51 protein-coding genes and 1 pseudogene (2 of these 52 cut by a window edge) are annotated in these 57,671 nt (G+C 43.6%); 32 read left to right on the top strand and 20 right to left on the bottom strand.

Going from position 1 to position 57,671, the window contains the following annotated elements:
• The 11 genes from pyrR to GVJ38_RS03195 all read left to right on the top strand — a co-directional run.
• A protein-coding gene (gene pyrR, locus GVJ38_RS03245; protein ID WP_159721739.1) for a bifunctional pyr operon transcriptional regulator/uracil phosphoribosyltransferase PyrR crosses the window boundary here: on the top strand, positions 1 to 317 show its 3' portion. 226 nt of this gene lie to the left of the window's left edge; the window shows 317 of its 543 coding nt (coding positions 227–543); its start codon lies off the left edge, out of view; its stop codon occupies positions 315 to 317.
• Positions 318 to 323: 6 nt separating this feature from the next.
• On the top strand, positions 324 to 1,595 hold the full coding sequence (locus tag GVJ38_RS03240) for a solute carrier family 23 protein (RefSeq protein ID WP_159721738.1): 1,272 nt from the start codon (positions 324 to 326) through the stop codon (positions 1,593 to 1,595).
• Between the two features lie 14 nt (positions 1,596 to 1,609).
• Positions 1,610 to 2,539, top strand: a complete 930-nt coding sequence (locus tag GVJ38_RS03235) for an aspartate carbamoyltransferase catalytic subunit (RefSeq protein ID WP_159721737.1) — start codon at positions 1,610 to 1,612, stop codon at positions 2,537 to 2,539.
• Positions 2,540 to 2,562: 23 nt separating this feature from the next.
• Positions 2,563 to 3,843, top strand: a complete 1,281-nt coding sequence (locus GVJ38_RS03230) for a dihydroorotase (RefSeq protein ID WP_159721736.1) — start codon at positions 2,563 to 2,565, stop codon at positions 3,841 to 3,843.
• A gap of 4 nt (positions 3,844 to 3,847) precedes the next feature.
• Positions 3,848 to 4,927 (top strand): carbamoyl phosphate synthase small subunit, encoded by a 1,080-nt coding sequence (locus tag GVJ38_RS03225; protein WP_159721735.1) that lies wholly within the window; start codon positions 3,848 to 3,850, stop codon positions 4,925 to 4,927.
• Positions 4,928 to 8,110, top strand: coding sequence for a carbamoyl-phosphate synthase large subunit (carB, locus tag GVJ38_RS03220; protein ID WP_159721734.1), 3,183 nt, complete (start codon positions 4,928 to 4,930; stop codon positions 8,108 to 8,110).
• A 60-nt stretch (positions 8,111 to 8,170) separates the two neighbouring features.
• The gene (locus GVJ38_RS03215) at positions 8,171 to 8,989 is read left to right on the top strand and encodes a dihydroorotate dehydrogenase electron transfer subunit (RefSeq protein ID WP_442896000.1); all 819 of its coding nucleotides are present in this window, start codon (positions 8,171 to 8,173) and stop codon (positions 8,987 to 8,989) included.
• Positions 8,989 to 9,912, top strand: a complete 924-nt coding sequence (locus GVJ38_RS03210) for a dihydroorotate dehydrogenase (RefSeq protein ID WP_159721732.1) — start codon at positions 8,989 to 8,991, stop codon at positions 9,910 to 9,912. Before GVJ38_RS03215 ends, GVJ38_RS03210 begins: the two co-directional genes overlap by 1 nt.
• Positions 9,912 to 10,628: an orotidine-5'-phosphate decarboxylase gene (pyrF, locus tag GVJ38_RS03205; RefSeq protein WP_159721731.1), complete on the top strand. Its 717-nt coding sequence runs from the start codon at positions 9,912 to 9,914 to the stop codon at positions 10,626 to 10,628. Before GVJ38_RS03210 ends, pyrF begins: the two co-directional genes overlap by 1 nt.
• On the top strand, positions 10,628 to 11,257 hold the full coding sequence (gene pyrE, locus GVJ38_RS03200; RefSeq protein ID WP_159721730.1) for an orotate phosphoribosyltransferase: 630 nt from the start codon (positions 10,628 to 10,630) through the stop codon (positions 11,255 to 11,257). The genes pyrF and pyrE overlap by 1 nt, the downstream gene beginning before the upstream one ends.
• A gap of 238 nt (positions 11,258 to 11,495) precedes the next feature.
• Positions 11,496 to 11,852: a hypothetical protein gene (locus tag GVJ38_RS03195; RefSeq protein ID WP_159721729.1), complete on the top strand. Its 357-nt coding sequence runs from the start codon at positions 11,496 to 11,498 to the stop codon at positions 11,850 to 11,852.
• A 36-nt stretch (positions 11,853 to 11,888) separates the two neighbouring features.
• On the opposite strand, the gene GVJ38_RS03190 is transcribed toward GVJ38_RS03195, so the two are convergent.
• The 4 genes from GVJ38_RS03190 to GVJ38_RS03175 all read right to left on the bottom strand — a co-directional run bounded on the left by GVJ38_RS03190 (position 11,889) and on the right by GVJ38_RS03175 (position 16,510).
• Complete coding sequence (locus GVJ38_RS03190) at positions 11,889 to 13,808, bottom strand: heavy metal translocating P-type ATPase (protein ID WP_159721728.1); 1,920 nt, start codon at positions 13,806 to 13,808, stop codon at positions 11,889 to 11,891.
• Positions 13,809 to 14,105: 297 nt separating this feature from the next.
• Positions 14,106 to 14,939 (bottom strand): undecaprenyl-diphosphate phosphatase, encoded by an 834-nt coding sequence (locus GVJ38_RS03185; RefSeq protein WP_159721727.1) that lies wholly within the window; start codon positions 14,937 to 14,939, stop codon positions 14,106 to 14,108.
• 221 nt (positions 14,940 to 15,160) lie between these two features.
• Positions 15,161 to 15,865 carry a histidine phosphatase family protein gene (locus GVJ38_RS03180; protein ID WP_159721726.1) on the bottom strand — a complete coding sequence of 235 codons (705 nt, stop codon included), beginning with the start codon at positions 15,863 to 15,865 and terminating at the stop codon, positions 15,161 to 15,163.
• 21 nt (positions 15,866 to 15,886) lie between these two features.
• Positions 15,887 to 16,510, bottom strand: coding sequence for an MBL fold metallo-hydrolase (locus tag GVJ38_RS03175; RefSeq protein ID WP_159721725.1), 624 nt, complete (start codon positions 16,508 to 16,510; stop codon positions 15,887 to 15,889).
• A 189-nt stretch (positions 16,511 to 16,699) separates the two neighbouring features.
• On the opposite strand from GVJ38_RS03175, the gene GVJ38_RS03170 reads away from it, so the two are divergent.
• The 5 genes from GVJ38_RS03170 (at position 16,700) to GVJ38_RS03150 (ending at position 21,528) form a co-directional block, all read left to right on the top strand.
• On the top strand, positions 16,700 to 17,053 hold the full coding sequence (locus GVJ38_RS03170) for a phage holin family protein (RefSeq protein ID WP_159721724.1): 354 nt from the start codon (positions 16,700 to 16,702) through the stop codon (positions 17,051 to 17,053).
• A 50-nt stretch (positions 17,054 to 17,103) separates the two neighbouring features.
• The gene (locus tag GVJ38_RS03165; protein ID WP_159721723.1) at positions 17,104 to 19,461 is read left to right on the top strand and encodes a helicase C-terminal domain-containing protein; all 2,358 of its coding nucleotides are present in this window, start codon (positions 17,104 to 17,106) and stop codon (positions 19,459 to 19,461) included.
• A 170-nt stretch (positions 19,462 to 19,631) separates the two neighbouring features.
• Positions 19,632 to 20,525 (top strand): YitT family protein, encoded by an 894-nt coding sequence (locus tag GVJ38_RS03160; protein ID WP_159721722.1) that lies wholly within the window; start codon positions 19,632 to 19,634, stop codon positions 20,523 to 20,525.
• A 73-nt stretch (positions 20,526 to 20,598) separates the two neighbouring features.
• Positions 20,599 to 20,937 carry a metal-sulfur cluster assembly factor gene (locus GVJ38_RS03155; RefSeq protein WP_159721721.1) on the top strand — a complete coding sequence of 113 codons (339 nt, stop codon included), beginning with the start codon at positions 20,599 to 20,601 and terminating at the stop codon, positions 20,935 to 20,937.
• A 150-nt stretch (positions 20,938 to 21,087) separates the two neighbouring features.
• A complete protein-coding gene (locus GVJ38_RS03150; RefSeq protein ID WP_159721720.1) occupies positions 21,088 to 21,528 on the top strand; it encodes a DUF6557 family protein in 441 nt (146 codons plus the stop codon).
• A 206-nt stretch (positions 21,529 to 21,734) separates the two neighbouring features.
• Here GVJ38_RS03150 and GVJ38_RS03145 read toward each other — a convergent pair whose 3' ends face one another.
• Entirely contained in the window at positions 21,735 to 22,529 is a 795-nt protein-coding gene (locus GVJ38_RS03145; protein WP_159721719.1) for a hypothetical protein, read from the bottom strand.
• Between the two features lie 107 nt (positions 22,530 to 22,636).
• Between GVJ38_RS03145 and GVJ38_RS03140 the strand changes: the two genes are divergently transcribed.
• From GVJ38_RS03140 to GVJ38_RS03115, 6 genes are all read left to right on the top strand, one after another.
• On the top strand, positions 22,637 to 24,163 hold the full coding sequence (locus tag GVJ38_RS03140; protein WP_159721718.1) for an ABC transporter permease/substrate-binding protein: 1,527 nt from the start codon (positions 22,637 to 22,639) through the stop codon (positions 24,161 to 24,163).
• Positions 24,163 to 25,116 (top strand): ABC transporter ATP-binding protein, encoded by a 954-nt coding sequence (locus GVJ38_RS03135; RefSeq protein WP_159721717.1) that lies wholly within the window; start codon positions 24,163 to 24,165, stop codon positions 25,114 to 25,116. The genes GVJ38_RS03140 and GVJ38_RS03135 overlap by 1 nt, the downstream gene beginning before the upstream one ends.
• Positions 25,117 to 25,119: 3 nt before the next feature.
• Positions 25,120 to 26,448 (top strand): dihydrolipoyl dehydrogenase family protein, encoded by a 1,329-nt coding sequence (locus GVJ38_RS03130; RefSeq protein ID WP_159721716.1) that lies wholly within the window; start codon positions 25,120 to 25,122, stop codon positions 26,446 to 26,448.
• 105 nt (positions 26,449 to 26,553) lie between these two features.
• Positions 26,554 to 27,243 (top strand): hypothetical protein, encoded by a 690-nt coding sequence (locus tag GVJ38_RS03125; protein WP_159721715.1) that lies wholly within the window; start codon positions 26,554 to 26,556, stop codon positions 27,241 to 27,243.
• Between the two features lie 4 nt (positions 27,244 to 27,247).
• On the top strand, positions 27,248 to 28,147 hold the full coding sequence (locus GVJ38_RS03120; protein WP_159721714.1) for a sce7725 family protein: 900 nt from the start codon (positions 27,248 to 27,250) through the stop codon (positions 28,145 to 28,147).
• A complete protein-coding gene (locus tag GVJ38_RS03115) occupies positions 28,144 to 28,662 on the top strand; it encodes a GNAT family N-acetyltransferase (RefSeq protein WP_159721713.1) in 519 nt (172 codons plus the stop codon). Before GVJ38_RS03120 ends, GVJ38_RS03115 begins: the two co-directional genes overlap by 4 nt.
• Here GVJ38_RS03115 and GVJ38_RS03110 read toward each other — a convergent pair.
• Positions 28,638 to 29,204 carry a guanylate kinase gene (locus GVJ38_RS03110; RefSeq protein WP_159721712.1) on the bottom strand — a complete coding sequence of 189 codons (567 nt, stop codon included), beginning with the start codon at positions 29,202 to 29,204 and terminating at the stop codon, positions 28,638 to 28,640. The two genes, GVJ38_RS03115 and GVJ38_RS03110, sit on opposite strands and share 25 nt — an antisense overlap.
• Before the next feature lie 60 nt (positions 29,205 to 29,264).
• On the opposite strand from GVJ38_RS03110, the gene pbp4 reads away from it, so the two are divergent.
• The 6 genes from pbp4 (at position 29,265) to asnB (ending at position 37,128) form a co-directional block, all read left to right on the top strand.
• Positions 29,265 to 31,313 carry a penicillin-binding protein PBP4(5) gene (pbp4, locus tag GVJ38_RS03105; protein ID WP_159721711.1) on the top strand — a complete coding sequence of 683 codons (2,049 nt, stop codon included), beginning with the start codon at positions 29,265 to 29,267 and terminating at the stop codon, positions 31,311 to 31,313.
• Between the two features lie 57 nt (positions 31,314 to 31,370).
• Positions 31,371 to 31,553 carry a hypothetical protein gene (locus tag GVJ38_RS03100; RefSeq protein WP_159721710.1) on the top strand — a complete coding sequence of 61 codons (183 nt, stop codon included), beginning with the start codon at positions 31,371 to 31,373 and terminating at the stop codon, positions 31,551 to 31,553.
• Positions 31,554 to 31,782: 229 nt separating this feature from the next.
• On the top strand, positions 31,783 to 32,850 hold the full coding sequence (locus tag GVJ38_RS03095; RefSeq protein WP_159721709.1) for a DUF1002 domain-containing protein: 1,068 nt from the start codon (positions 31,783 to 31,785) through the stop codon (positions 32,848 to 32,850).
• Positions 32,851 to 32,971: 121 nt separating this feature from the next.
• Positions 32,972 to 33,826: a hypothetical protein gene (locus GVJ38_RS03090; protein ID WP_159721708.1), complete on the top strand. Its 855-nt coding sequence runs from the start codon at positions 32,972 to 32,974 to the stop codon at positions 33,824 to 33,826.
• Positions 33,827 to 34,915, top strand: coding sequence for a hypothetical protein (locus tag GVJ38_RS03085; RefSeq protein WP_159721707.1), 1,089 nt, complete (start codon positions 33,827 to 33,829; stop codon positions 34,913 to 34,915).
• A gap of 305 nt (positions 34,916 to 35,220) precedes the next feature.
• Entirely contained in the window at positions 35,221 to 37,128 is a 1,908-nt protein-coding gene (gene asnB / locus GVJ38_RS03080) for an asparagine synthase (glutamine-hydrolyzing) (protein ID WP_159721706.1), read from the top strand.
• A 54-nt stretch (positions 37,129 to 37,182) separates the two neighbouring features.
• On the opposite strand, the gene GVJ38_RS03075 is transcribed toward asnB, so the two are convergent.
• Positions 37,183 to 38,376 carry an MFS transporter gene (locus GVJ38_RS03075; protein ID WP_235032793.1) on the bottom strand — a complete coding sequence of 398 codons (1,194 nt, stop codon included), beginning with the start codon at positions 38,374 to 38,376 and terminating at the stop codon, positions 37,183 to 37,185.
• A 179-nt stretch (positions 38,377 to 38,555) separates the two neighbouring features.
• Between GVJ38_RS03075 and GVJ38_RS03070 the strand changes: the two genes are divergently transcribed.
• Positions 38,556 to 40,802, top strand: coding sequence for an ATP-binding cassette domain-containing protein (locus GVJ38_RS03070; protein WP_159721704.1), 2,247 nt, complete (start codon positions 38,556 to 38,558; stop codon positions 40,800 to 40,802).
• Positions 40,803 to 41,696: 894 nt separating this feature from the next.
• Here the strand turns inward: GVJ38_RS03070 and GVJ38_RS03065 are convergent.
• Positions 41,697 to 42,320, bottom strand: coding sequence for an NAD(P)H-binding protein (locus tag GVJ38_RS03065; protein WP_159721703.1), 624 nt, complete (start codon positions 42,318 to 42,320; stop codon positions 41,697 to 41,699).
• Between the two features lie 149 nt (positions 42,321 to 42,469).
• Between GVJ38_RS03065 and GVJ38_RS03060 the strand changes: the two genes are divergently transcribed.
• The 3 genes from GVJ38_RS03060 to GVJ38_RS03050 are packed head-to-tail and all read left to right on the top strand — an operon-like array spanning position 42,470 to position 44,327.
• A complete protein-coding gene (locus GVJ38_RS03060; protein WP_159721702.1) occupies positions 42,470 to 43,267 on the top strand; it encodes a bifunctional hydroxymethylpyrimidine kinase/phosphomethylpyrimidine kinase in 798 nt (265 codons plus the stop codon).
• On the top strand, positions 43,267 to 43,764 hold the full coding sequence (locus tag GVJ38_RS03055; protein WP_159721701.1) for an ECF transporter S component: 498 nt from the start codon (positions 43,267 to 43,269) through the stop codon (positions 43,762 to 43,764). Before GVJ38_RS03060 ends, GVJ38_RS03055 begins: the two co-directional genes overlap by 1 nt.
• A 14-nt stretch (positions 43,765 to 43,778) precedes the next feature.
• Positions 43,779 to 44,327 (top strand): TIGR01440 family protein, encoded by a 549-nt coding sequence (locus GVJ38_RS03050; protein ID WP_442895998.1) that lies wholly within the window; start codon positions 43,779 to 43,781, stop codon positions 44,325 to 44,327.
• Positions 44,328 to 44,462: 135 nt separating this feature from the next.
• Here the strand turns inward: GVJ38_RS03050 and GVJ38_RS03045 are convergent, their stop codons facing one another.
• From GVJ38_RS03045 to aroB, 12 genes and pseudogenes are all read right to left on the bottom strand, one after another.
• On the bottom strand, positions 44,463 to 44,978 hold the full coding sequence (locus GVJ38_RS03045) for a type 1 glutamine amidotransferase domain-containing protein (protein WP_159721700.1): 516 nt from the start codon (positions 44,976 to 44,978) through the stop codon (positions 44,463 to 44,465).
• Between the two features lie 122 nt (positions 44,979 to 45,100).
• On the bottom strand, positions 45,101 to 47,344 hold the full coding sequence (locus GVJ38_RS03040; protein WP_159721699.1) for an AAA family ATPase: 2,244 nt from the start codon (positions 47,342 to 47,344) through the stop codon (positions 45,101 to 45,103).
• Between the two features lie 111 nt (positions 47,345 to 47,455).
• Entirely contained in the window at positions 47,456 to 47,935 is a 480-nt protein-coding gene (locus GVJ38_RS03035) for a DUF6530 family protein (protein ID WP_159721698.1), read from the bottom strand.
• Between the two features lie 115 nt (positions 47,936 to 48,050).
• On the bottom strand, positions 48,051 to 48,899 hold the full coding sequence (locus GVJ38_RS03030) for a DegV family protein (protein WP_159721697.1): 849 nt from the start codon (positions 48,897 to 48,899) through the stop codon (positions 48,051 to 48,053).
• Positions 48,900 to 49,069: 170 nt separating this feature from the next.
• Positions 49,070 to 50,595 (bottom strand): annotated as a pseudogene (locus tag GVJ38_RS03025) (ABC-F family ATP-binding cassette domain-containing protein).
• A 148-nt stretch (positions 50,596 to 50,743) separates the two neighbouring features.
• A complete protein-coding gene (locus tag GVJ38_RS03020; RefSeq protein WP_159721696.1) occupies positions 50,744 to 51,811 on the bottom strand; it encodes an LCP family protein in 1,068 nt (355 codons plus the stop codon).
• Positions 51,812 to 51,980: 169 nt separating this feature from the next.
• On the bottom strand, positions 51,981 to 52,817 hold the full coding sequence (gene pheA, locus GVJ38_RS03015; protein WP_159721695.1) for a prephenate dehydratase: 837 nt from the start codon (positions 52,815 to 52,817) through the stop codon (positions 51,981 to 51,983).
• Positions 52,808 to 53,314, bottom strand: a complete 507-nt coding sequence (locus tag GVJ38_RS03010) for a shikimate kinase (protein ID WP_159721694.1) — start codon at positions 53,312 to 53,314, stop codon at positions 52,808 to 52,810. Before GVJ38_RS03010 ends, pheA begins: the two co-directional genes overlap by 10 nt.
• A gap of 2 nt (positions 53,315 to 53,316) precedes the next feature.
• Positions 53,317 to 54,588 (bottom strand): 3-phosphoshikimate 1-carboxyvinyltransferase, encoded by a 1,272-nt coding sequence (gene aroA / locus GVJ38_RS03005; RefSeq protein WP_159721693.1) that lies wholly within the window; start codon positions 54,586 to 54,588, stop codon positions 53,317 to 53,319.
• A complete protein-coding gene (locus GVJ38_RS03000; protein ID WP_159721692.1) occupies positions 54,585 to 55,679 on the bottom strand; it encodes a prephenate dehydrogenase in 1,095 nt (364 codons plus the stop codon). Before GVJ38_RS03000 ends, aroA begins: the two co-directional genes overlap by 4 nt.
• Positions 55,680 to 55,691: 12 nt before the next feature.
• The gene (gene aroC / locus GVJ38_RS02995; RefSeq protein ID WP_159721691.1) at positions 55,692 to 56,855 is read right to left on the bottom strand and encodes a chorismate synthase; all 1,164 of its coding nucleotides are present in this window, start codon (positions 56,853 to 56,855) and stop codon (positions 55,692 to 55,694) included.
• Positions 56,856 to 56,866: 11 nt separating this feature from the next.
• On the bottom strand, positions 56,867 to 57,671 hold the 3' portion of the coding sequence (gene aroB, locus GVJ38_RS02990; RefSeq protein ID WP_159721690.1) for a 3-dehydroquinate synthase. The gene runs 248 nt beyond the window's last position; 805 of the gene's 1,053 nt are visible here — the last part of the coding sequence; the start codon falls outside the window, past its right edge; its stop codon occupies positions 56,867 to 56,869.

Genomic DNA, 57,671 nt, shown 5'->3' with positions numbered 1-57,671 from the left:
AAAACCAAGAACTAGCCGAACCGGAACTTCACTCTTCTGACATTCCGTTTTCAATTGAAGGTAAAGAAGTGATTTTAGTGGATGACGTCTTATTCACTGGACGAACGATCCGAGCAGCTCTAGACGCAGTGATGGATTTTGGCCGACCAAATCGGATCTCACTAGCGGTCTTAGTCGATCGTGGCCATCGTGAATTACCGATCCGCGCAGATTACGTTGGAAAAAATATTCCCACTGCATTGACAGAAGAGATTATCGTCGAAATGGAAGAAAGCGATGGGCAAGATCGAATCTTAATCCAAAAGGAAGAGGAGTAATTTTTCATGACAGAGTTTCACAATGATGATGTCGTTTTAGATATCCACGACCGGCCCAAACTTGGGCATTGGGTGGGCTTGAGTATCCAGCATTTGTTCACGATGTTTGGCGCAACCGTCTTAGTTCCCATTTTAGTGGGGATCAACCCCAGTATCGCGCTCGTTTCATCGGGACTTGGAACACTGGTGTATTTGACCGTGACGAGCGGTAAGATCCCGGCTTATCTCGGTTCTAGTTTTGCGTTTATCGCCGCGATGAAGCTGTTGATGAAATCTGACGGTTACCCGGCGGTAGCTCAAGGAGCGATCACTTGCGGCCTTGTGTACTTGATCGTCTCGCTGATCATCAAAAAGATCGGCTCTAGTTGGTTGGATAAAATTTTACCGCCGATCGTGGTGGGGCCAGTCGTGATGGTCATCGGGTTAGGGCTGGCTTCTAACGCCGCTCAAAACGCGATGTACAATAACGGTCACTACGATTTCAAATACGTGCTAGTGGCGCTGATCACCTTAGCCTTAACGATTTTTTTCAACATGTGTCTCTCTGGTTTTCTAGGCTTGCTTCCGATTCTTTTAGGGATTATCGGAGGGTATTTGACCGCTATGTTGTTTGGGATTATCGACTACCAGCCGATCATAGCCGCGCATTGGTTTGCTTTGCCGGCATTTGAGATCCCGTTTCTAAACTACGCGCCGCGGCTGCATTTAAATGCGATCACGACGATGGCACCGATCGCGTTTGTCACCATGACGGAACACATCGGACACTTGATGGTTTTGAATAAATTGACGAAGCGCAACTTTTTTGAAGATCCTGGTTTGGATCACACGTTGATGGGGGATGGCTTAGCTCAGATCGTCGCCGGTCTAGTCGGTGGTCCGCCCGTAACAAGTTATGGCGAGAATATCGGCGTGTTAGCGATCACGCGCGTTCACAGTGTCTTTGTAATCGGTGGCGCGGCCATATTAGCGATCGGATTAGGGTTTGTCGGGAAATTGAGTGCATTGATCTTGAGTATCCCAGGTCCGGTGATTTCCGGTATCAGTTTTGTCTTATTCGGAGTCATTGCTGCTAGCGGCTTGAAGATCTTGATCGAAAACAAGATCGACTTTGACCGCAAAAAAAATCTATTGATCGCCTCAAGTATTTTAGTGATCGGGATCGGCGGCCTCGTCTTTGAAGCAGGCACCTTTACCTTGTCTTCGATGGCCTTGGCGACTGTGTTAGGAATCGGTTTGAATTTGATCTTACCGGAAAAAGCGCGGAGTGAGAAATAAGGAGGAGTTTTAACGTGATCATCCAATCAGAACAAATCAGTTTGAAACATTTATTAACCGTTGAAGCATTAACGGATCAAGAAGTTTTAGGATTGATCCGACGAGCGCAAGCATTCAAAAATGGAACAGCTCGTTTTTCTCCTCAAAAAGAACAATACTTTGCGGCAAATCTTTTTTTTGAAAACAGTACGCGAACCCATAAAAGTTTTGAAGTTGCCGAAAAAAAACTCGGCTTAGACGTGATCGAATTTGATGCGAAGACGAGTTCCGTTCAAAAAGGCGAAACGCTTTACGATACGGTCTTGACGATGTCAGCGTTAGGCGTGGACATTTGTGTGATCCGCCACGGCGCGGAAAATTATTACGATGAATTGATCCAAAGTAAAACGATCCAATGCTCGATCGTCAACGGTGGCGATGGCAGTGGACAACATCCTAGCCAATGTTTATTGGATCTGATGACGATCCATCACGAGTTTGGTCACTTTGCTGGTTTAAAGGTCGCCATCGTCGGGGATATCACCCACTCGCGCGTTGCTAAGTCCAATATGCAAATGTTAAAACGATTGGGAGCTGAAGTGTACTTTTCCGGTCCGCCTCAATGGTATGACCACAGCTTTGATGTTTACGGGACTTATTTACCAATCGATGAGCTGGTGGAAAAAGTCGACGTCATGATGCTTTTACGCGTGCAACACGAACGTCATGATGGACATGAAAGTTTTTCAAAAGAAGGGTATCATCAGGCTTTTGGTTTGACCTTAAAACGAGCAAAACGGTTACCAAAACAAGCGATCATCATGCATCCGGCACCGGTCAATCGAGACGTTGAGATCGCGGATTCATTAGTAGAAAGCCTTCAGTCGCGGATCACGGAACAAATGCGCAATGGTGTTTTCGTCCGGATGGCGATCTTAGAAGCGATTTTAAACGGTAAAGCCTAAACAATTTCACAAGGAGCGTAATTATGAAGACATTAATTAAAAATGGGAACATCTCAACGACCAAAAATGAAATGACCAAAGCCGATCTATGGTTAGAAGACGGGATCATCAAAGGGATCGGAACAGATTTTAGCGAATTGGAATTTGACCAAGTATATGATGCGAAAAATCAGCTGATCACGCCAGGCTTAGTTGATGTCCATGTCCATTTACGCGAACCAGGTTTTACGTATAAAGAAACAATCAAAACAGGGACTCAAGCGGCCGCTCGCGGAGGATTCACCACCGTCTGCGCAATGCCAAACCTCGATCCTGTTCCTGATACGGCTGAAAAATTGACGGCACTTTATGACTTGATCAAAAAAGATGCCGTTGTTCATGTAAAACAATACGCGCCGATCACAGAAAAATTGCGCAGTGAAGTCTTGACTGATCAAGCGGCTTTGAAAAAAGCAGGCGCTTTTGCCTTCACTAATGACGGTGTCGGGGTGCAAACGGCTGGAACGATGTATCTTGCGATGAAAGAAGCAGCTAAACAAAATCTGGCTTTAGTCGCCCACACAGAAGACGATTCATTATTGTTCGGTGGTGTGATGCACCAAGGAAAAGTCAGTGAAAGATTAGGCTTGCCGGGAATTTTGAGTGCGACAGAATCTTCTCAGATCGCACGAGATGTGATCTTAGCGGAAGCTACGGGGGTTCATTATCACGTCTGCCACGTTTCAACCAAAGAAAGTGTGCGCGTGATCCGCGATGCTAAACGCGCCGGCGTCCACGTGACAGCGGAAGTCTCCCCTCATCATTTACTCTTGACGGATGAAGATATTCCAGCCGATTTCGGTTATTGGAAAATGAATCCGCCATTGCGAGCAAAAGCCGACCAAGCTGCTTTGATTGAAGGCTTGTTAGATGGCACGATCGATTGTATCGCGACAGATCACGCACCTCATGGGTTTGAAGAAAAAAATCAGAGCTTTTTGAAAGCCCCATTTGGGATCGTTGGTTCAGAAACCGCGTTCCAATTGATCTACACACATTTTGTGACGACGGGTCGTTTTACTTTAGAACAAGTGATCGATTGGATGAGCCGCAAGCCGGCTGAAATTTTCGGTTTGACAGCTGGAACGTTGACGGTGGGACAAGCGGCAGATATCGCCGTGTTTGACTTAGATCATGAAGAAAAGATCGACGAACATAAATTTGCTTCCCTTGGTGTGAATACACCGTTTATCGGCTGGCCAGTCAAAGGGAACACCTTAATGACTTTTGTTGACGGTCAGCTCGTCTATAACAAGGAGGACTAAACTAGTGAAACGATTATTGATTTTAGAAGATGGCACCGTCTTTGAAGGCGAGGCCTTTGGAGCTGAAGCAAATATTTTTGGCGAGATCGTGTTTACGACGAGTATGACCGGCTACCAAGAGACGATCACCGATCAAAGTTTCAACGGTCAGATCATTACGTTTACTTATCCGCTAGTGGGAAATTATGGCGTGAACCGTGATGATTACGAATCGATCGCACCGACATGTAAAGGGGTCGTAGTCAAAGAAAATGCGCGCTTAGCAAGTAACTGGCGCAATCAAATGACACTAGATGAATTTTTAAAACGCAAAGGAATTCCCGGCATCTCAGGGATCGACACGCGAGCTTTAACGAAAAAATTACGGCAACACGGTACGATGAAAGCCAGTATGGTAGAACCGGGCGATCAATTAGAACATGCTTTTGATCAATTGAAAGCGACCGTGTTACCGACTAATCAAGTGGCACAAGTTTCTACTACCAAACCTTACCCAAGTCCAGGTGTTGGCCGCAATGTGATCGTGATCGATTTTGGTTTGAAGCACAGCATTTTACGCGAGCTATCAAAGCGCCAATGTAATATCACCGTCATGCCGTATGATACGACAGCTGAGACGATCTTAGAATTGAATCCCGATGGTGTGATGTTGACCAACGGGCCAGGAGACCCCAAAGATGTGCCAGAAGCAATCGAGATGATCAAAAAGATTCAAGGTCACGTTCCGATTTTTGGCATTTGTTTAGGGCATCAATTATTTGCTTTAGCCAATGGCGCTAACACTTACAAAATGAAGTTCGGGCACCGCGGGTTGAATCACCCCGTTCGCGAGATCGCAACCGGTCGGATCGACTTTACTTCGCAAAATCACGGATACGCTGTTGATGAAAAAACGATCGATCCTGAAAAATTGATGGTGACACACGTCGAAGTCAATGACGGCAGCATCGAAGGGATTCGTCACCGGGACTATCCGGCTTTCAGTGTCCAGTTCCATCCGGATGCAGCACCGGGCCCACATGATGCGGTCCATTTGTTTGATGAATTTATGGAAATGATGGATGCTGGAAAGGAGCACGCATAAATGCCAAAACGGACAGATATTCAAAAAATCATGGTGATCGGTTCAGGTCCGATCGTGATCGGGCAAGCAGCAGAATTTGACTATGCCGGCACGCAAGCTTGTTTAGCTTTAAAAGAAGAAGGCTATGAAGTCGTCTTAGTCAATTCGAACCCTGCAACCATCATGACCGACCAAGAAATCGCAGATACGGTTTATATCGAACCGATCACGTTAGAATTTGTTTCCCGCATCTTACGAAAAGAATTACCAGACGCGATCTTACCGACTTTAGGTGGACAGACTGGTTTAAATATGGCGATGGAACTAGCTGACTCAGGTATTTTAGACGAGCTTCAGATCGAATTGTTAGGTACGAAATTATCCGCGATCGATCAAGCTGAAGACCGCGACTTATTCAAAAAATTGATGAAAGAACTCGATCAACCGATCCCAGAATCAGAAATCGTCAACACAGTCGAAGAAGCATTAGCTTTTGCTAAAACGATCGGTTATCCCGTGATCGTACGACCCGCTTTTACATTAGGTGGGACAGGCGGCGGTATGTGTGACACCGAAGAAGAATTAAAGATCGTCGCTGAAAACGGCTTGAAATTGTCGCCGGTGACGCAATGTTTGATTGAGCGATCGATCGCCGGTTTTAAAGAGATCGAATACGAAGTGATGCGAGATTCTGCCGATAATGCAATCGTAGTCTGCAACATGGAAAACTTTGATCCCGTGGGTATTCATACCGGAGATTCGATCGTCTTTGCTCCGAGCCAGACTTTATCAGATTATGAATACCAAGAGTTGCGGGATGCTTCACTAGCGATCATCCGCGCGTTAAAAATCGAAGGTGGCTGTAATGTCCAACTAGCCCTTGACCCTCACAGCTTCAATTACTATGTGATCGAAGTCAATCCACGGGTCTCACGGTCTTCTGCGTTAGCTAGTAAAGCGACGGGCTATCCGATCGCCAAATTAGCAGCGAAGATCGCAGTCGGTTTGACCTTAGATGAAATGAAAAACCCCGTAACGGAAACGACCTATGCCGAATTTGAACCGGCGCTGGATTATGTCGTTGCCAAGATCCCGCGCTGGCCGTTTGATAAATTTGAAAGCGGCGAACGGGTCTTAGGAACACAAATGAAAGCCACCGGTGAAGTGATGGCGATCGGTCGGAATATTGAAGAAGCTTTACTAAAAGCGGTGCGCTCATTAGAGATCGGGACGACCCATCTCGAATTAGCAGAATTACACGATGTGACCGATGATAAATTGACTGAAAAAATCGTCAAAGCTCAAGATGATCGCTTGTTTTATTTAGCGGAAGCTTTGCGCCGTGGGTATACGATTGAAGAGTTGAGTGAATTAACAAAGATCGATCTGTTCTTCTTAGATAAAATTTTACACATCATTGAGATCGAAAAAGCGTTAGCTGAAAAAATCGAAGACTTAACGGTGTTGAAAATCGCTAAGCAAAATGGTTTTACCGATCATAAAATCGCTCAACTATGGGGCAACGCTGAAGCAGACGTGCGCGCACTGCGCAAAGCCGAAAAAATCACGCCCGTCTATAAAATGGTGGATACGTGTGCAGCTGAATTTGAATCACAAACGCCGTATTTCTACAGCAGTTATGAATTTGAAAATGAAAGTATTCGTTCTGAAAAACAATCCGTCTTAGTTTTAGGTTCAGGTCCGATTCGGATCGGGCAAGGAGTGGAATTTGATTACGCCACCGTCCATTCAGTCAAAGCGATCCAAGCGGCAGGCTATGAAGCAATCATCATGAATAGTAATCCCGAAACTGTCTCGACTGATTTTTCGATCTCAGATAAATTATATTTTGAACCGTTGACCTTGGAAGATGTTTTGAATGTGATCGAGTTGGAACAACCGATCGGCGTCATCGTCCAATTCGGTGGCCAGACCGCCATCAACCTTGCTGCACCATTAGTGGCAAATGGTGTGAAGATCTTGGGAACAGACATCAAAGATTTAGACCGCGCGGAAGATCGTGATTTGTTTGAGCAAGTGTTAAAAGACTTAGACATCCCACAACCAGAAGGCGATACCGCAATCAGTGCCAAAGAAGCGGTAAAAATCGCCGAACGGATCGGCTACCCAGTCTTAGTGCGGCCAAGTTATGTCTTAGGTGGACGGGCGATGGAGATCGTCGAAAACCAAGCCGACTTAGAAGATTATATGGCAAACGCCGTCAAAGCTTCACCTGAGCATCCAGTCTTAGTCGACCGTTATCTAGTCGGAAAAGAATGCGAAGTCGATGCCATCTGTGACGGTAAAACGGTGTTGATTCCAGGAATTATGGAACATATCGAACGGGCCGGCGTCCATTCAGGGGATTCGATGGCAGTTTATCCTCCCCAAACTTTTTCGGATCAAATCAAACAGACGATTGAAGACTACACGCGGCGTTTAGCATTGGGAATGAATTGCATGGGCATGATGAATATCCAATTTGTCATCCATGACGAACAAGTTTATGTGATCGAGGTCAATCCGCGGGCGAGCCGGACTGTTCCGTTTTTAAGTAAGATCACGAATATTCCAATGGCTCAAATCGCGACAAAAGCTATCTTAGGTCAAAGTTTGACCGACTTAGGCTATCATGATGGCTTGTATCCAGAAAGCCGCTTAGTCCACGTGAAAGCGCCGGTCTTCAGCTTTACTAAATTACAAAAAGTCGATACTTACTTAGGACCGGAAATGAAATCCACTGGGGAAGTCATGGGTTCAGATCGTAATTTAGAAAAAGCATTGTATAAAGCGTTTGAAGCTGCGGGTCTGCATTTACCAAGTTATGGTGCTGTCTTGTTTACGATCGCCGATGAATCAAAAGCAGAAGCCTTAGAGTTAGCGAAACGGTTTAAAGAAGTCGGCTATAGCTTACTAGCCACTTCTGGAACGGCAGAGTTTTTTGAAGCACACGGTTTAAGTGTCAAACGTGTCGCAAAAATCTCCGAAGCAACGGAAGAGAATGTCTTGGAACTGATCCGGTCTGGTCAAGCCCAAGTCGTGATCAACACGATGGATAAAGATCGCCAAAACGCGTCTGAAGATGGTTTTATTATTCGCCGCGAAGCTGTGGAACATGGCGTGCCACTGTTTACATCACTGGATACAGCAAATGCCATCTTAAAAGTGATGGAATCGCGAGCTTTTTCGATCCAAGCGATTTAACTGAAACTAGCATAAATCAAGTCAGCTACTGATTTGATCCAAGCAAAAATTTTTAGAAGTGTGCTCCAGCCGAGCTCACTTCTTGTCAATAGGAGGCCGCAAATGAAACAAGAAATGATGACGATCAAAAGCCAACGCCAATTAGCACCGCGAATCTTTGAAATGGTCTTGGCAGGCGAATTAGTCAATGAGATGAAACAACCGGGCCAGTTTTTACACATCAAAGCACCGCGAGCAGATCTTTTGTTGCGTCGACCGATCAGTTTAAATCAGATCGATCCCGTTAAACAAACGTGTACGATCATTTATCGGACAGAAGGTGATGGGACAAAAGCCTTTGCGCAACTAAAAGCGGGGGACAAACTCGATGTGATGGGGCCATTAGGAAACGGATTTGATCTCAGCGGCTTGAAGTCTGGCGATACGGCGTTTGTCGTCGGCGGTGGGATCGGCGTGCCTCCATTATATGAACTATCGAAACGGCTGATCGAAAAAAATATCCAAGTCGTTCATTTTTTAGGCTTTGCTTCAAAAGAAGTGATCTACTACGCCGCTGAATTTCAAGCATTAGGCAAAACACGTTTTGCGACCGATGACGGGACTTTTGGTCTGCAAGGCAATGTCGGAAACTTGTTGCTGGCTGAAAAACAGCAGCCGGATGCCGTTTTTGCTTGCGGGAACAACGGCTTGTTAAAAACTGTTGAACAGCTTTATCCGCAGCTTGATAATATCCAATTATCTTTAGAATCGCGCATGGCTTGCGGGATGGGCGCTTGTTATGCTTGTGTGGTACATTTAGCCGATGACGAGACTGGCTTAAAAAGTGCGAAAGTCTGTGAAGATGGTCCTGTTTTCAAAGCTGGAAAGGTGGTCTTTTAATGAATCCATTAGCCGTTAAACTCCCCGGACTTGATTTGAAAAATCCAATCATGCCAGCCAGTGGTTGTTTTGGTTTTGGCAAAGAGTACGCAGATTATTATGATTTGAATCAACTAGGTTCGATCATGATCAAAGCTACGACGCCTAAAGCACGCTTTGGCAATGAAACGCCGCGTGTGGCAGAGACACCTAGCGGGATGTTAAATGCGATCGGGCTGCAAAATCCTGGACTTGAGGTGGTCTGTCATGAGATCTTACCAAGTTTGGAACAATACGAAGAACTTCCAATCATCGCTAACGTGGCCGGCTCATGCGAAGAAGATTACGTGGAAGTTTGCCAAACGATCAGCCAAGCCAAAAATGTTCACGCCATCGAACTGAATATCTCTTGTCCCAATGTAAAACATGGCGGGATGTTGTTCGGGACCGACCCTGAGATCGCCTATCAACTGACAAAAGCTGTCAAATCCGTTTCCGAAGTTCCGATCTATGTGAAACTGACTCCGAATGTCACGGATATCGTTGTGATTGCTAAAGCGATCGAAGCAGCCGGAGCCGATGGTTTTTCCATGATCAATACGTTGATGGGAATGCGGATCGATCTGAAAACCCGTCGGCCGATCTTAGCCAATCAAACGGGTGGCTTATCTGGTCCAGCGGTTAAACCGGTAGCGATCCGTTTGATCCATCAAGTCGCCGGAGTAACGGACTTACCGATTATCGGAATGGGTGGTGTCCAAACGGTGGATGATGTTTTAGAGATGTTTATGGCCGGAGCTAGTGCGGTAGCGGTGGGGACAGCTAACTTCACTGATCCATTCATCTGTCCGAAATTGATCGAGCAATTACCAGCTCGAATGGCCGAACTGGGGATCGAATCTTTAGAACAATTACGACAAGAAGTCAAGGAGGCACGCAACTAATGGAAAAACGACCGATCATCGCATTAGATTTTGCAAACCAAGCAGAGGTAGCTCAGTTTATGGCTCAATTTCCAACGACCGAAAAGTTATTTGTCAAAATCGGAATGGAATTATTTTATCAAACCGGTCCGGCAATCGTGAAAGAATTGATTGCCCAAGGTCACGCGGTCTTTTTAGATTTAAAACTCCATGATATTCCGAATACAGTTCAAAAAGCAATGCGTGGCTTAGCGAGTTTAGGGGTTTCGATCGTCAATGTCCATGCAGCGGGTGGGATCGAAATGATGCAAGCCGCTAAAAAAGGATTAGTCGAAGGGACACCGACTGGGAAAAAGATTCCGCAACTGATCGCAGTCACGCAATTGACTTCAACTAGTGAAGCTCAGATGCACGCAGATCAATTGATCGAGGTTTCGCTAACTAAAAGCGTCATCCATTACGCGCAATGTGCTAAAAAAGCCGGACTAGACGGAGTCGTCTGCTCAGCGTTAGAAGTCGCACAAATCAAAGCTGCAACAGATACAGATTTTGTCTGCCTCACACCGGGGATTCGACCGCTTGGCGCTGAGGTGGGAGATCAAAAGCGGGTCGTTGATCCAGCAAAAGCTCGCACGATCGGTTCGACTTATATCGTGGTGGGTCGCCCCATCACTCAAGCTGCTGAGCCGTATCAAGCGTATTTAAAAATCAAACAAGAATGGAATGGTGAACAGTAATGGCAATGGCAGAAACAATCGCGAAAGATCTTTTAGATATTCAAGCAGTTTTTTTGAGTCCCGACGAACCGTTTACGTGGGCGAGTGGGATCAAAAGTCCGATCTATTGCGACAATCGGATCACGATGAGTTACCCAGCCGTCCGCCGTGCGATTGCACAAGGGTTAGCTGAAAAAATCAAAGCTGAATTTCCGACAGTCGAAGTCATCGCCGGTACTGCAACTGCAGGGATTCCCCATGCAGCATGGGTCGCTGAACTGTTGAATTTGCCGATGGTCTATATCCGCAGCAAACCAAAAGATCACGGTAAAGGAAATCAAATCGAAGGCCGTATCACCAACGGACAAAAAATGGTCGTGATTGAAGATTTGATCTCAACGGGAGGCAGCGTGTTAGAAGCTGCTGCTGCTGCAAATAAGGAAGGCGCAGAAGTCTTAGGTGTAGCGGCGATCTTTACGTATGAATTGCCACAAGGAAAAGAAAACTTTGCTAAAGCTGAATTGCCACTGCTGACTTTGACAAATTATTCTACTTTGATCGAAACTGCACGGACAGAAAATAAAATCACCGCAGCACAATTAGCGTTATTAAAAAAATGGCGAGAAGATCCAACAGGTTGGTTGGATTAAAGTTTGAACGGATTGTGTTAACAGGAACTTACGAATTTTAAATAAAAAGACAAGAGCGCGCAAAAAGCGGAGTTAACTTTTTGCGCGCTCTTATTTAGTGATGATTCGTTTGGGACAATCTACCAGGATGAGGATCAAAAATTTCTGGCTAGTGAATTAATCATGAAATCGTTTTTTTGTTATAATAAATTTATGAGGTTACGCGTTAGTTGTGATCAGAAAGATTAGGAGGGATCAAATGAAAGTGTTCAAAGCGCGGTTAGCTGAAATTTTAGGACTAGGCATTTTCAATCTTATTTGCTGGCTGACGATGCATTCTACTAACTTACTGGCTGGAAGTTGTGTGATGGTATTGTTTATTTTATTGTTAGCGTTGATCTATGATCGCAGCAAACGGTTGCAGCAAAAACGGAACTTGACTAGTGGACATTCCGGGTTCAGTTTGTTACTTCTTTTGATCTTGTATGTGGAAAGTTTGATTTATATCACAACGACCGATCTTTTTTTATTGCTGCCAGTAGTGGTGTTGATGCTGCCGTATTTTATGTATCAGTACATCACAGCAGTTTTACTAGCGGAAATTAAAACACCTTAGTAGAAAGCGACTACTAAGGTGTCAATGTTTTGCTAGTTAAGCTTGGACTTGATTAAGAGGACACTGCGCACATTTTTGGGGGCGTTTATCTGTTGGTTCTTTTAGTGGTAATAAGAGCCGCAGTCCATTTAAGATCACTAAGATCGTGCTGCCTTCATGGCCAATGACACCGAGGGGTAAATTCAAAATTTGACTAAAGTTCGTCACTAACAGTAACGCGATGATACTGAGGGAAAAGATAATATTTTGGCGGACGATCTTTTTTAATTTTAATGCGAGTCGATGACTGTAAGTGAGTTTACTCAGCTCGCTTTGCATGATGACCATGTCAGATACATCCATCGCGACATCTGTTCCTTCACCCATTGCGACTCCGATCGCAGCGTTAGCTAAAGCCGGCGCGTCATTGATCCCATCGCCCACCATCATGTTGACTTGGTAGTGGGCTTTTTCTGCTTTAACAAACTCTGTCTTATCTTGAGGTAAAAGACTAGCTTTGAAGTCATCAAGCCCGACTTTTTGGGCGACGTAGCGAGCTGAACCGTAATTATCACCGGTAAGCATGGTAGTTTTGATACCTAATTGTTTGAAGTAAGCGATCATAGCCGCTGCGTTTTTTTGCGGCTGATCGATCAAGGCTAAATAAGCGACGAGGGTTTGATCACGAGCTAAAAAAATGACGGTTTTCCCTTGAGCGGTCAAATTCTCGATGTTGGCTCGTTCTGCTTGTGCGCTAGGATCATTTACTGGATCAAAAGCGTGTTTTCCTAAGATCCAACGGCTATTAGCATACGTGGCTTCAAGTCCAAAGCCTGCGATCTCTTCAACTGTCAAATCCGTCAGCGGGGCAATTTTTTCAGCGGCAAAAAATTGCATCACTGCTTTAGCAAGCGGGTGAGTGGAGCGTTGTTCCATCGCTAATAAGACTTGGACGACTTCGGGATCTTCCGTCAACAGTTTTACATTGACGACTTGCGGTTTGCCTCGGGTCAAAGTACCCGTTTTATCAAAGGCGATGGCTTTAAGTTCGGCTAACTGCTCAAGGTATTCACCAGATTTGAATAAGATTCCTTTTTTGGCACCATTTGAAATCGCGGCTAACGTGGCGGGGGTCACAGAAGCGACTAACGCGCAAGGGGAGGCAACGACTAACATGACCATTCCGCGATAGAAACTTTCAGTGAAACTCCAATTCAAGCCAAAGTAGAAAAATAAAATCATCAGTGGAACGGCTGCCAAAACGATTTTGACATAAGTATTTTCGATCCGTTCAATGAAACTGGCAGTTTTCCCTTGATTTTGTTGAGCTTCTTCAACCAGCTTGATGATCTGGGCAAACAACGTCTCATCAGACTTTTTAGTGACTTGCAAAGTGAATGCTTGACCTAGGTTGATGGTGCCGCTAAATAATTCGGCGCCAACTTTTTTTTCTACGGGAATTGACTCACCAGAAATCGCGGCTTCATCAATTGAGGTTTCGCCTGCGAGTAAGATGCCATCGATTGGGACTTCGCTACCTTTAGGGACGAAGACGTGGTCGTTGACTGCTAACTCGGAAACATCGACTTCGACATGGGTGCCTGCAACGACCTTCAAGGCAGTTGTGGGGTTCAAAGCCATCAAAGCGGAAATCTCTTTCGTACTTTTGTTAGTAGCGTATTCTTCTAGTGCACCACTCAAACAAAAAATAAAGGTCAGCATCGCGCCTTCAAAATAGTTTCCGATCACACAAGCACCTAATGCGGCTAGTGCCATCAGTAAATCGACATTTAAGGTTTTAGATTGGAATAATTCTAAAATTCCTTCTTTGGTTTGTTTGAATCCGCCAATGAAGATGGCTGCTAAAAATAAGAACGGGTAAAAAGCAACGTCGGTGGCTGCTGCTATTTTTCCGGCTAACATCAAGCTGAGACAGATCAAAGTAGCTGCAAAGGCTTGTTTTTCTGTGCGGCTCATCGTATTCACTCCTTTGTGATGGTTATGGGAGACAGCTGGTTTTGGCGATCACACTTACTAGTAAAGTGTAGTTCGTCAAAGGGCAAGGCGAAATATTTTGAGGTAACATTCCGGTGGGCTCCAAGTGGCTGCTCTTTCATTTTTACCTTACCATATCCAAAAGCTAATTGATAATAAAAATCGCTAATTGAGAACGAAAGTGATTATCAGTTAGTCGAAACACCGCTAGCAAACCCAAAGAGGGAGCTGGACACTTGATCGGTCCGGCTCCCTCTTTGCCTATTAGTAAAATTATTTTTATAATGCTACGAGCCAATAGCCGATCAAAATGACCCCTAAGATCACTCGGTACCAGCCAAAGACGGTAAAGTCGTTTTTCTTGATGTAATCCAATAAGAACTTGATTGCGATGATGGATACGACAAACGCGGTGACCATCCCGACTAATAAGATCACGACCTCTTGGAAGCCGAAGACATTGCCAGCTGCTAAAAATTTTAAGATCTTGATCCCACTAGCCCCGAACATAACGGGAATCCCGAGGAAAAAAGAAAATTCCGTAGCGACAAAACGCGAAGAGCCGATCAAAATCGCGCCTAAAATCGTCGCGCCTGAACGAGAAGTCCCGGGCATCAGCGACAGCACTTGGAAAAACCCAACGATCAAAGCGGCTTGATAAGTAAACTTGTTGAGATCCGTGCATTTAGGTGTTTTGTGTTTGTTGTACCGTTCGACTACGATAAAAGCGATCCCGTAAACGATCAACATGATCGCAACTGGTAAAAATTTGTGGAAGTGCGCTTCTAAAAAGTCATCCAGTAAAATCCCCAAGATGGCAGCGGGGATACAAGCGACTAAAACTTTTGACCACAAGATCCAAGTGTCATTTTTTTCTCGAGTACTTTTTTTAGGAGAAAATGGATTGAGTTTATGGAAATACAACACGACGACTGCTAAGATTGCCCCAAGCTGGATCACGACATTGAACATCGTCGTAAAATCCGAAGAGACATCCATCTTGATAAATTCATCGACTAAGATCAAGTGTCCCGTCGATGAAATCGGCAGCCACTCGGTGATCCCTTCCACGATCCCGAGAATGACCGCTTTAAAAATATTCATAAAAAACATAGCTGACTTCCTTTCTGAGTAATACCAAATAATAGTATAACGTTAGCCTTTCTAAATTGCTATTAAAAATCAAATTTCCAACAAAAAGTTCCTTGCGGCAAAAAAGCGCAGCGCACCGTGTTAGTGGCTATTGATTTGAAAAGAAATAGGGAGGAGGACATGGGTCATATCCTCTTCCCTATTTTTTACTAACCGATCACTTTTTGCCACTTTTGAATACCTTAAGCGAGTCGTTGATCAGAAATCATCTTACCGCGTTCCATGTAACTGATGTCATTGATCGCTTTGATGGTGAATTTGCCTTCTTTATAATTCAATTGATTGATACTGCCGTTTAATAAATTAGCGCGAACCGGTTGATCTGAGTCGATCAAATTCAATAAGAAAGCGATCGTCAAACCATGAGAGACGATCAAGACATTCCCGCCACCATCTTTCTCCCGCCGTTGCGCGATATCTTCAAAACCTTCCCAAACCCGCGAGCGTAATTTTTCGTAGGTTTCTGCCCAATTGGCTGTATCGGCATTGTAGACTGCATCGGCGATCTCTTGGAAGGTGACATCAGTAGCAAACATGTCGTCTTCGGTTTTGAAATTTAAGACTCGAGGGATCACGCCCCACATCTCCGCATCATAAGCTCCTTCTAATGAACCAAAGCACCATTCGCGAATTCGCGGATCGACATGGTAAGGGATCTCTTTACCAGTTGGATGCTCGCCTAATAAAATCCGCATCGTTTCGATCGCTCGGCCAGAGTCACTGGAGTAAGCTTCCACAAAATTTGTATCTTGTAAGCCTAGCCCAACGTAATGAATCCCTTGGCGACCTGATTTAGTCAGTGGCGTGTCACACCAGCCTTGGACTCGCGTTAGTGAATTGAACATCGTTTTGCCGTGGCGAACGATATATAGATTTGTCTCTGTCATAAAAAAACCTCCATTAACGTTTTAATTGAAAAAAGGATTGGTTGTGATCTCGTGACCGATCGTCGTTGCGTCACCGTGACCAGGATAAGCTGGAAATTCGTGGGGTAAAGTAAACAATTCTGTTTTGATACTCGTCAGTAGTTGTTCGAGATTGCCCGAATAAAGATCAGTCCGGCCGATACTGCCGCGAAATAGCGCATCACCGCAAACGACGAAATCATCAAAGATAAAACTGACACTGCCCTCAGAGTGACCAGGAGTTGGTACCACCGTAAACGTCATATGTCCCAGCGTATATTTTTTACGTAATTCAAATTCAAACTCAGCTGGCTTGACGATGATATCCGGTAAGTTGGGACTCAAGCCAGAAAGATTCAATTGCGGATCTTGCAGCCAAGCTTGTTCTTTTGCGTCCACGTATACGGGAATAGCGTATTGAGTGCGCAGTTGCGTAACAGCTCCGATATGATCGTAGTGAGTGTGAGTCAACAGGATCGCTACCGGTTTTTTCTTTAAATGTGTGATCATTTGGATGATCCGATCGCCTTCAGCTCCGGGATCGATGATGAGCATTTCGTTTTCATTATAAACTAAGTAACAGTTTTCTTGTGCGACACCTGTCACTAAGCGTTCGATTTCAAGCATGTTCTCCCTCCTAACATAGTTTAATTATACACGATATTCGAAGAAAAATTGTACAAACTCGTCTAGTTTTCAAGAATTAATTCGTCCGCTGCAACGGGCTGTATTTTTTGATCACCGTGTAAAAAGATGACGCAACAAGGTTGGATTTTTGGAAAAAAATTCGTTTATAACAATAGGAGGTGAAACATCATGAAAGAATGGATTCGTTTAATCAATGATCAACCACTGTTAAATGTCTTAGCTTTGATCTGTCTGGCGATGTTGCTAGATCTTTTAACTGGTTTAGTGGCTGCAAAAATCACCAAAACGCTCGCATCTAAGATCGGAATCAATGGCATTTTACGGAAGTTGGCCAGTGTTTTGTTGCTGCTGTTTTTCTTGCCAGTTGCGCGCTTGATCCCGTTGCAAGCTGGAAATGTTTTGTTGTATGCTTTTTATCTCAGTTTTTTAGTGATGGAGATCCACTCAATTTTAGAAAACTATGAAAAAATGGGGATCAAAACGAAATTGTTCAAAAAATTTCTGCGGCATTTTGATGAATGACTTGACGTCGTGAAACTTTTTGTCTAAGGTGGGAAAACGGGAGTGAGCAGATGACGGTCACAAAATTAGCTGTCCGCGAGTTAGTCGAATTTATTATGCGTAGCGGCAGCATTGATGAAGGAAAAAATAGTAATCACACCGCTTTAGAAGGAGCAAAGATCCATCGACAACTTCAAAAAGCGGCTACGGAAAAAAATTATCAAAAAGAAGTGTGGCTAAAAAAAAGCGTCACTTTAGCAGGGATCAAACTGCAAGTCGAAGGGCGAGCAGATGGGATTTTTGAAGAGGAAGATCAATTTGTCATCGATGAGATCAAAACGTCGGAAACACCATTTGAAGAAGTGGAAGCAGGACAAATCGAGCTGTTCTTTTATCAAGCGATGGTGTATGGCTATCTGTATGCTGAAGCTGAAAATCTCACTCAGATCAAGACACGGTTGACGTATTTTCAAACGGTGGAAGAAACGGTCACGTACACGACGCGCAGTTTTTCGTTTCAAGCGTTAGAAACATTTTGGTTGGAACTGCTTGAAAAATACGAAGCTTGGTTAGTCTATCAACATGAATGGCAAGCGACCCGGAATACATCGCTTAAAAGTTTGCCTTTTCCGTTTGATTATCGGGCAGGCCAGCGGGAGTTAGCAGCGGCTGTTTATAAGACGATCCACGCGCAACAAAAATTATTCGTAGAAGCGTCGACTGGGATCGGGAAAACGATGTCGACGTTATTTCCAAGTTTTAAAGCTCTCGGAGAAGGTCTAGGGGAACGGATCTTTTATTTGACGGCTAAGACGATCACACGTCAAGTCGCTGAAACCAGCATCGCAACTTTAGCTGAAAAAGCCGCACGCGTAAAAAGCGTCACATTGACTGCCAAAGACAAGATCTGTTTTTTAACGGAACGAAATTGTACACCTGAACACTGTCCGTTTGCAGCGGGCTACTATGACCGGGTCAATGATGGTTTGTGGGAGATGTTGCAAACGGGGGACCAATACACGCGGCCGGTGATTGAAAAATACGCGCAAAAACATACGCTATGTCCCTTTGAGTTGTCACTAGATATCAGTCGTTTTTGCGATGTGGTGATCGGCGATTATAATTATTTGTTCGATCCAACGGTTTACTTGCGGCGTTTTTTTGAAGAGCCAAATGAAAAAAATCTCGTGTTAGTAGATGAAGCCCACAATCTAGTCAATCGAGCGAAAGCGATGTACTCAGCTGAGATTTCGCGCAATCATGTCGCGGAGTTAGCGGCCAAAATCGACCGTAAATTTCGTAAATTGATCAAAGCCTTTCGCCGCGTAGATGATGAATTTGAATTGATTGCGGAAACGGCGCGAACAGAACAATGGGAATACCATGCTCAAAGCGCGGCTGCTGAAAGTTTGACGAATCGTTTGTTTCAATTACAAGCGGTCATAAAAGAATGGCTGGCGGAAAATCCGCAACATGAACTTCAAGTAAAAATGCTCGCTGTTTATTTTGAAATTTTACGTTTTACCCGGATGAGTGAGTTTTACGATGATCATTATTTGACGACTGTTGAGCTGAGAAATTATGATTTAGTGGTGAAAGAATTTTGTGTCGATCCGGCCTATTTTTTAGCTCAAACGACGGAAAAAGTAGGGGCGAGTATTTTCTTTTCGGCTAGTTTCTCACCGCTAGCTTATTACCAAGAAGTTTTAGGTGGTGGGAAGGACAGTTTGACTTATCGGTTAGCTAGTCCGTTTCCGTCTAAAAATCAACTGGTCATGCTCGATCCTGCGATCCAGACAGTCTATCGTAAGCGGGAGGCTAATATCCCGGCGATCATGGCAGCTATTGAAGCACTGGTGACAAGTAAGACCGGTAACTACCTTGTTTTTTTTCCATCGTTTGCGTTTTTAGATCAAGTCGCTGAGCGTTTTCAACAGACGTATCCTGAAATCAACATACAGCGGCAAGACTCTCGTTTAACAGAAGCAGAACGCGAGGAATTTTTAGCGGCGTTCAAAGCACAACCGTCTGAAACGCTAGTGGGCTTTTGTGTCTTAGGTGGTGTGTTTTCAGAAGGAATCGATTTGACCGGTGAACGTCTGATCGGCAGTGTGATCGTTGGAGTAGGGTTGCCGCAAATGAATCATGAACAAGAATTGATCAAAGACTATTTCACCGAAAAAAATGATCAAGGATTTGCTTATGCGTATCAGCTGCCGGGAATGAATAAAGTCATCCAAGCCGGGGGCCGCGTCATTCGAACGATGGCAGATCGTGGCATCGTTTTATTGTTAGATCAACGCTACTTGAATCCCAGCTATCAAAATTTATTGCCCCTTCACTGGCAAAGTAGTCACCGAGTCACTAGCAGTGAACAAATCAAACAACTAGCCCAACGATTTTGGCAAAATGATCAACCTAGCGAATGATCCATTCGTTAGGTTTTTTGCTGGAAAAATTTATGAATTGTACTCATTATTTATTTTTTTAGTATCTAAGAAAGCTCTCATGAAAGCAAAAAAAGCGGATTCAAACGATTGCCAGTTGTTAGGGGAAACGTTATTCTTGTTGATGGAGAATGTCTTAAGGGGGAGTTGCAGTGATAAAAGGAAATTATAATACGAAAGATTTGGCTATCAAAATCGCCGTGATCTTATTGACGGGGATCACCGGGGCGGTAGGATTGAATTATTTTTTGATCCCTGCTCATGTATTCTCAGCTGGGATGACGGGGATCGCGCAGATCGTAGGCGCATTTTTTGAATCGGTCCTGGGGCTGACTATCAATACGGGGATCATGATCTTTCTATTGAATGTACCCGTTTTTATTTTGGGTTTTATTAAAATCGGAAAGTCTGCGATGATCTTGAGCTTTGCTAATGTGATCTCGATGTCTTTTTTTACGACCTTGATCCCGACAGGCGAAGTCACGAGTAATGTCTTGATGAATTCCATCACCGGGGGCGTTTTGCTGGGGATCGGTGGCGGTTTATCATTGAAATATGGTTTTACTACTGGTGGTTTAGATATCGTTTCGTTGCTATTGTCACAGACGACTGGTCGGACGGTCGGAAATTACATCATGTTGTTAAATGGTATCATCGTGGTGGTGGCTGGCTTTTTCTTCAATTGGGAAAGCGCGCTTTATACGATCATCACGATCTTTACGATGGGAACAGTCGTTGATCGGATCCATACGCGTCACCAAAAAATGACCGCTATGATCACAACCGCTAAAGCTGATGAAGTCAAAGCAGCTCTGCGAGAAGAATTGGTTCGGGGAATGACCGTAATCTCAGGTCTTGGTGGCTTTAGTGCTAGTCGGCGGGATGTGATCATGATCGTATTGACTCGTTATGAACTGTATACGCTAAAACAAGTCGTCAAAGAAGTCGATCCAGCTGCGTTTACCAATATTTTAGCAACGGAATCCGTGGTTGGGAGTTTCTTGAACGAAGAAGAACAGAAACGAATTAAGATTGGTCAAAGCTAGCGGATTCTCATTTACAAATGGTAATTGATAGAGTAGAATGACGCTAGGAACTTCTAAACGAGGAGTGAAAGAGATGGAAAACAAACAAAATTTTACTGAAGAAGAAGTCACAGAGATCAGAGACCAAATCTTGACTGCACTAGAGTCGGTCATTGACCCGGAACTAGGGATCGACATTGTGAATCTAGGCTTGATCTATGAAGTCGACTTTGAACAAGACGGGAATACCGTAATTAAAATGACTTTAACTACGATGGGCTGTCCATTAGCCGATCTATTGACTGATCAGATCCAAGGCGCATTAAAAGAAATTCCAGAAGTTTCAAACGTGGAAGTCAAACTTGTCTGGTATCCAGCCTGGACGACAGATAAGATGAGTCGTTACGCGCGAATTGCCTTAGGGATTCGATAAAGAGCGCTCCCCTTAGCTTGATTGCTAAGGGGATTTTTTGTGGTTCTCTCCTTAGAAAGGAATTAAAAATAAATCACATGAGTTTTAGATTAAAAAAATATCGATTAAATGATATAATAATGATCTAATCTGTGAAAGGGGAGAAAAATTATGGATAAAACGTTAAGGTATTGCTTACAAACAACATTAAAAAGTCCGTTAAAAAAAACGATTGCTCAATATATTCAACAGCAACATATGAAAAATTACACGCTTAACGAGGTGGAGGCGCAGCTGGATAAATTATTGCAGACGATCGAAACGATCCCGGCTGGAGTAAATTCAAATTATACCGTTATATTGCGCCAAAAGCATGCTGAGTTGGCGAACCGATTGTATTGCGGTTTGGCGGTTAAAAAGGCCGGAGATGAAACGCAGTATGCGATCGACTTTATTCCTTTGGCGGAGATTTTTCGCTATCCGATCGAAGGGTACCACGAAGACGCAGAAGTGATTGCGGATCTGATTTGGGATCTGACTTTTGATGGTTGGACGTGTGAAGAACAACAAGAACAGATTCAAGCATTTGAAAATCAAATGGATCTTGCGTAAAAAGTGTCTGCCTAGACACTTTTTTACTTCGCTACAAATAAAATAAATTTTAATATCGCAAACAAAATAAGTGATCCAAACTACAAAAAACCAAACCAACTCAAATCATAATCGAATTCCGCAGTCGGAGTTGATAGTGTCTCCAGTTAATTAAGCGACGTTGATTTTAAAAAGAGTAAGACAGCTAGCTGTCTTACTCTAACCGGTTAGTGACTGAGGTTCAATAATTGGAAACTGATCGGAGTGTGTAATTTTTCCAGTAACGGCAATTGGAAGAAGGTCAGCGTCTTAGCATCTTGTAAATAAGCGAGACATTTTCTTGTGCGGGCAGCGGCAGTAGCGTTGAGCTGGGGCAGTTTTAGCTCAGTAGCAGTCGAAGTCCCGTTGAGTAGTTCTAGTAAACGATAAATCAAACGCAGATCTTGCTTGCGTACATGAGGAAAATGTTGGAGCATCGCTTGATTGAGACTGGCGGTCAATTGATTCAAGCCAACTAAATCATTTTTTTGCAGCGTATAGTTTGTCAAAAAGTTAGCGAGATAATCGCGAGCTTGCCGTGGGTCGCCAGTGTTGAAAAAATACGTCCAAGTCACAACGAATAAACAATAAGTATCGTGTTCATCGAGTTGTTCCAAAAAACTGATGAGCGCGATCAAGCGCAACATTTTTTCAGCCAATCGAAAATGATCGGGATCATTTTTTTGCATGCGCACGAAGTAGTGGGTGAAGTTTTCACTATTCAGCAGATTGACTTGTAAATTTTTATACCAGTTATAGTAGTGAGAATTCGTAAAGTGGTAGGTTTGGTCATTTTTTTTGATCGTAGGATCAGCAGGGAGTTGCGGATAAGTCGTCATAGTTTGCGGCTCAGGTCGATCTGATAAATTTATCGCATCAGAAATAGAACTCAACAAAAAAACATCAAACCCGTTCAACAATAATTGTTCATCGGTCTGCCACTTTTCAGTCGGGGTCGCTTGGAATTGAAACACATAAGTCATGGATAGATCCTCCTAAATGAAATTTTTAGTCTGCAAGGCTGAATCATTTGTCTTACTCTAAACATTCGTTATACTAAAATTAACACAAAAATACAATGGAGACGCATATGAATGAATTTTGGACTACTTTAACCCAACGAAAGAGCCAGTTGTTACAAGCAATCTTAGAACATTTGGCGATTTCTTTAAGCGCACTGTTGATTGCAATCGTGATCGCAATCCCCTTGGCGATTTTTTTGAGCCAGAAAAAACGAGCAGCGGAGATCATGTTGCAGCTAACTAGTATTTTACAAACGATCCCTTCACTGGCACTTTTAGGCTTATTGATTCCTTTAGTCGGGATCGGGACGGTGCCGGCTTTGATCGCACTTGTTATCTACGCGTTGCTGCCGATTTTTCAAAACACGTACATTGGTCTATCTGAGATTGATCCGTCACTAGAAGAAGCAGCCGATGCCTTTGGGATGTCACGCTTGCGTAAATTGATGAAAGTTGAGCTGCCGCTAGCACTGCCAGTGATTATTTCGGGGATCAGAACAGCACTTGTATTGATTATCGGGACAGCGACATTAGCTGCTTTGATCGGCGCAGGCGGTTTGGGAACTTTTATCTTATTAGGAATCGACCGCAACGATCCTAGTCTGACATTGATTGGCGCGATCAGCTCAGCCTTACTTGCGATTTTATTCAGTGGCTTGATCCGCTTTTTACAAACTCGAAGTGTCAAACTGACATTTGCGACACTTGGCGTTTTATTTCTAGCGATCGGCGGCATTTTTTTCGCACAACACAATCCGTTTAAGCCAGAGACGATCACGATCGCAGGGAAGTTAGGGGCTGAGCCAGATATTTTGATCAATATGTACCGGGAAGTGATCGAACAAGAAGATCCAGAAGTGAAAGTTGAATTGAAACCTAACTTTGGGAAGACGAGTTTCTTGTTTAACGCATTGAAAAATGATCAGATCGACATCTATCCCGAATTTACTGGGACTGTCCTGGAAAGTTTAGTCAAAGTCAAAACGAAAAAAGAACTGTCAGCAGATCAAACGTATCACACCGCCAAAAAATTATTACAACAGCAATTTGATCTGACGTATTTAAAACCGATGAAATACGAAAATACTTATGCGCTGGCGATGCGGAAAGCGACTGCTGAAAAAGACCACATCACCAAAATTTCTGATTTAGCGCAGCATCCCGAGTTGAAAGCTGGTTTTACCTTGGAGTTCAGTGATCGACCAGATGGTTATCTAGGCATCCAAAAAGTATACGGTTTTAAATTTCAATCGGTCCAAGGAATGGAGCCCGCGCTACGGTATCAAGCGATCAAAAATAATGCAGTCGACGTGATCGATGCGTATTCGACTGATAGTGAGCTGAAGCAATATGATTTAGTAGCATTAAAAGACGACGGCAACCTGTTTCCAGCTTATCAAGGGGCGCCACTGATGCGCGCTGAATTTGCGCAAAAACATCCGCAAGTCGTCAAAGGATTGAATCGGCTTGCCGGAAAAATCACCGAAGAGCAAATGATTCAAATGAATTACGCGGTCAATGTGGAAGGTAAATCACCGAAAAAAGTTGCGCACGAGTTTTTAGTTCAAGAAAAAATTCTCAAGGAGGCTGACTGATGAAAACGATTATTGAATTTAAAGATGTCGGACAAAATTTCGACGGTCAGCAAGTCCTAGAACATTTGAATTTGGAGATCAAAGAAGGTGAGATCTTCGTTTTAGTCGGACCTTCTGGCAGCGGTAAGACCACAAGTTTGAAAATGATCAATGGTTTAGTCGTCCCGACTGAAGGGAATGTCTATTTCAAAAATAAGCGGATCAAAGATTACCCGCTGCAAAAATTGCGTTGGCAGATCGGCTACGTTTTACAACAGATCGCACTTTTTCCGACGATGACCGTCAAAGAAAATATTGAATTGATTCCTGAGATGCTCGGTTGGGATAAAAAGAGACGCAGAGCGCGAGTCGATGAGTTATTGCGAGAAGTTGCATTGGACCCAGCGACTTATCGAGATCGCTTGCCAGGTGAGCTTTCAGGCGGGCAACAACAGCGAATCGGGATCTTGCGCGCGATCGCAGCTGAACCAGATGTGATCTTAATGGACGAACCGTTCAGTGCGCTAGATCCGATTTCACGAACCAGTTTGCAAGAACTTGTCTTGAAGTTACACCAAAAATTAGGTAATACGGTGATCTTTGTGACTCACAACATGAAAGAAGCTTTGAAATTAGGAGATCGAATCGCCGTGATGCATCATGGGAAACTTGTCCAGTGTGATACACCAGACGTGATCCAAAACCAACCAAAGACGGATTTCGTACAACAATTTTTCAACGAAACAGCTGGCGACCTCACCGATCAAACGCTGCAAGCACTTTATACGGGTGGTTTTTATCAACGAATCAAACACGTCGAGCCCAAGATCCCGCGGCTTAGTGTGACGGAACATTTGGGAGCGGCCTTTGATCAATTAGTGACCTGGGAATATTTTTATTTGACCGAGCAAGACCAACTGGTGGGCGAAGTCTCGCGCAGTGACATTTTTCGTTTTTTAAGTCAGGGGGAGTAAGTAATGAAAAATTATGATGCAATCGTGATCGGAAGTGGTGTCGGTGGTTTTTCGGCTGTTTTTGAGTTAAAGACAGCAGGGCTTAAAGTCGCCATCGTGGAATCTGATCTTTGGGGCGGGACGTGCCCGAACCGGGGCTGTGATCCTAAAAAAGTTTTGATGGCCGCAGTTGAAGCTAAACACAAAGTCAATGCCTTAAGTGGCAAAGGTTTTGAAGCGGATGCAAGTATCGACTGGGAAGAGTTGATGGCGTTTAAAAAGACATTTACTGATCCAGTCTCATCCGAACGCAAAGCCGCATTAGAAAAAGCTGGGATCGATTATTATGCCGGGCAAGCGGAGTTTTCCGATCCTCATCAAATCATCGTGAATGATGAACAGCTGCAAGCTAAACAATTTTTGATCGCTACCGGCCAGCGCGCTTCGATTTTACCATTAGAAGGCCAAGAATATATCCAAACCAGCAGTGACTTTTTAGAGTTGGAACATTTACCTAAGCGGATCACCTTTATCGGTGCAGGCTATATCGCATTGGAGCTTGCGACGATCGCTAACGCTGCGGGAGCACAAGTGGAGGTCATCCACCACAATGATCAACCTTTAAAAGAATTTGATCGCGAATTAGTTACGGAGCTAGTCGATTATTTGACGAAACAAGGCGTGCGTTTTACGTTTAATGTCGATGTGGAACAAGTTGAAGTCATGCGACCGGGCTACCGTTTAGTAGGAGATAATTTTGAAACGGTGACGGATATGGTGATCGGTGCGACTGGGCGGATTCCGAATGTGGAGGCACTGTCGCTAGAAAAAGCTGGTGTTACTTACTCGAAAAAAGGAATCGAGGTCAACGATCATTTGCAAACAAGTGCACCGCATATTTTTGCTTGTGGGGATGTCTTAGCTAAAGTGCGACCAAAACTTACGCCGGTCAGTGTCTTTGAAGGCGAATATGTGGCACAAGTGATGACGGGTAAAACAAGTCACGCGATCGATTACCCATTGATCCCGACGATCGTCTTTGGGGCTAAAAAATTAGCGCGGGTCGGGTTAGCTGAAAAAACGATCCAAAAAAGTGATGGGAAATACCACAGTCGCACGTTGGATCTTGCAAGTTGGTTCACTTACGCACGGATCAACGATGAGCTGGCGAAAATCAAATTCGTATACGATGAAAATGACACGATCGTCGCCATTACTTGTCTCAGCAGTCTCGCTGATGAACTGATCAATCAGCTTACACTGGTCTTGAATCAAAAAATCAGCCATGCTGAACTCAAAAAAATGATCATCGGTTATCCGACAACTGCCAGTGACTTGGAATATTTGGTCTGATACAACAGCTTCAAAATAATTTTTTAAACAGAGGGATGCCCTCTGTTTTTTTTCGTTCACTTATGCTACAGTAAGCGAAAATACGTTCGCATTAAGGTGAGTAGATTGAAAACAGCATTAACAAAAGAAATGGAAAAAGCACTTTATTATTATTGTTTGGAACTGGGCGCGATGGTCGTCGAAGAAGTGGCACTGCCAAAAGAGGCGGGGATCGTGGACACTCTTGCTTGTTTTTCACGGCAAGGTCAACGTGAGTGGCGCTGTTATGAATTAAAGATCTCAAAAAATGATTTTTATTCCAGTGCTAAGTTGTCGTTTGTCGGACACTATAATTATTTCGTGTTGACAGCAGAACTTTATGAAAAGGTCAAAGCTGATATTCCAACCGAGATCGGAGTCTTAGTCTATCGGCCTTACGGGGAACACGACGAATTGCTGCCGGCTGCGGGGACTTTTTTGATTGAGAAACGCCCTCAAAAACAATCGTTGCAACTGGAGGAAGCTGAAATTTTAGAACGCTTCAACGCCACCCTTTTTCGTGAAGTTCGAAAAGCTAAGCAAATGGCATATGGTCCCAGTTTCTTTTCGACTGAGCAGCTCTACAAAGAATTAAAACGCCGCAGTGAGTTAAAAGATGGTTTGAGCGAGGAGCATTATTACGATCGTTTTATTGACGATATCACGGAACAAAAAATCGCGAGCCTTGAAGAAGAGTTGCACGCTTTACAGCAAGACTATCAATTTTTAAAAACTAAAACGGCGTTCAAACGGCGCCCGACCGAACCGTTGGAGTGATGAGATGTATTATCCTTATTTACGTGGTAAACAATTTGATTTATTAGCGCTTCAAACGTTGGTGAAGGCTCAGCGGTGGAGCAAAAAAATCCAGCCGATCATTGAACCGGTCCGCGATTCAGCTACTTTGAAAAATGTGATCCAACTATTTGACCAGCAAGCGTGTCCGCTATTTGTCATCCAAAATCCACAAGTGGGGACGTATAAATTATTAGCCGAAAAAAAATACCATTGGCATGTGGAGCGCAGTGTCCGATCTGCGGCAATCGTCACGAGAGATACTCCGCTAGCTGAGTTATATGTTTTCACCGCTCGCTCGCCGCGGCAATTGGCGCAACTACCGATGCAACTAGCTGAAAAACTTGTCGTGATTCCCGATCAAGGTCGCTTTCGCATCTTACCATTTCCGCGCAAGATCGTTTTGCAGGAAAACTTTCAAGTACGCAAAAAAGTCGCCGATTATGCTCTCAAAGACGACGATTTTTACAGTGATGAATTTTTGTATTGGCAGACAGATGGTTTTGTCGGGTTTAGTGATTACACGATTGAAGGAAGCCGTTACGTTGATAAAGGAGGGCCAAGTCGCGCGATCGCCCTACACATTACTTATTTTGATGCGTATTTAAATCTACGTGTCAAACACTTCGTTTCTGACAGTAATGACGATGCGCGGGATCAAGCTGGAAAATTTTTTGAAGCATTGGCTAAGCTTGATGTATGGGTCCAAAAAAATCACGCGCAATTACTTTTGACTTTAGGTCTGGAAGAATTATTAGCCTATCAGCAAACCCAAAAATTTCCCGGGCTAGGTACGATCAAAAAATGGTCACTGGCTCATCATTTGGAACTGATCGGGAGTTATTTAGAAAATGGCGAACATTATTTGAAAGGATTGAACAGATGAATTTTCGACTTGCAACAGAAGCTGATTTATCAGAGATTTTAACGATCATCGCAGCGGCGAAACAATTTTTAAAACAACAAGGATCACCGCAATGGCAAAACGGACAAGGTCCAGATAAAGCCGTAATCCAAAAAGATATCGCGCGCCAAGAAAGTTACGTTCTTGAAAGTGCGGGTCAGCTAGTTGGTACGGCCGCGTTGATCAAAGGAAATGATCCAGTCTATCAAGCGATTACTGGAAAGTGGCTGCGCGACAGTCCAGATTACCTTTCGATCCATCACGTCGCGATCAGCCCTAGTGTCCGCGGGCAAGGAGTGGGCAGCAAATTACTGACGGTATGTCTTACCGAAGCGCAGCGCTTAGGCTATCCAGATATTCGGATCGATACGTATCCGGCTAATGAGATCATGCGGCATTTGATAAAAAAAGCTGGCTTTGCCGAATGCGGGATCGTTCAATTTCCTTTTCCAAACGGTGAGCGCGTCGCGTATCAGTTTTTAGGATTAGACGAATAAAGGCCGCTTTTTAACTTGAATTGCTGAATGAGTTCCGGCAAACTTTTTTCACCGTCCAGTTCGATCAATTGAGGAAGTTTTCGCAGGCGAGGAAGTTCTAACTGATCTTTTTCATAGATGGCCAGTCGCCGTTTGATCTCTGCTTCATCGGCACGATTTTTTAAGCGCGTTGCGACCGTTTGTTTTGAAATATTGAGCCAGACAGGCACTAATTGGTCGCCGTATTGTGCAAATAAATTCCAAAAGCCTTGCGGTGTGATCGGATCGTAACAATCTCCTTTTTTTAAGGCTTTTTTTATCGTCGCTTTTGCGATACCATAGTAGTGCTGATCATAGCAATCATATTCCGCAAGTTTGCCAGCTTTGATCAAGTCTTCAAACTGCTCAGTGGAGATAAAATAATAATCGACTCCGTCTCGTTCGCCGGGTCGCATGTTGCGGGTCGTATTGGAAATGATTTTTTGGTCGGGCGTAAAGCAGCTCTCGGCTAAAGTCGTTTTCCCTGAGCCACTAGGTCCCATAAATAAATAACATTTTGGCATTAAACACACGTCCTTTGTTTTTAGTATATACGAATCAAAATATTTTTAAAGGAGAATCTCATGGAAAATCGATCAGGTAGAAATCACGGAAGCGACAAAGAAGCTCCTCGTTCAAACAAAAAATGGCTCGCACTTTTAGGCGGTGCAGTCGTGATTGCTGGCGGGGGCTTTTTCTTGTACCAGCACCAACAAACGGCAAAAGCCGAAGCCCAAGGTGAAAAAACCGTCAAAAAATTTATCCAGACTTTGGATGATGGAAAATATGATCAGCTCGCGCAGTATGTAACAGCTAGCTCGTTGAAAAAAAGCGGCTATACAAAGGACGCTGTCGGGCAAAAATATCAGACGATTTTTTCTGCTATCGGGGCTGATCACTTGCAGCCAAAAAATTTAACAGTCAAAAAAAGTGGGGATCATTATCAATTTACGTATGACCTAAGTATGACGACTGGCCTAGGTAAGTTAAAAGCGCAGCAATACACCGGAACATTGAGCAGTGATCGGAAAAAGATCAACTGGCAGCCGGATCTGATTTTTCCGGCGATGAAAGGCCAAGATAAGATCAGCTATCAAAACGACCTGGCGACACGCGGTGAGATCACGGACCGGAATGGTACAGCGATCGCAGCCAATGGCAATGTCTACCAAATCGGGATCGTACCGAAAAAATTGGGTAGCGGAACCGAAAAGACAGCGACGATTCAAAGTTTAGCTGAAAGTTTAGGCTTGACCGCCGATGACATCAACCAAGCGCTTGACCAAAGCTGGGTCCAAGAAGATCATTTCGTTCCGTTGAAAACGGTGACGAGTGTGCCGGAAAATTTACCAGAAAAAGCGGAGTATCAAACAAAAGTCGGCCGCGTCTATCCGTTAAAAGAAGCCGCCGCGCAATTAGTGGGCTACGTGGGGAATGTCACCGCCGACGACATCAAGAAAAATGATCAATTAGCTAGTGGCAGCAAAATCGGGCGGACCGGTTTAGAGCGGACGTATGATAAAAAATTACGGGGACGAGACGGCGGGAGTTTAGCGATTACTGACAGCCAAGGTAAACAAAAGCAAGTCTTGAAAAAGGTCGCGAAAAAAGACGGCCAAACGATCCAATTGACCATCGATAGCCACGCGCAGCAGCTCGCCTATGATTCGTTAAAAGGCAATCCTGGTTCCAGTGTCGTAATGGCGCCTAAAACGGGCGATCTGCTGGTCCTTGCCAGTTCCCCTAGTTATGATCCCAATAAAATGACTAATGGCATCACTCAAGCAGACTATGATGCATACAACAACGATGAAAATCAACCTTTCAGTTCTCGCTTTACTACGGGATACGCGCCAGGCTCGACGTTTAAAACCGTCACGGCTGCGATCGGTTTAGATGCTGGGACACTCGATCCGAATGAAAAATTAGCTATCACTGGCTTGAAGTGGCAAAAAGACGCATCTTGGGGTGGTTACCAAGTCACACGAGTCACTGAAAAAAATCCAGTCGATCTGAAAACCGCGCTCGTGAATTCTGATAATATTTACATGGCCCAAGAAACGTTGAAATTAGGGGAGCAAAAATTCCGCGCCGGTTTAAAAAAATTTATTTTTGGAGAAAAGCTGGCACTTCCACTAGCAATGGAACCTGCGCAGATCTCTAACCAAAAAAAATTCAATTCGGAGATCTTGTTAGCTGATACCGGCTACGGGCAAGGGCAGTTGTTGCTGAACCCGATCCAACAGATCACCACCTATTCCGTTTTTCCAAATCAAGGAACCCTAGTTTATCCGCGGTTGGTGAAAGGCGAAAAAACGAAAACTAAAGCCGACGTGATCAGTCAAAAATCTGCGGATGTGATCACTCAAGATATGGAAGCTGTTGTCAAAGAGGCAGATGGCACTGCCCACAGTTTGAATGATCTGAACATTCCGCTAGCGGCTAAGACCGGAACTGCCGAGATCAAAATGAAACAAGATGAAAAAGGCAAAGAAAATAGTTTCTTATATGCATTTGATACGGATAAGCATGCCTATTCAGTCCTAGAATTTTTGGAAAACAAACCTGAAGGCACTTCGGCGACTGATCTTTCCCGCGAACTTTTGACTTATTTAAATCAGAATTATCAATAATTCTACTTGTCGGTTTAAAAAAGTCTTGGTAAGATAGCCTACGAAGGATGGTGGCCCATGAATAAGCGTCAACGAAAAAAACATGCGTACAAAAAATATATCCGCGATATTTTTGAAGGGTATGAAAAAATGCTCGCTGATCCAGCGATCGACGAACTGCATTTCACTTACTTGAAAGAAACGACCTTTTTAGAACGTGATGCGCAGCGTAAGATCCATTTTACAACACGCGAAAAATAAGCAGGAAGGACTGGGACGCAGCTAGCTGTCCTAGTCCTTTTTTCGGAGTTTGCTTTTTTAGGATCACGCTGACTGCTTCACGCATTTTAGTATTTTTGGCAAAATCTTCCATCTTTAGTCGGGTTTTTTTGCTAGACTAATTGTGCTATCTTAAGGTATAACGGAAAGATCCAGACGAAAAGTTTCCGGATCGCCTTAAAGCAAACAAAAAATTTGGAGGGAATTTCCCATGAAAATACCGAAATATCTTTTGATCGCCAGTACTTTTTTAGCTCTGGCTACGACAACTGCTGGCCTAGCTCAAAGTGCTGCAGCTCAAGACACGAATCAATCAACTAGTAGTGATGTGATCAATGAACGTTGGGGCAAACCGACTTTCGTTGCGGGGGCTGGCTTGAATCAGCAGCAATTGACCGAAACGATGAGCGTTTTAGGGATCAATCAAAATAATGTTAAAACTGAAACTGCCACCGGGGCCGACCTAGTCAAATATCTTGGGTACGGCAGTGGAGATGACAGTGTGATGCTCAGTTCCGTCGTGGTGAATCGAGAAGACCAAGGGCAAGGGATCAACGTCAAGATCTTAACGCCGGAAAATATCACTCAGATCACCGCGGATCAATACAAAAATCCGTTAGTAACTGCTGGGATCAGTGATGCAACCGTCAAAGTAGCTAGTGTCGTGAAAGTGACTGGAGAAAGTGCGTTGACTGGAGTCTATAAAGCGTTTGAAGCAAACGGCGAGCAAGTTGATCCCAAACGTGCACAACTTGCGCAAACGGAATTAGATACCACTTCAGATGTTGCCCAATCCATCGTCAACAATGCTAATGGAGATAAACAAAACCAAGACTTATCGGCAGCTGACAAAGAAAAAGCGGATGAAGCCTATAAAAACCAATTGAACCAGACATTGGTCGACATCAAAAAAGAATTGGCTGACTTAAAAGAACAACAAGGCCAGTTAGCGACGAAAGCCGATGTTGAAAAAATCGTCAACGATGCGCTCGCTAAAAATAATTTAGATCATTACATCTCACAAGATGATATCAATAAACTCGTATCACTTGCCCAACAATATCAAAATACAAACGGCGTGTTAGATAAAGAATCGATCCAGCAGTTAGATAAGATCAGCGGAGATTTTAAAGATTCTGTCAATCAATTATCTGACCAGTTAGGGAAGTTCGGCGATTCATTGAAAGGCTCCGTGGAAAAGACTGTGAATGACAATCAAGGCTTTTTGTCGAACCTTTGGCAAACCATCAAAGATTTTTTCACGAATCTGTTTAATTAGACTAGAATTTCTTTTCAAATTCTGATTTCTATCCCGCCTTTTTCGAGAAAAAAATGGTACTATTAAGAAGAAGACGAGTCAGCATGAAAGCTTACTCGACTATGAAAAAGGAGGTTTTTTGATGGAGGCTTTGAATAACGAGAACACAGCTCCAAAAAAAGAACAATCATTTGATTCGGTAAAAGAATCCGCCTCTGGTATTTTAGGTGGTTTGAAAGATAAGATCCAGCGGCTGGAACAAGCCATGGAAGATGAAAACATGGGAGAAGTCTACCAAGTTTATTGGCAAGAGCTGCCAGCTTCCATCCAGCAGTCTACGAATGCCAATCACGAGATCGATAATTATTTGACGAGTAAGATCCACCGAGAATTGTTGAAGACTTTTCCGTTTATGATCTTACAAAAAAAATTATCACCCGTCTTGATGGATTATCGGTTAGGCGATTACTATCGTGACCGTAGCGTTTTTGAGATCGACGCGACTCGCCCTAAGATCACGGTGTTACCGGAAGTCCGCTCTCAGTGGCAAAAAGTCACGGCAGGCGATTACAAAAAGCAGATCGAACAAGTCGAAGAAAAAGAAAATAGTTTTGATGCTAAAAAATTGACGGCCCAAGCAGAAGTCAAAAAATTAGATGATCAAATCGAGCCCCTTATCGCTCACAAAACTGAACTAGAGCAGTCGAAAACGATGTTCAATCGGAAAAAAGTCGAAGATGAACTCGCCGAAATTGATGAACAGTTAGACGCGCTCCAAGAAGAACGCGCGCACTGGGAACCTTACTTGAGTCAAGCACCGGTCCCAAATGAAGCGCAGAAAAAAGAGTGGGAAGCGAAAAAACACGCGCTAGCTTTAGAGCAAGCCGTGGCGCTGAAAGAATTGCGGCTGATCGAAAAACGTTTTGGGAGTGTCGACAAAATGGATGCGGCGCTTAAACGATTCATTGCCGACTTTTTGAATAAGGGAGTGAATTAAATGGCAGAGGAAAGACATGGATTAAATAGCATTTACCATAGTTTAGTCGACACTAGCGACGTTGAAGTTGAAAAAGAGACGATCGAAGCGACTGGCCCGGAGGAAAAAACCACTTCTGAAGTAAAGATCCAAAAAAAGAAAGTGGTCCAGCCAGCAACTAAAAACGAAAAGCAAGCCACACCAGAGCCAAAACACCAAAAACCAATGAGTGAGACGGTGGTCACCTATTTTGATAATCGCGAAAAAAACTATCACGACTTACAACAATTGATCGACGAAGCTGAAAAAGAATTGGCCGATCTGAAATTTCGGAAAGTCTTGATGGAATCCGATTTTCCAACGTTATTAGATTACTTCAAGTCCATTTTCATCGAGCGAAAATTAACGATTTCAGCGATCGCGAAAAGTTCCTTGTTAGAGTATTTCACTTTTGAGCTCTTAAAACCGCTAGAAAGCAATGATCTGCGTTTATCCAATGATGAATTTGCTACGTGGCGCACGAAACATTTCTCATTGACTTATCGCTTAGTCAATCACAAAGAGATTTTATTTAGCTTGATGATGCCCACGCCAGAAGGCAAAGCGCGAAAAAATAAATTACCGCTACTACTCGTTCAACCAGAAACGATGCATGCTCAAATCAAAAACCAAGCAGTCTTTGATCTATTGACCGATTGCTACATCAAGCGCATTTATACGAGTGGACAAAATTCGATCTTCAGTCATCAAATGAATGAGGTCATGAATCATATGCAAACACTAGGCTTTACCTTTACCGATAATTTATTGGATAATACGAAGCCATTGCAATTGACTTATACGCTACCTCGGCAAGCAGATACTAAGACGATCGATGATATTTTTATCACGACGATGGACAATCAACGGTATGATTTCAAAAAACGCGCAGAGGATTTATTTGTAGTCGAATTAGGGAATGAACAAACCGTGACGATCAAACAAGATGATAAGAGTAGCACGACTACTTTGACGCTTGATACGAACCACGTCAACAAATCATTGATCGAGTTTTTCGGCGCGTATCCATTTTTAGTTCCGTTAGCCTTAGATAACAGCTTAGTGAACTGATCAAACGAAACTGAGACACCAAAAGTTTCGATCGCATTAAATAGAAAGAAACAAGGAGTTGGACAGCAGTCATGTCCGGCTCCTTGTTTCTTTGATTAAAAAGCGGTGGAATTGATTATGAGACTAGTTATAAAAAAACACGATTCAAGCTGTAAATGCTTCCTACGAAAAATATTAATAATTTCTTCATTTTATTTAGAAAACGCTAAGCAATTCGTGAAAGATAGCAACGCCTATGATATACTTTTAAAGTTGATACAACTAAAAATGTATCATGACCACGTTTTTGAAAGAGGGTAGACAGTGTGTGCGGAATAGTAGGGTTCGTAGATCGCTCTAGCGAGACACAAAAAGAACAAGTAATTGAAGATATGATGAATACGATCATTCACCGAGGACCGAACAGTTCCGGTAAATTTATCGATGAAGGTGTTGCACTTGGCTTTCGCCGTTTGAGTATCATCGATTTAGAAGGCGGCACGCAGCCGATTTATAACGAAGATAAAACGAAGATCATCACATTTAACGGTGAGATCTATAACTATCAAAGCATCCGGGAAGATCTGATCGCAAAAGGTCATATTTTCACGACACATGCTGATACAGAAGTTTTATTGCACGGTTATGAAGAATATGGCGTGGAATTATTACAAAAAATTCGCGGGATGTTTGCTTTTGTGATCTGGGATACCGTTAAACAAGAATTATTCGGTGCGCGGGATCATTTCGGGATCAAACCGTTATACTACGCTCAAATGAATGGGACCTTCATGTATGGTTCTGAAATCAAAAGTTTCTTGAAACATCCGAACTTCGTAAAAGAGTTGAATAAAGAAGCGTTGAAACCGTATATGACGTTCCAATATTCAGCTTTAGACGAGACATTTTTCAAAAATGTTTTCCGGATCAAAGAAGGGCATTACTTTACGTATAAAGATGGCAAACTTGATATTCGCCAATACTGGGATGTCAAAGAACGGGAAAGTCGTTTAAGTTTAGATGAAACCGTTGATTTGATCGATGACACCGTCGTAAAATCAATCGAAGCCCATCGGATCGCCGATGTTGAAGTCGGTTCATTCTTATCTTCTGGGGTCGATTCTAGTTATGTAACAGCCGTTTTACGCCCAGAGCATTCGTACTCTATCGGTTTTGGCGATAAGAGCTATAACGAATCAGTGGAAGCGAAAAAATTAGCGAACATGATTGAATTGAACAATGAATCTCGGATCGTGAGTGGCGATGAAGCCTTTGAATATTTCCCATTGATCCAATATCATTTGGATGAACCAGATTCAAATCCTTCTTGTGTCCCGCTTTATTTCTTAGCTGAACTTGCAAGTCGCGATGTGCGGGTTGCTTTGAGTGGGGAAGGTGCCGATGAATTATTTGCCGGCTACCAAGCTTACGGGATGAATACAAAATCAAAAGTCGTAAAAGTCGTTGCAGAAGGCTTGAAAAAATTACCGAAGAAGACGCGCTACACATTAGCAAAAGGTCTTAAAGGCAAGACGTTCCATGGTGCACTACATCTGTATACATCACTTGCACCAGCAGAAGACTTCTTTATCGGCCAAGCGAAAGTCTTTGAAGAAACTGAAGCGGCTGATTTATTAGCACCTGAATATCAAAATGCGCCGACAGTTAAAGAGATCGTGGATATGCAATACGATCGAATCGAAGACGATAATATGTCTGAGATCAAAAAAATGCAATATTTGGATATGCACCAATGGATGCCAAAAGATATTTTATTGAAAGCTGATAAATTATCGATGGCTAGTTCATTGGAAGTCCGGGTACCACTACTGGATAAAGAATTGATGAATGTCGCCGAACAAGTTCCAACGAAATATTTGATCAACTCAGAAAATACGAAGTACGCGTTCCGTCAAGCAGCTGCACGGCATTTACCAGAAGAATGGTATAACCGTGAAAAACTTGGCTTCCCAGTTCCGATCAAAGACTGGTTGCGAGAAGAAAAATATTACCAAATCGTCCGAAACGTCTTTGAACAAGATTTCGTGAGCGAGTTCTTTGATCAAGCGAAGATCTTAGCGATGCTAGATGGCAACTTCAAAGGTGAGAACGATGATCGTCGTAAGATTTGGACGATCTACACGTTCTTGACTTGGTACCAAGTCTACTTCATCAATGACGGTGAAAAACCAGTGCCAGAAAAAATTGAAGCTACAAAAGATGTCGTAGCGTAAATAAAAAAGAGTGAGACGCAGTTACTAACTGCGTCTCACTCTTTTTGTGTTGGCTTAATTCAAGTCATGCTCGGGGTGAAAAACTAAGAAATGACAGACATATGCGAGTAGCTGGAACAATAGACCGACGATCGTCACGCCGAACCAGCCGTGATGTTCCCACATCGTCGTGCCGATCAACGAACCAAATGATCCGCCAATAAAATACGTGAACATGAAGACCGTATTATTCCGATTGCTTGCTGTATCACTCAAAGCTTGGACTCGTGTTTGGTTAGCGACTTGTCCGAATTGATTCCCGATATCTAACAAGACGATCGCTAAGATCAACGCGGCTAAATGGCTGCCAAAGAAAAATAAAAGAATAAAACTAGCCGTCTGCATGCTCAGCCCCATCAACACGATATGCCGTTCAGAATAATCATCAGCTAAACGACCGACGATCGGTGCTGCCACTGCACCAGCCAAACCAAAGATCGCTAACAAGCCAGCTTCTTTTGTCCCCCAGCCGTACACTGGGCTACTGACATAAAAAATCAAAGTCGACCAAAAAATCGAGAAGGTCCCAAACATGAAAAAGCCATTGACTGCGGCTTCTCGCAGTTCACGTTGTCGCGCAACTAAGTGAGGGATACTTCGTAAAGTCTCTCGGTAGGAAAAACCGGGGCGATTGACTTGTAAACTATTTTTAGGCAGTTTCAGTTGTAAGAGCACGGTTAAACCAGCGATCACAACGAGCGCGATCAAATAAATCACTTTCCACGGTAAATAACTCGCGACGATCCCTGAAACAGTTCGAGAAAGCAAGATCCCGACTAATAGCCCGCTGAGGAGCGTTCCCATGATCTTTCCACGATGGGCAGGTCCAGCTAGTGCGGCGCCATATGGGATGATCACTTGAGGAACGATCGATAAGAGGCCAATCAATAAACAAGCTAGCGCGAATAAAATGAAGTTCGGGGCAAAAAAAGCGACTAGTAACGAAACTGAAGAAAGTGCGGACATCCGTACGATCAATTTACGCCGATCCATCACATCACCTAATGGGACTAAGAGCAATAAGCCTAGCGCATACCCTAATTGTGTCAGCATCGTCACGATCCCCACCGAACTAGTCGTGATATGAAATGTTTGCGCGATCTGGGTGCCGATTGGCTGGATATAATACATATTTGCAACGACGATCCCACACGTCAAGGCTAATAAAAAAGTCAAATGTTTAGTTAAAATAGGTTTTTGGTTTTCCAATTCCACACGTCCTTTGTCAAAAATTCCTTTACCATCATACAACAAGAACGGGAAAATGTAATGAAAGATACTCAGCGGCTGATTTGCATTCCTTTTTGCTTTCTTCTATGCTTAAAACAGGATCAAAAATGCCAACGACAGCTAGCATATTGGAAGCTAGAATAAAAGGGGGAGACATTATGACTGAATGGATCACAGTGAAACACGCGACCCAAAATAATTTAAAAGACGTGACCGTTAAGATCCCGAAAAAACAAATGACGATCGTCACCGGACTATCAGGCTCCGGAAAAAGTTCGCTGGTCTTTGATACATTAGCGGCAGAATCTCGCCGGGAGTTAAATGAAACGTTTCCGAGCTTCTTGCAACATTATTTACCAAAGTACGGCCGACCCGAAGTCGAACAGATCACGGATCTACCTGTTGCGATCGTCATTGATCAAAAAAAATTATCCGAAAATGCTCGTTCAACGGTAGGGACTTACACGGATGTCTACACTTTTTTGCGTCTGTTATTTTCACGAGTCGGCAAGCCCTTCATCGGGTATTCCGATACCTTTTCTTTTAATCATCCTGCCGGGAAATGCCCGACCTGTGATGGGTTAGGGGCGATCACGACGATCGACGTGCACAAATTGATCGACTTCAATAAATCTTTAAACGAAGATCCAATTGATTTTCCGACTTTCCATACCGGTTTTTGGCGCTGGAAACGTTACGCGAACAGCGGTTTGTTTGATCTTGACAAAAAAATCAAAGACTATTCAAAAGAAGAATTGGCTTTATTTTTGTCATCACCACGCATCAAATTAAAAAATCCCCCTCGTGATTGGCCTCATACGGCATTATATGAAGGTGTGATCCCGCGCATGGAACGCAGCATTATTCATAAAGACGAAGGGAAACGGCATCAAAAACAATTGGATCGTTTTGTCACACGCAAAGTCTGTCCTGATTGTCATGGTACGCGAGTCAATGAAAAAGTGCGTAGTTGCAAGATTCACGGGAAAAGTATCGCAGACTTAGTAACACTACCGCTGGACGAATTGTTAACTTTCTGTCAAACGATCCACGACGAGTTGGCAGTCGACATCAAACGCGAACTTAACAAACGATTGCAAGCGTTGATCACGATTGGGTTGAGCTATTTGACATTAGCACGTGGTACGGGAACTCTGTCAGGCGGTGAAGCACAACGCATCAAGATCGCAAAATATATCAATAGCGCGCTGACTGATCTATTGTACGTTTTGGATGAACCGAGTGCTGGATTACACCCTAAAGATATCGATCGCTTCAAAGCGGCTTTATTTGCTTTAAAAGCCCAAGGGAATACGGTCGTTTTAGTCGAGCACCATCCTCAGTTAATTGAAGCCGCAGACTACATCATTGACATCGGCCCTGGTTCCGGGGATGCAGGCGGAGCCGTTCAATTTGCTGGTCCTTATACTGAATTTTTAACGAGCCACACGATCACAAGCCAGCTGCTCCACCAAAAGATCCCCGTGAAGAAAAACGTCCGCCACGCAACGGAACAACTAAAACTAGTGGATGTTCAAATCAATAATTTAAAAAATATTTCAGTCGAAGTGCCGTTGGGTGTAATGACCGTCTTATGTGGCGTAGCGGGTTCTGGTAAAAGTTCTTTAGGCGAAGCGATCAGACAGCAAGCCATTGCAGAAGGGCGAGCACTGATCCATATCTCACAAAAAAGTATCGGAATCAACCTTCGTTCCACACCGTTGACCTATTTGGATATTTTCGGTAAGATCCGCAACTTGTTTGCGAAAGAAAACCACGTCAGTGCAGCGTATTTCAGTTATAATTCAAAAGGCGCCTGCCCGCATTGTCACGGAAAAGGTGTGATCGTTTCGGATATGTCGTTTATGGAAGATATCGTTACGCAATGCGAGGTGTGCCATGGACAGCGTTACGCAAAAGAAGTCTTGCAGTATCATTATCATGGTAAAACGATCGTGGACGTGCTCAATCTGACAGTGACAGAGTGCAATCGATTTTTTGCTGAAGAGGCATTTGCCAAACAACTACAAGCGTTAGTCGATGTCGGCTTGGGGTATTTACATTTGAACCAAGCCTTGACGACATTATCTGGCGGTGAGTTGCAGCGTTTAAAATTAGCCAGTCAACTGCATAAGACCGGTTCGATCTATTTGTTAGACGAGCCGACTGATGGGTTACATTTAGAAGATATTCAACAGCTGTTAAAATTATTTAACCGAATGGTCGATCATGGCAGTAGCTTGATTTTATTGGAGCATCACACGTCCGTTATCAAACAAGCCGATTGGTTGATCGAGCTCGGAGCTGAAGGCGGTACTAAAGGCGGGAAAATTTTATTTACTGGTACGCCGCAAGCACTACTTAAAAGTGATGATTCGATTACGAGACCGTATTTATTTAATTAGAGTCAAATGCAGCTGTTGTAAACCAAAACCGACTGAAAATTTTTCAGTCGGTTTTGGTTTACGTGTGATAGAGTTCAAAACTGTCTGAATTAATAAACGATCAAGAAACGACTTATATTTACGACTTATCATAAGGCTATAAGTTGATCAGACTTCAAAGAAATAAATTATTTAGGAGAGAAAACTATTGGAGAATATAAATAAGCATTTTAGAAAGCAACAAACTTTAGCTGATGTTTCATTGACCATAAAACGTAAAGAATTTGAGTTATTGCAATTTTTGAAGGTTTTGTCGCTCTACAAAAGGATGTCGCGTCGCACTAAGAGATCGAGGCTAGATTATTAAATGAAAACAAATTTTATGTAAGTTTACATAATATAGATTAAATAAAGTTATGTACTTGAATTTAATCGCTCGTTTGAGTGACTCTCCACAAAAATTTAATCCTCTTCTCGATTACGCTAATTTAACTCTAACTGATTTAAATTAGCGCTTTTTGTATTTTAAACACCTTTTCAAAATACAAAAAGCGCTTGAGCCAGTTAATTTATTCATTCCAGTAACAATTCATTAATAAAAGCATTTAGTCGTAGTTCAATTGATGTCTAAACTCAGCAACTTCTTGAGTCTAGGCTTTTACCTTCACGAGAACTTTTTATTTATCTCAGGAATTTTTTGGCGTTCGCTAGCTTTTTAATTATTTTTCCAGTCAAATTCTGATCAAAGTTCGACTAAATCTATTTTGCTGAACTTTACTGAATCAATTTAATTTATTTAGTGTCAACTTGAAATACTCGGCAAGTAAATAATTTTTCTTTTTAGAAAACGTTCGCAGAAATATTTTTGAGCAATTTGTAAAAAACCGTCCAGTGTTTACTAGACGGGTTCAGAGTTTAAATTTTTTGAATCGCTTCAGTGATCGGCGTTTGGCCGTCTCCCATCACGATAATTTTTTTCGTTGTGTTGCGCGCTTCTAAAATAGCAGCTAAAACAGCGGCGACATTTTCGATTGAGTTTTCGCTACGTTCTTCTACTTGAGTCGTGATCTTGCCACTACCAGGTGCTTCTAGCAACGTTCCAGGTTGTAAGATCGTATAATCGAGCTGAGTATTGTCTTGAAGCCAACGATCCGCAAAAAATTTTGCAATGTAATAATCTCGTAAGCTATCAGGCCATTTTGCTGGTTGAGTAGCAAAGAGCGAACTCAATTGGATATAGCGTTTGATCCCCCTTTGTTCAGCAGCTTGCATCAATTTGACGGCACCATATAAATCAGTTTGCAATAGATCTTTGCCACGTGAGCCAGCCACAAAATAAATTGCCTCAGCTTCTGCTAGATCTTCACTGATCGCAGTAACTTCCTTGTGCAAATCGAGGTGAACTGGCTGAACTTGCTGACTAGCAACAACATTTTCTTCATGACGTGCGGCAGCATAAATAAAATGATCCTTTGCCACTAATTCTTTGATCAGTTCTTGACCGACCCGACCGGTAGCTCCGGCCACAAAAATTTTCATAACACATCGCTCCTTCCCCTCCATGCTACCCTACCTTGAATAAAGCAACAACTGATTTGCTTTTGAATTGGCTGGTTTTAAAATCTACCAATTGGCTGTTTCAAAAAAATAAAACCGCTTTATAATGTAGGATGTGAGGAGCGATAGCTATGACAAAAACGATTTTAACGATTGCTGGCTCCGATACTTTAGCTGGTGGTGGATTACAATCAGATCTTAAAGCCTTTGATGAATATGGAATTTTTGGTCTGACCGCGATCACGTGTTTAGCTGTAGTCCGTGATGGAAATTTTTTTATTCACGATGTGCCATTAGAAGTATTGAGTGAGCAATTAAATACGATTCAAGAAAATTATGAGTTGGCTGGAATCAAGTTAGGCTTGATCCACGATCCAGCGGCAATTCCGTTGGTTAAACGATTCTTACAGTCGTTTAAGGGGCCGATCGTCTTAGATCCTGTTTTAGCTTTTAAAGAAACAGACGAAACGTCCAACAATGAATACAAATTGGCTTTGATCCATGAATTATTTCCGTTAGCTACGCTTGTAACCCCTAACCTAGTAGAAGCTGAATTGCTGAGTGGCCAAACGATCACTGACCTTGCTGAGATGAAAGCCGCAGCTAAAAAAATCTATCAGCTCGGACCAAAAGCAGTTGTGATCAAAGGCGGTGATCGGTTGGCTGGTGCTACGGCGTTTGATTTATTTTACGATGGGCAACACTTCGAGGTCTTAGCGAAACCTAAATTAGCCAAACGTACGATCAATGGTGCTGGCTGCACCCTCGCTTCTGCAATCACTGCTAATCTTGTCTTGGGAGCAGAACTTTTTCCAGCGATCGAAAAAAGTAAAGCTTTCGTTTACCAAGGAATCAAAAATGGCGTGTCTTTAAAAAATGGTGAAGGCAATGTTTGGCATGGCCCGAAAAATGATAAAGGTGGGATTTGATGTTAGCAAAACGAGATGTACCAAAACTTGGAATGATGGTGGCGTTGACCGTTACCTTGTCATTGATGTTTATTATTCCAGTCCCTGCAACAAAAGGTTTCGTCACTTTATGTGAAGTTGGAATTTATTCATCAGCGCTACTTTTTGGTCCGGCAGGCGGTCTGTTTGTAGGGGCATTAAGTGGTGGTTTGATCGATTTGATCTCTGGCTATCCAGAGTGGGCATTGTTTTCGATTGTAATCCATGGTGTTCAAGGTTTGATCTTAGGCTGGTGCTTTCAAAAATTTGGCCCTAAACGCGGCATGCTTTTAGGTTTTCCAGTAGCTAGTCTCTTTATGATTGCAGGATACGCATTTGCGACAACCTTTTTATTTGGCTGGCCAGCTGGCATAGCGTCGATTCCGGGTAATATCATTCAAAATATTTTTGGGATCGGCGTTACAGTTCCCTTGTATCATTCATTGCATAAAATCGTTCACAGACTACAATACAAATAGAAAGAAGAATAAAAATGATTGAGATCGAAGAAAAACAATTAAGAAAAGATTTAACAACGATCGTAGACGATGTGTTGGCAGTTGCAAACTTGAAAAAAGGCGATGTGTTTGTCTTAGGCTGTACGACTTCTGAGATCGTTGGCGGGACGATCGGAAAAAATTCTAGCCAAGAAGTTGGTCGCTGGGTCGTCGAAACGTTATGCGAAATTTTAGATCCTCAAGGCATTTCATTGGCCGTTCAAGGCTGTGAACACATCAATCGTGCTTTAGCGGTTGAACGAGCAGTTGCTGAATCGAAAGGATTTGAGATCGTCAGTGTCAAGCCGGCATTACACGCAGGTGGTTCTTGCTCGATCGCGGCTTTCGAACAATTCAGTGATCCAGTAGAAGTCGAGCACATCACGGCACAAGCTGGGATCGATATTGGGGATACTTCAATTGGAATGCATGTCAAACATGTTCAAGTTCCGGTTCGGCCTTCGATCAAAGAATTAGGCGGCGCACATGTCACGGCACTTCGCAGTCGGCCAAAATATATTGGTGGTCCGCGCGCAACTTATTAAATCCAATCCTTTCATATCATAAGGTTAAATGTTAATCAAAAAAAGCGCACACAGCAAAGTATCCACCAACACTTGCGCTGTGCGCGCTTTTTAAATTTAAGTTCTCACTGAACGAGTGAGTTGATTTTTTACTGGTTAACTCGGTTGTAAAATGTTCAAACTTGCTTCATTAAAAGCAGGTAGATCATCTGGAGTCCGACTCGTGACTAAATTACCGTCTACGACGACTGCTTCATCTTTGACGTTTCCACCAGCATACTGAAGATCGGGTCGAACAGTCTTGTAGGCGGTCAAAGTCCGACCGTTTGTTTTACCGGTCTGAATAAAGATCTGTGGACCATGACAAATCGCAAAGATCGGTTTATCGTGATCAAAGAAATAATCAACAAAATCGACAAAGCGTTGGTCACCGCGTAGTTGATCGGGTGAAAAGCCTCCTGGGATCAACAAAGCATCGAACTCTTCTGGCTTCACGGCATCAATCGATTGATCGATCGTAAACGTTTCACCTTTTTTACCGGTAATTTTTTTACCCGCTTCCTCTTCGATTAAAACGACCTCAGCGCCAGCTTTTTCAAAGGCCTCTTTTGGGGAAGTTAATTCGACGTCTTCAACTAAATCTGTTACGAGTACTGCGATTTTTTTGCTCATCTGTTTCCTTCCTTTCATTAGGTCTACCATCACCCTAACGAAATTCGGCAATAAAATCAAATAATCTGCCGGAGTTTGAATTTTTTATTAAGTTAGGTCAAACGACCAACCGCAACAAGACGTTAAATAAATCGTTGGATCAAGTGCAACAGTTGGCTCGTTAAAGTATTGATCTCACTAATATCAACAAAGTGATCTTCTCCATAAAGAGTCTTGATTTGTTGTTTGTCTTCGCCAATTGCGCATGCGATAAATATAACACCTTGACGTTCGTACTCTTGTAAGACTTGTTGAATATCGGCTTGTGCTTTTGGTCCCGTGTAATCAGGCAACGCTTTGGGCTGTCCATCACTGAGGTTCAACAAAATTTTAGTGGTCGCTACTTGTTGATTCAGCTTCGCCGCCATCACTCGTAAGACCGCGCCATCGCGATTATTTTGCCGCGGCTTCATCGTCGTGATCTTCGCTGGTAAAAAGTCATAGCTATCAGTAAACTCTTTATAGGAATACAGCGAGGTCTTTTCCCGCTGACTGACATCGGCGGAATCCCCATATAGCATAAATGGAATGTTGAGTTTTTCCGCGAATAAACTTAAAGCTAGCGCCGCTTTTTTAGCATTTTCGATGCGTTCATCGCGGATCATCGAGCCTGATTCATCTACCCGGACCGCGAGTGCGAGTGAAGGTTGTTCATCAGGTGGATTTTTCTGATCGAATGTTCGCAAATCCCCATAAGCGACCCGGCTAGCATCAAAGCGAGTTCCGTAATATTTTCCTTTTGCATAGGCACTATGCTCTTCTTGTTCAAATAAAGCCGCCATTTGTCTCAGTAATTGTTCGACTTCAGGCGTAACTTGTTGGACCAACTGTGCCGCTTCCTTGATTCCTTTTTGCGTGACTTTCGGACGATGAATCAGTGTCCCTTCTTTTTGATGCGCTGTTCCTTTTAAAATTTTTCGGACTTCTTGATTCAGTTCTTTGCGCTTTGTTTGTTCCAACGTATTGATTTCTTCTAGTGATAAATTCGAGCCAATCTTTTCGCGGTCATCGAGCGTTGCGTTTTGACTTGCACCATCGCTTTGAGAACGTTGGTCCGCTTCCATTTCTAGCGCTTCATCTACAGCTGCGTTTTCAGATTCGGCAGAATTTTTTGCTGCTTCTTCTATTTTATCTTCAGCTGATAGCTCTTCTTTTACTTTAGCTGGTGCGGGTTCTAGTGTTCCTTGTTCTGCAACTTCGGTGATATTCCGCGCGTCGGCTTCTGCTTGACTCAACGTTCGGCCGGCTTTAAAAGCTTTTAATTGTTGGGTACCTTTTAATTGGCTAAGTGTGTCCAATAAGCCGCTTTCGTCTAACGCTCGTTGCAAGATTTCTAATTCAGTCTCGTCAGTCGTTAATTTATATAAAACTTTGGGCGCTAAACTGACAAGCGGGTCTTGCGCTTGTTTAAGTGTATTGACCCAATAAAAATACGAGCGCATCCCGGCAACCCCTTTGATCGCATTCGCTTTAGCGGTCTCATCTAATAGCCGGATGATCTTAGCCATTACCAGCAAATACTCGGGATCCGTGAAACCAGTCTTGGCTGCTGCACGCTCTGTCATCACTTCAAGTGTTGGCAAGTCCATTTTTTCAGCGTGCTGTACACGGTCTCGTAACGATTCATTCAGCGGTCGATTGCCTTGGTAGTTACGATTCGTAGTGATCACAACGACACAATCTGGATGTCGACGAATGATCCCAGTCGGTAAATTCAAAGTCCCGCTGTTTTCTAACGCTGAGTTTAACGCCACTAGTACCGATGCATCTCGAATGACGGTTGGTTCTTGGATTTCTAATAGATAGCCTTTTTCTAATGCACGGACGATTTCTGATGGATAAAACTTATAGTGCACTGGCTCATTTTTTTGCTCGATTCGTTCAATGAGTTGCGCTAATTTTTCACGAGCTTGGTCATGACCGATACTATAATGGCGCGAAATCAAATCCAACACTTGATCCAGACTATCCGTTTGATAGATCGCCGCCAACAGTTCTTCATCTTCTTCATCGTCATTGATCACCGGCAATAAAGCGCCAAAGACATCGCTTTTATCCATATCGGCAAAACAAGTGACTTTAGTGTAAGGCAGTTGCAGATCAGCGGACAAGGCTTTAGCTAATTGCGTCTTTCCTGATCCGGCATCGCCTTCTAGTAAAATATTACTGATCTTCATTTCCGAATCGTCCCAGTTGGCTTTGATCTCTGAAGCCACTTGAAGTTCGGTTTGACTTGTTTGGTGACTTGCAGGTTTGCGCCAGATCATTTGTTTTTCGACTTTGGAAAAGATCCGCCCGCTCGTCACCTTAAAATTTTCAGTCGTCATAGATTTCTCCTTCTTCGAATTAAGGTAATACGTTTTGGTAAAAATTATTTTATTACTCAAGCTGACATAAACTTCCACTAGCACGATCTATAGTGAAAGCAAGTGGCGTCTTTAATAGCCAAGCTCGGTCAACAAACGTTTCAATGTCCGGTAACGTTCGCCGATCAATTCGCCATCTTTATTCATCGTGTCGTTAAATAAGATGATGTCTTCATCGATCTTCGGATTGTCCGTATCGACTTTGACAGTCATCCGACCACCTTGCAGGCCAATGATGTTCACCTCGGGATCGTTGGGATCATAAAACTTTTCATAGCGATAAGCGTCTTGTAAATATAAACTGGATTGAGCGACTAAGATCGCTAAATCTAAAATTCGGGTGATTGGCAGCTCTTCTGATTGCCGTGACCATTTTTCCCCGGTGTGACGCCACACTTTCCCTGAAATATCGACTTTACCGCGATCATTCCATTGCGCTAGGCCTAAAGTCAAACCTTTCGCGTCACTTTCCCACGCGTTGTGACCATCGATCTTATCGTAATCTTCCACTAAAAAAACGGGTTTGTGTTTGAGATTCGTTGGAATTTTCATCGTATCTTCTCCTTACTGCTTTACTAATTTAGTAAATAACTAAAACTATCTTTATCTTAACGAAGCACCTAAAAAAACGCAAAAAAAAGAGCCTGACTTTCGTCATGACTCACTTTTATTCACCAGCAACGCCTAATGCAATTGCTTTTTCACCTAGATGCGCGCCGATCACTGGACCAAAACTCCCGATTTCGATCTGAGCATCAGGATACTTCTGCTGTAACTTCTCGTATTCACTTTGTGCCAGTTCGGGATTGTTGGCGTGGATCACATATAATCGCAAAGGAGCGGGATTATTTTGCCGCTGTTCTTCAATGATCTCTTCCGTTCGTTGCAATGCTTTTTTTAAGGACCGGATTTTTTCGTATAAAACGATTTTTCCCGCGGTGAAGGTCAAGATCGGTTTGATCTTCAATAAGCCGCCGATGATTGCTGCGCCATTGGTCAAGCGACCCCCACGTACTAGATTGTTTAGATCATCGACAATGATGTAAGCTGCTGTCGTGTCACGAATATGATCGATCCCGGCGATAATCTCCGTTAATGATTGTTTTTGATCATTTAATTCCAACGCTTTTTCGACCATATACCCCATCGGCACACTCGTGATCGTCGAGTCATAAGGAATCACATTTAAACCGGAGATCTCATCTTTGATCGTCTGAAGCGTCCGAACAAAACCAGAGATTCCTTCTGATAAATGAATGCTGATCACTGTGTCATACCCCTTTGCTCGCAATTCTTGATATAAATTCAAGACTTCACCTAGTGCGGGTTGTGACGTAGTAGGAAATTCTTGACTTTGATTCAGCAAACGATAAAACTCTGCTGTTTCAATATTGACCCCTTCTTCATATGGTGTGCCATCGACTACGACCGGGATCGGAATAATAAATAAATCTGGATGTTGCTTGATGCGTTCACTTAGATAGGCGGTGCTATCGGTCACGATCGCTAATTTCATGGCTGTTTCCTCGTTTCACTTTGAAATTTGCAATAAATAAAATATAGCACACTAAAGAATCGATTGGAACACTCTACCGCATTCCCGCTCGATTCTTTTTCTTTTGGTCAGAAATAAAAAAATATTTTTGTTTCTGGGTGAAATAATCGCCTTTTAAAATCCGTTACCATTTAATTTCCATCTAGTGCAACGACACGATCCACAAAGTCTGCATAAAATTCGCTTTCGTGAGAGACTACGATCACAGTCCCGGAGAATTTGGCTAACGTTGCTTGTAAATTATTTTTCGTATCTTGATCGATATGGTTAGTTGGTTCATCGAGGATCAAAAAATTACTTTTTTTCAGCATCATTTCAGCTAGCTTGACTTTCGTCTGCTCGCCCCCGCTCAATAATTTCAATTCTTCTTGTGCTAACTGACTAGGCAATCCGGCTTTTGACAATTGCCGGCGCAATTCTTTGTTAGTCGCTTTAGGAAAAAGATCAGCTAAATATTGCAACGGATTTTGAAGTGGATACTCCCAATCTAGTTCTTGTGAAAAATAATTGATCGCCGTGTGTTGCGGAAAATGAAACGTACCACTGATCGGTTTAAGCTCGCCGAGTAATGTTTTGATCAAGGTACTTTTACCGATGCCGTTGAAACCGCGAATCGCAATTTTTTCTCCGTACCGCACAGTCAGTTCGATCGGATTTAAGAGTGGTCGATCATAACCGATAACTAACTGATCGGTCTCTAATGCTAAGGTCGTGACGATCGGTGCAAACGGAAAATCCAAATGCGGTTTCGGTGCGTCTGTCGGCGGAGTCAAACGTTCCACTTTGGCTAATTGTTTTTCCCGACTTTTAGCCATCGTCGAACGTGAACCGGCTTTGTATTTACGAATATAGGCTTCTGTTTTTTTGATATGCGCTTGTTGGGCTTCATATTGTTTCACATAGCTTTCGTTTTGTAATTCTTTTAACTTCAGCGCTTTCGTCAAATTCCCCGTGTATTTCGTTAATTTCCCAAATTCAATATCGATAATATGGGTCGTGATCTGCTCTAAAAAGTGGCGATCGTGGGAAACGACTAAATACGTCCCCGTAAAGGTTTGTAAAAATTGGATCAGCCATTTGATGTGTTCATCATCTAGATGGTTCGTCGGTTCGTCTAAGATCAATAGATCCGGTTTTTCTAACAACATCTTGGCTAAGATCAATTTAGAGCGTTGTCCTCCGCTAAGATTTTTTAACTTAGTCTCCATCCCTAAAACAGAGATCCCTAAGCCTTCTGCTAAATCATCGATCAAAGTATCCATTTGATAAAAATCACCTTGGTCCAATTGATTTTGCAGCTCACCTGCTTGCTCTAACAAACGATCTTCTAATGTTTCACTATACTTTGCGTATAGTTCTGTGATGCGGGCTTCTTTTTCAAAGTCAGCAGCAAAGGCGGTCTTCAAGAAATCGCGGATCGTCTGGGTCTCTTCGACGTTGACATATTGATCCAAATACCCCATTTTCAGATTTTTAGGGAAGTTCACTTGCCCTTCATCAGGTAAGATCTCACCGGTGATGATCTTGATGAGCGTACTTTTCCCAGCGCCATTGCGACCGATCAAACCGACATGTTCTCCTCGATTGATCTGAACACTGACTCTTCATATAAGACTTTATCTCCGAATTGTTGCGAGATATTTTTTAAATTTAACATGCTTTTCCTACTTTCAATTAAAACTCCTGCTCGATTGCGCATCAAAAGCAGACTAACTTTAAAAAAAACTGCCGACAAGAACTGTCCGCAGTTTTTTGCTCAACTTATTGAGGGTACCATTTTTTGCTTTCTTCTGTCAAATCCCCGGTCAATTTCCTAAAAAGTTAGCCAGTGCTTGTCGATTTTGTTCAAAGTCAACATTCAGCACACTGCCAGCATTATAAGAATCACCATACGTCCACGAGCCTTCAACCGGTAACGTCAAACGATCGAAACCTAGCACAGCTTTAGCAAAATTGAAACTGTTCAAAGCTAAGAAGCCGCCTGACATATCTGTAGACATATAGCCAAAAACTTTTCCAGCCGCGTATGGACCGCGGAGTAAAACAAGTGGATTTTTAATTTGACTGAACACCGCTCCCATGACTTGCTGCTGACGACGAACACGACCAAAGTCTCCTTCTTCATCCATTCGAAAGCGCGCGTAATTCAGCAACGTATGTCCGTTCATTCGCTGCTCGCCTTTTGTAATTGGTTGGTCAATGTAAGAACTCATATCTTTTTCGGCGTCGATCTTCACCCCGCTTGGGAACAAGGCGTCGATTCCCTTTTCAAACGTTTTGAAGTCCACCATCGCGTAATACCGACAGTCGACACCAAAATTATGCTTCAACGTCTCGCGAACTAATTCTGCTCCGCCGTAAGCAAAAGCCGCGTTCAATTTATTTTCCCCTACTCCAGGGATCTCCACATACATATCCCGCATGAACGAAACGAGTTTTGGCTTCCCGGCACCATCGACTTGCAAGACCATGATCGAATCAGCACGTCCTGTTTCAGTATCGCGGGTATCACTACCCAATAGCAAAATGTTTTTCTTTCCGCTACTAGCAGTTACACCATTGAAAGTTTCGGTTTTTACTTGCGGGATCGATGTATCGTGTTTCGCAATAAAATTACCGATCGCAAATGTTACGACTGAATAGAGCAGGATAAAAACGAGCAAGCCAAGTAAGATTCTACCGATATGCCATTTCTTTTTCGGCGGTTGGTAAGGATCTTTCGGCTCCCGATTAAACCAGCTACCTTTTTTTTGAACGGGACTGCTAGCTGCTGTTGCATAATTTTCTGGGGGAATCACTTCCCGATTTTTCTCCCGACGGACAGGGATCGTTTTGTCACTTTCTTCCTTTTTATGGCGATCCATTCGACTCATGACTGACACCTCATATTCGTTTATTCCAAGCTTTGCTATCAAGCTGTCGGGTTGAAAAAAGACACAACATCTCCGCAACCTTTCCAAATCTTCCCACAGCCCAATGTCTTTATTAAAATAGCAGATAGTCGGAAAAATGTCTGTCACTTTTTTTAAAAATAATAAAACCTTAACTGACGATTGAAGAAACATGATACACCGGATACGTTCCTAAGTGACGGTAGTTGATCCCTTCACGGGTTAAAGCTTTTAAACAACGAGGAAATGCTTGCGGGTCTTGCGGGATCTGGACATCGATCAAAAAATAATATTCGCCTAAACAAGTTTTTTTCGGTCGTGATTCGATCTTAGTCAAATTGAGCCGTTGCTGGGCAAAAAAGGCTAAGATCTGATGCAGCGAACCCGGTTGATCTTGAGCTAAGTCGACGATCAAACTCGCTTTGTGCTGAAGGGAAGCCTTTCTTTGAGGTGCCGTTTCTCCCAGCAACCAAAAACGAGTAGCATTTTGCTCATTGCTTTGGATATTTTTTTGTGCGATTGCAAGCCCAAATTCTTTGGCGGCCTCAATTGATCCAACGGCTACACTATTTTCTTGCGGGTGTTCTAACAGCCAATTCGCACCAGCAGTCGTAGAATCCAGCGGAACCGATTGACTATTTGGCAAGTAGCGTTCGATAAACGGCTGGACTTGAGCTAAAGCTTGGGAGTGGCTATAGATTTTTTTTGCTTGCTGCCAGTGGGACAAAAAATGAGGCTGGATCAACAGCTGTTGTTTGATGGGTAAAATAAGCTCGGCTTGGATCGGCGGACACTTTTTGACGATCAAATCTAACAATGGCAGCACTGAACCTTCAAGACTATTTTCTACTGGGACCACAAAATAATCTGCTTGACTGGCCATCACTGTCTGCAACGAACTTTGCGGGACTTTTAACGCAGTGGGGACTAAAAAATCAACTGCTAAACTAGAAAATGACCCGGCTGGCCCTAAGTACGCTACTTCCATCGACTCACTTCCTCCTGAATTTTTTGTGCGATTTCAGCGGGCGTCCGTTGATCGGTCTCGATCATGATCGAAGCGACTTCTTCATACCAAGCTTGCCGCGCTAAAAATAAAGCCAACAGCTCATGATCCGTTTTAGTTTCAGCTAACGGACGGATCGTTTTTTGATCCTCCCGAATCCGCGCCACTAATTTTTCCGGTTGCGTTTTTAAATAGATCACATGCTCTTTTTTCAGTAACTGCCGATTCTCTTGACTCGTCACGATCCCGCCGCCAGTTGCAATGATTTGTTCTGCTTGCAAGGCCTGTTTAAGTGTCGCTGTTTCTAATTTACGAAAAGCAGCCTCACCATGTTCCGCAAAAAAATCAGGGATCGAGCCGGCAAGTGTTTTTTCTAGTTCGTCATCCAAGTCAATGAAAGGCTGAGCTAAATTTTTTGCTAGTAAGCGGCTGATCGTACTTTTGCCCGCTCCCATAAAACCAATTAACACGATGGCCATATTCAATCCCCTCCTAAGCGCGTAAGGTCATGAAAGAAATTTGGGTAGGAGATCTTGACGGCTTCTGGTTGTGCTAGCTCAGTCTCGCCAGTTGCGATTTGAGCGGCGATCGCAAGCATCATCCCGATCCGATGATCACCGTGACTAGCTACTTTGGCTCCATGCAACGGAGTAGGTCCGTTGATGATCAAGCCATCGGGTGTCACTGTGATGTCAGCACCCATTTTAGTTAATTCTGCCGCGGTCGTATCGATTCGATTCGTCTCCTTAACTTTCAATTCTTCCGCGTCAGAAATGATGGTCGTCCCACGTGCTTGCGTTGCAGCTAATGCGATGATAGGCAATTCATCGATCAATTTCGGAATGATCGCACCGCTGATCTTAGTTGCGCATAACGGTTGGCTCGTTACGACTAAATCAGCCGCTTGATTTTTTTCATCTGTTTGCTGGGTCGTAATCGCCGCACCCATTTCACTTAAGACAGTCAAGATCCCGGTTCGCGTTGGATTGATTCCGACTTGTTTTAATGTGACGTGGCTGTTTTTGATCAATGTCGCGGCCACTAAAAAGAAAGCGGCCGATGAGATATCCCCTGGAACGGTCACTTCTTGGCCAGTCAAATGTTGCCCGCCAGTCAGTGTAATCATTTTATCCTCGACGGTCAGCTGACCGCCAAATTGTTGGATCATTTCTTCTGTATGATTGCGAGAAGGAGCTTTTTCGATGATCGTCGTGGTCCCGTGTGCTTGCAAAGCTGCAAATAAAATGGCTGATTTGACTTGTGCACTTGCAACCGGCATCTCATACGTAATGCCCGTCAAATCAGCTCCAGTGATCGTGATGGGTGGAAATTCACCGTGACCAGAAACTTTCGCTCCCATTTGACGTAATGGTGTCATCACGCGTTCCATCGGTCGTCGATTCAAAGAAGCATCTCCAAATAAAGTCGTTTCAAATTTGCGCCCCGCTAAAATCCCTAACAAGAGTCGCATCGTCGTGCCCGAGTTACCCACATCGATCGTACCTGTAGCTGGTTGCAAAGTCTTCAACCCGCGACCGTTGATGACTACCTCACCGGCTTGCTGTTTAATCGTGACACCTAATGCTCGAAAGGCTTCGATCGTACTCAAACAATCAGCGGCCGGTAAAAAATTATGCACGCGAGTCGTTCCCTGACTGATCGCGCCAAACATGATACTACGATGTGAGATCGATTTATCTGCTGGCACGGTCAATTCCCCAGCCAAAGGACGCTGGGCAAAGTTTAGTCTCATATTGCTTCCTCCCTTAAATGACACGCAAAGTCTGTCTGTTGTTCAATCGCACGCTTTGCTTTTGAGCGATCGGCTTGCGTCGTGAACGTCAATTCTAAAATCCCCCAAATGTCTTCGCGAGTCTCTTGGATCTGTAAGTTGATCAGTGAAATACCAGCTTGACTGATCAACTGAGTGACCGTCGCGATCGTTCCCGGATGATCTGGAATGTCAACGAGCAGATCATAAAAAGCTGGCAAACTTCCTGCTGTACGCTGCGGTAAATGATCCCGTTGTGCTTTGGCTCGTGTAAAATACTGAAAGATTTGCGGTTCAGCTTGTTCTTCTAACCACTGGATCACTTGGGCCATTTGGTGTTGCCAATTTTTTAACAACGGTAACAACTCCGCTTGATTCGTTACTAAAATATCCGTCCACATCTGCGGATCAGCTGAAGCGATCCGCGTTAGATCACGAAAACCGCCGGCTGCTAGTTTTTCACTTCCTGGATAGTGCGTTGCTAATTGTTGGGCTTGATTTGCTAATCCTGATGCTACGATGTGAGGCAAGTGACTCAACACGGCGACGATCCGGTCATGTTCAGGTGCTGGCAAGGTCACAAACTTTGCCCGCGTGACTTGTAAGAGTACTTGAAGTTTTTTAATGCTCGCTAGTTCAGCTGAAGCTTGGGGCGTCAAAATATAATACGCTTCTTCAAATAAATCAGGATTGACAGCGCGCACGCCAGATTTATGGGAACCAGCCATGGGGTGTCCTCCGATAAAAGTAAACGGGTAGTTAGCGGCGGCCTCCATGATTGTATTTTTCGTACTTCCCGTATCGCTTACGATCACAGAACCCTTCAATTGTAAACTAGCTAATTTTTCTAAATAATGAAGGGTCGCCTTGACTGGAATGGCCAGCAAAATAAAATCTGCTCGACGTGCGCAGGCTAATTCAGGTGCGATCTCATTTACTAAATCCGATGCTAAAGCGACTTGGCAAGTTTGCGGAGAAGTATCCCAACCGATCACGTGATTTTTTTGTTTTAAATTTGCACATAATGACGAGCCGATCAAGCCTAAGCCAATCACAAAGACAGTTGGTTTCATTCAATCAGCTCCTTAAAAATTTTTCAGTCGTTCTTTGTAAGTTTGGAATTCGTGTTGTAGTTCCGTTAGTGAATCGCTGTGGAAAGTTTCTGTGATTTCGTTTGCGATAATCGTAGCGACGACATTTTCTGCCACGACGGCTGCTGCTGGGACCGCGGTCGTATCTGAGCGCTCAACGCTCGCTTTGTAAACTGCTTTTGTCTCGATATCCACACTGTTCAACGGTCGGTATAAAGTCGGGATCGGCTTCATCACCCCGCGCACGATAATCTGTTCTCCGTTCGTCATCCCGCCTTCAAAGCCGCCTAAGTAATCAGTGGCGCGTTTAAATCCTGTCGTTTCATCCCAAGTGATCTCATCCATCACCTCGGAACCGGGATGCTTCGCTGCCGTAAAGCCCACGCCGAACTCAACGCCTTTGAACGCATTGATGCTTAAAATGGCTTGCGCGAGTTTGCCGTCTAATTTCCGATCCCATTGCACATAACTTCCTAATCCGGCTGGGACATTTGCCACGCGCACCTCAACTACACCGCCTAATGTATCGCCGTTCTTCTTAGTCGCATCGATTTTTTCGATCATGGCAGCTTCAACAGTTGGGTCCACCACCCGAACAGCCGAAGCTTCTGAACGTTGCTGAATCTCTTTTAACGTTAGTTCAGCTGGCGTAGTGGTGATTCCACCGAGCTCGACGACGTGACTAGCTACCTCGATATCTAGCGCGGTTAGTAATTGTTTAGCTAATCCGCCAATGGCAACGCGCAATGCTGTTTCGCGGGCTGAAGAACGTTCCAACACATTGCGCAAATCGCGGTGCCTGTATTTCATTCCCCCAACTAGATCCGCATGACCAGGCCGCGGCCGCACTACTCGCCGCAGATCTTCAGCTTTTTTTTCAACCGGCTGAGGAGCCATCACCGTCTGCCAATTTTTCCAATCACGGTTTGAAATACTCAATGTGATAGGAGAGCCTAACGTTTTTCCATGCCGCACTCCCGCGGTGATCTTCACCGTGTCCTGTTCGATTTTCATCCGACCGCCACGGCCATAACCTTTTTGGCGCCGCGCAAGTTCTGTATTCAATTCTGCTTCTGAAATCTCAAGTCCCGCGGGAAACCCTTCAATGATTGCGGTCAATTCCGGCCCGTGGGATTCGCCTGCTGTTAAATAGCGCATCTGCTCATCTCCTATAAAAATTCTTTCATCTCAGTTAGCGGGATCGTTTTAAGATAGCCTTCCCCGATCTGTTTCAATAAAACTAGTTTGAGTTGATCGCCCCGCGTCTTTTTATCATGGGTGATCGCTTTAAAAAGTTTGGCTGGTTCCCACGGCTGATAATCGATCGGTAAACCAAATTTTTGCACTAACGGTTTGAGCTGAGCGCTGATCCCAACTGGTGTTAACTGTTTTTCCTCTGCTGCTTCCGTGATCTTCACCATCCCGATCGCTACGGCTTCACCATGACTCAAAGTGCCGTAACCGACTGTATTTTCCAACGCGTGACCGATCGTGTGACCGAAATTCAGCAACAACCGTGTTCCTAAATCAAATTCATCTTGCTCCACAGCCCATTTTTTGACTGCTAAAGCCGAGGTGATGACCGATTCTGCTTGGGCTAATAACTCAGCGGTCGTCGAAAAATTTTCCAAACGTTGCCACAGTGTGCGGTCTTTGATCAAAGCGCATTTGATGATCTCCGCGATGCCTTCAGACACTTGAGGTGCCGCCAAAGTTTGCAAAGTTTCAGGATCGATCAAAACACCCGCCGGCTGCGCAAAAGTCCCAATCAAATTTTTCGCTTGGCTTGAGTTGACCGCCGTCTTGCCCCCAATACTGGAATCCACTTGCGCTAATAACGAAGTGGGAATTTGGACAAAGGGCAAGCCCCGCATATAAGTCGAAGCGACAAAGCCTGTCAAATCTCCCACTACTCCGCCGCCTAAAGCAACCACCGCATCACTGCGCGTAAAGCCAGCCTCTGCTAAAAATTCA

It is taken from the genome of Enterococcus sp. CSURQ0835 (assembly GCF_902706605.1).
Classification (GTDB): Bacteria; Bacillota; Bacilli; order Lactobacillales; family Enterococcaceae; genus Enterococcus_A.
The sequence above is the reverse complement of the archived record's forward strand: the minus strand, read 5'-3'. Positions and strand labels throughout refer to the sequence as shown.

What these genes read in the sequence shown, in the direction of transcription:
- GVJ38_RS03240 (WP_159721738.1), top strand. Translation starts at nt 324, where the DNA reads ATGACAGAGTTTCACAATGATGATGTCGTTTTAGATATCCACGACCGG.
- GVJ38_RS03230 (WP_159721736.1), top strand. Translation starts at nt 2,563, where the DNA reads ATGAAGACATTAATTAAAAATGGGAACATCTCAACGACCAAAAATGAA.
- carB (WP_159721734.1), top strand. Translation starts at nt 4,928, where the DNA reads ATGCCAAAACGGACAGATATTCAAAAAATCATGGTGATCGGTTCAGGT.
- GVJ38_RS03210 (WP_159721732.1), top strand. Translation starts at nt 8,989, where the DNA reads ATGAATCCATTAGCCGTTAAACTCCCCGGACTTGATTTGAAAAATCCA.
- pyrF (WP_159721731.1), top strand. Translation starts at nt 9,912, where the DNA reads ATGGAAAAACGACCGATCATCGCATTAGATTTTGCAAACCAAGCAGAG.
- pyrE (WP_159721730.1), top strand. Translation starts at nt 10,628, where the DNA reads ATGGCAATGGCAGAAACAATCGCGAAAGATCTTTTAGATATTCAAGCA.
- GVJ38_RS03195 (WP_159721729.1), top strand. Translation starts at nt 11,496, where the DNA reads ATGAAAGTGTTCAAAGCGCGGTTAGCTGAAATTTTAGGACTAGGCATT.
- GVJ38_RS03190 (WP_159721728.1), bottom strand. Translation starts at nt 13,808, where the DNA reads ATGAGCCGCACAGAAAAACAAGCCTTTGCAGCTACTTTGATCTGTCTC.
- GVJ38_RS03185 (WP_159721727.1), bottom strand. Translation starts at nt 14,939, where the DNA reads ATGTTTTTTATGAATATTTTTAAAGCGGTCATTCTCGGGATCGTGGAA.
- GVJ38_RS03180 (WP_159721726.1), bottom strand. Translation starts at nt 15,865, where the DNA reads ATGACAGAGACAAATCTATATATCGTTCGCCACGGCAAAACGATGTTC.
- GVJ38_RS03175 (WP_159721725.1), bottom strand. Translation starts at nt 16,510, where the DNA reads ATGCTTGAAATCGAACGCTTAGTGACAGGTGTCGCACAAGAAAACTGT.
- GVJ38_RS03170 (WP_159721724.1), top strand. Translation starts at nt 16,700, where the DNA reads ATGAAAGAATGGATTCGTTTAATCAATGATCAACCACTGTTAAATGTC.
- GVJ38_RS03165 (WP_159721723.1), top strand. Translation starts at nt 17,104, where the DNA reads ATGACGGTCACAAAATTAGCTGTCCGCGAGTTAGTCGAATTTATTATG.
- GVJ38_RS03155 (WP_159721721.1), top strand. Translation starts at nt 20,599, where the DNA reads ATGGAAAACAAACAAAATTTTACTGAAGAAGAAGTCACAGAGATCAGA.
- GVJ38_RS03150 (WP_159721720.1), top strand. Translation starts at nt 21,088, where the DNA reads ATGGATAAAACGTTAAGGTATTGCTTACAAACAACATTAAAAAGTCCG.
- GVJ38_RS03145 (WP_159721719.1), bottom strand. Translation starts at nt 22,529, where the DNA reads ATGACTTATGTGTTTCAATTCCAAGCGACCCCGACTGAAAAGTGGCAG.
- GVJ38_RS03140 (WP_159721718.1), top strand. Translation starts at nt 22,637, where the DNA reads ATGAATGAATTTTGGACTACTTTAACCCAACGAAAGAGCCAGTTGTTA.
- GVJ38_RS03135 (WP_159721717.1), top strand. Translation starts at nt 24,163, where the DNA reads ATGAAAACGATTATTGAATTTAAAGATGTCGGACAAAATTTCGACGGT.
- GVJ38_RS03130 (WP_159721716.1), top strand. Translation starts at nt 25,120, where the DNA reads ATGAAAAATTATGATGCAATCGTGATCGGAAGTGGTGTCGGTGGTTTT.
- GVJ38_RS03120 (WP_159721714.1), top strand. Translation starts at nt 27,248, where the DNA reads ATGTATTATCCTTATTTACGTGGTAAACAATTTGATTTATTAGCGCTT.
- GVJ38_RS03115 (WP_159721713.1), top strand. Translation starts at nt 28,144, where the DNA reads ATGAATTTTCGACTTGCAACAGAAGCTGATTTATCAGAGATTTTAACG.
- GVJ38_RS03110 (WP_159721712.1), bottom strand. Translation starts at nt 29,204, where the DNA reads ATGCCAAAATGTTATTTATTTATGGGACCTAGTGGCTCAGGGAAAACG.
- pbp4 (WP_159721711.1), top strand. Translation starts at nt 29,265, where the DNA reads ATGGAAAATCGATCAGGTAGAAATCACGGAAGCGACAAAGAAGCTCCT.
- GVJ38_RS03100 (WP_159721710.1), top strand. Translation starts at nt 31,371, where the DNA reads ATGAATAAGCGTCAACGAAAAAAACATGCGTACAAAAAATATATCCGC.
- GVJ38_RS03095 (WP_159721709.1), top strand. Translation starts at nt 31,783, where the DNA reads ATGAAAATACCGAAATATCTTTTGATCGCCAGTACTTTTTTAGCTCTG.
- GVJ38_RS03090 (WP_159721708.1), top strand. Translation starts at nt 32,972, where the DNA reads ATGGAGGCTTTGAATAACGAGAACACAGCTCCAAAAAAAGAACAATCA.
- GVJ38_RS03085 (WP_159721707.1), top strand. Translation starts at nt 33,827, where the DNA reads ATGGCAGAGGAAAGACATGGATTAAATAGCATTTACCATAGTTTAGTC.
- GVJ38_RS03070 (WP_159721704.1), top strand. Translation starts at nt 38,556, where the DNA reads ATGACTGAATGGATCACAGTGAAACACGCGACCCAAAATAATTTAAAA.
- GVJ38_RS03065 (WP_159721703.1), bottom strand. Translation starts at nt 42,320, where the DNA reads ATGAAAATTTTTGTGGCCGGAGCTACCGGTCGGGTCGGTCAAGAACTG.
- GVJ38_RS03060 (WP_159721702.1), top strand. Translation starts at nt 42,470, where the DNA reads ATGACAAAAACGATTTTAACGATTGCTGGCTCCGATACTTTAGCTGGT.
- GVJ38_RS03055 (WP_159721701.1), top strand. Translation starts at nt 43,267, where the DNA reads ATGTTAGCAAAACGAGATGTACCAAAACTTGGAATGATGGTGGCGTTG.
- GVJ38_RS03050 (WP_442895998.1), top strand. Translation starts at nt 43,779, where the DNA reads ATGATTGAGATCGAAGAAAAACAATTAAGAAAAGATTTAACAACGATC.
- GVJ38_RS03045 (WP_159721700.1), bottom strand. Translation starts at nt 44,978, where the DNA reads ATGAGCAAAAAAATCGCAGTACTCGTAACAGATTTAGTTGAAGACGTC.
- GVJ38_RS03040 (WP_159721699.1), bottom strand. Translation starts at nt 47,344, where the DNA reads ATGACGACTGAAAATTTTAAGGTGACGAGCGGGCGGATCTTTTCCAAA.
- GVJ38_RS03035 (WP_159721698.1), bottom strand. Translation starts at nt 47,935, where the DNA reads ATGAAAATTCCAACGAATCTCAAACACAAACCCGTTTTTTTAGTGGAA.
- GVJ38_RS03030 (WP_159721697.1), bottom strand. Translation starts at nt 48,899, where the DNA reads ATGAAATTAGCGATCGTGACCGATAGCACCGCCTATCTAAGTGAACGC.
- GVJ38_RS03020 (WP_159721696.1), bottom strand. Translation starts at nt 51,811, where the DNA reads ATGAGTCGAATGGATCGCCATAAAAAGGAAGAAAGTGACAAAACGATC.
- pheA (WP_159721695.1), bottom strand. Translation starts at nt 52,817, where the DNA reads ATGGAAGTAGCGTACTTAGGGCCAGCCGGGTCATTTTCTAGTTTAGCA.
- GVJ38_RS03010 (WP_159721694.1), bottom strand. Translation starts at nt 53,314, where the DNA reads ATGGCCATCGTGTTAATTGGTTTTATGGGAGCGGGCAAAAGTACGATC.
- aroA (WP_159721693.1), bottom strand. Translation starts at nt 54,588, where the DNA reads ATGAGACTAAACTTTGCCCAGCGTCCTTTGGCTGGGGAATTGACCGTG.
- GVJ38_RS03000 (WP_159721692.1), bottom strand. Translation starts at nt 55,679, where the DNA reads ATGAAACCAACTGTCTTTGTGATTGGCTTAGGCTTGATCGGCTCGTCA.
- aroC (WP_159721691.1), bottom strand. Translation starts at nt 56,855, where the DNA reads ATGCGCTATTTAACAGCAGGCGAATCCCACGGGCCGGAATTGACCGCA.